Source organism: Peptoniphilus sp. HCN-40583 (assembly GCF_037892835.1).
Lineage (GTDB): Bacteria > Bacillota > Clostridia > Tissierellales > Peptoniphilaceae > Aedoeadaptatus > Aedoeadaptatus rachelemmaiella.
In genome coordinates this window covers 1-55,547 of record NZ_JBBKBU010000014.1, presented here as the reverse complement: position 1 = coordinate 55,547, position 55,547 = coordinate 1, and the positions used below count along the sequence as shown (strand labels likewise).

Below are 55,547 nucleotides of genomic sequence, written 5' to 3'. Positions count from 1 at the left end.
CAAAAAACGAGAGGGCTTCCTCTCGCTTAGTTGTCTAATTGCCGCTTTAAATCTTCCAGTTTTTTCTTGTTCTCTTCGTCCATGGCGAGGTAGGCGCCTTTTTTCGTGCGAATGCGATTGGCTTCTTTTCGCGTCAAGGTTTTCGAACGCTTCACCAAAAGCTCCAGCTCTCTGGCGCTAATGCGCTTGCCCCCGCGGGCGAGGATGATCTGTTGCTCCACATAGTCGCTGGTGGCCACGGTGACATCCCGCACCCGGCCCATGGCGGCGATTTCGCTTTCGATGTAGCGATCGGCGGTGACGGTTTCTTTCGTAAAGACGATGTCCATGTGGGGCTTTTTTTCCAAGCTGCCTCCGTTGCCCTTTACCCGATAGGCGTCGAAGACGAGGATGATAAAAATATGCTCCGTGGCGGCGTATTCTTCCAAGAGATCCACCAAAAGGGCCCGCGCCTCTTCCAGGTGCTCGTCGATGAGCCCTTCGAAATCGGACCAATAGTTGATGATGTTGTAGCCGTCGACGAATAAATAGCGGCCGTCTCGTCTATAGCGCCGATGCCTTGCCATGTCGCTGTCTCTTGATGTCGTAGAGGAAAATCGAGGCGGCCACGGAGGCGTTTAAGGAATCGAAGCCCCCGTCCATGGGAATGGAGAGCAGGCTGTCCACGTGTTCCTTCGTTTTCTCCGCCAGGCCCTTGCCCTCGTTTCCGATGACCACGGCGATGGGGCCGGTGAGATCCGCATCGTAGAGGGCGCCCTTTCCGCCGTCGGCGCCGTAGACCCAAATGTTTTTCGCCTTTAAATCGTCGATGGTGCGGTTCATGTTTGTGACCTTCGCCACGATCATGTGGTCCACCGCCCCGGCGGAGGTCTTATACACCGTGGCGTTTACGGCGGCGGCCCGATGTTTCGGAATCACCACGCCGTGGGCGCCCATGGCGTAGGCGGAGCGAATAATGGCGCCGAGGTTGTGGGGATCTTCGATGCCGTCTAAGAGCACGATCAGTGGATCCTCGCTTTTTTCTTCGGCCAGAGCCAACATATCCTCCACGCTGCCGTAGGTGAAGTCGGAAATAAAGGCCACGACGCCTTGGTGATTTTGGCCTCCCGTCATCTCATCGAGGCGGGATTTTTCCCGCTCCTGAACGTAGATGCCCAGCTCCTTGGCGCGGCCGCGAATTTTTTTCATGGAGCCGTCTTTGGCGCCCTTTTGAATGTAAACTTTATCGGGCATTTTATCCAAGGCTTCCAAGACCGGGTTTCGGCCGTAGATCATGGTCGTTTCCATAGTTCCTCCTTATAAAAGGCGCGGATTTCCTTGATTTTTCCGCAGGTCATGGCCCCTTCCGGGCAGGGCCCCGTGACACAGGCAGGCCCCGCTTGTCTGAACACTTCAGGGGCCACGGCGATGACTTCTTTTAACATGGCGAGGGCCATGTCGCGAATTTCCCACTGAGCCCGCATACACAGCCGCATGGTAAAAAAGTGCATCAGGCTTCTGGCATTCATGGTGACGACGATTTTCGTCTCGCAGGCATTGGGAAGCACGTAGCGGGCATCTTCGATGGCGCGCTTTTCCGCTGTGCGGGCCGCTTTCTTTTCTTCCATGCCCCCGGCGACAAGCTCTTTGATATAGGTCGTCTTCAGCTGATCGCTTAACGCTTCGTAGGCCTTGTGGGCATCTTCCATGCTTTGGATGAAGCGGGCCTTGGCGGCTTCGTCTTTTTCGATGGCCTTGGGAATAATGTACTCAAACTGATCCAGACGCACGTAGCGCTGGGATTGTTGGGAGTAGCTGGCCAGGCGGTGGCGCACCAGTTGATGGGTCAAAACCCGGCTCACCCCTTCCACGGCAAAGGTGAAGCTAATGTGTTCCATGGGCGAGGCGTGGCCCATGTCGGCGAGCATGGCGACGAAGCGAGCAATTTCCGCCTCGTCTAATTTCTCTTCGATGCCATCGACCCCCACCGGGGAGTAGCAAAGTTTGGCCGCTTTGGCGATGGTGGCCGCCCCGTCCGGGGTGTATGCAATGAGTTTAACCTTCATTTTCCCATATCCTCTCAATTTCTTTAAAGTATTCCAAAAGCCGCACCGTGTTTCCCGAACTGTACAAATAGCCGATTAAACACTCAAATCCCGTGGCCCTCCTATAATCGGCCACGGAGGCATTTTTCGCCGTGGTCTTCGGGTGGGCGTTGCGCCCGCGGCGAAAGACGGCGGCCTCTTCTTCCGTGAAAAAATCCTGCAATTCTTCGGCAAGGGCGGACTGAGCCGACGCCTTCGCCCGCTTCGCGCTCGCCCGATGAAGGCGGGCCACCTTTTCGTTTCGGTGAAGGATCCGGCTTCTGATAAAGAGTTCGTAAACGCAATCCCCTATGTACGCAAGAACGAGGGGATTTTGCCCCCTCGCCTCGTCTTCCGTCCACATAGGTGCGGAAAAATATCCTCTTAAATCCTCTTCCACAAAGTGCCCTCTCTCGTGTCTTCGATGGCGATGCCTTTTTCGAAGAGTTCGTCGCGAATGGCATCGGCCCGGGCGAAATCTTTGTTGGCGCGGGCGGCCTTCCTTTCTTCTAACAGGGCTTCGATTGCGCTGTCTTCGTCGGCTTCTTCCCGGCGATACAAAATGCCCAAGACCCCTGCCAGTTCCATAAAGGTGTCGTAGGCCAATTGCAAGCTGTCTTTCTTCGGCCCTTTGGCGATAAAGGTGTTAATCTCTCTCGCCAAGGTGAAGAGGGCGCCGGTGGCGCGGGCCGTGTTCAGGTCGTCTTCCATGGCCGCCATAAATTCTTCTTTTTCGCGGCTGACGGCGCCGTCGAAATCGGCGTCTTTCCCCGCTTCCATGTCGCTCTTTAAAAGCTGTTCCATGTGATCCCTGACGCCGTAGAGCCGGTCCAGACCCGCCTTGGTTTGTTCCATGGCGTCGTAGGAGTAGTTAATGGGGCTGCGGTAGTGGGCGCTTAAAAGGAAGAAGCGCAGCACTTCCAAGTCGAAGACATTGGCCACTTCACGCACCGTAAAGAAGTTGCCCAAGGACTTGCTCATCTTCGTGCCGTCGACGGTAATCATGCCGTTGTGGAGCCAGTAATTGGCAAAGGTCTTGCCCGTTAATGTTTCCGATTGGGCGATTTCATTTTCGTGGTGCGGAAATTGCAAGTCTTCCCCGCCGGAGTGGATGTCGATGGTTTCGCCCAGCAGGGTCTTGGCCATGACGGAGCATTCAAGGTGCCAACCGGGACGGCCGTCGCCCCAGGGGCTGGCCCAGAAGGGTTCCCCTTCTTTTTTGCCCTTCCACAGGACAAAGTCGCCGGGGTTTTTCTTCGCGCTGTTGACTTCGATGCGGGCGCCGCTTTGCAGCTCGTCGATGTTTTTACCGGAGAGCTTGCCGTAGCCCTTGGCCTTGGTAATGTCGAAGTACACGTCGCCGTCGGCGGGATAGGCCGCGCCTTTTTCCACGAGGCCCGAAACAAATTCCAACATGGGCTCGATAAATTCCGTGGCCCGGGGATTAATGGTCTTGTAGGTGTAGAGATTCAACCCGTTGGCATCTTGCATAAACTCGCCGATGTAGCGATCGGCCACGTCGAAGACCGTGGTGTTCTCGTCCTTGGCCCGATTAATCAACTTGTCGTCGATGTCCGTAAAGTTGACGACGAAATCCACGTCGTAGCCTTTATAGATAAAGTAGCGGCGCAAGGTATCGAAAACTACCAAGGGGCGGGCATTGCCCACGTGAATGAAATTGTAGACCGTGGGGCCGCAGTTGTACATGCGTACCTTTTTTTCTTCGAGGGACTTGAATTCCTCTTTTTGTCGCGTCATGGAATTAAATAATTTCACGTCTATCCCCTTTCTTTCGCCTTAAATGTCGAAGTAATAGCTGTTTTCCAATTTATCGTGAATGGCGGCCAACAGATTGTCGTAGTCCTCGTCTTGAATGAAGAGGACGTCCAGATCGCGCTTTCTTACGCCGTCGCGAATGCGCTTCACATCCGCAGGTTGCACGGAATTCAGATACACCAGCGCCAAATCCGCGCCGTCTAAATTGCTTTCGATGCTTTCCTTGGATACCTCGCCGACGTGGACCACGTCGCTTCCCGCATCCTTCAGGGCATTGATTTGCTCCGTCACCACATCGCCTTTGCCGAAGACGCTGAGCTGAAGGTGTTCGAGAAATTCATCGTCGTCCACCGGCGCCAGGTCGTTGTCGTAATCCGTGGTAAGCACATTCTCGCCGTCCATATTGTGGATCCAAATGACCCGGCCCCCCTGGGGATCCCGTTGCCAATAAGCGTAGTCCACAATATCGCCTTCGCCTACATTTAAATTGCCCAGGCTCACGTCTTCCAAATTAATGCGCAGGCTGCCTTCTTCCCCTTCGCCTTCGATGTAGAGGCCGCGGAAGTCGGAATCGTAGAGCACCCGTGCGTAGGGAATCACCCGCCGTTCGCTTTCCGGGGTTTCTTCGGCTTTTTGCAGAAGTTCGTAATTATAAATGTTTTTCAGATGGTTGTTGTTATACACCTGTTTCACTACTTTGGCGCGAACTTCATCGCCTTCGCCGATGTTTTGCAGGCGCAAGACTTTTTCCGGAATAAACACATTGTCGTCGCCTAAGGTGCCGCCGCCGAGGCGGAGGCGAACACGGCCCACGTAGTAGTCGTCGTCATTTGCGGAAATTTGCGGCGCTTCCGAGTAGGTGGTGTCCGATTCGATGTCGTAGAGAAGCTCCATGAGGTCGAAGAGCTTTTCTATGCGGCCCCGGCGCTCGAAGAGATTCTCGCCGGTCATGCCGTCGATGCAGGTTTTCATTTCACTTTTAATTTCGTTTACCATATAGTTTTTGTTCATTTGTTCTTTCTCCATTTCTACATTTTATCTTCTCTATTTTATCACGTCCCGCCCTTTATCTCCACCGCAGGGAGCATTGTCTATGCTTTTTATGGGAATTCACAAATTTATAATGGCTTATAAAAAAATCCCCTTACCATGGTGGTAAAGGGATTTTGTGTTTGAGCTGATTACATCATGCCCATGCCGCCGCCCATGCCGGCTGCGCCTAAATCGGGCATGTCTTCTTTAATGTTGGCCACAGCGGCTTCCGTGGTGAGAAGCATGCTGGCCACGCTGGCTGCGTTTTGCAGGGCACTTCTCGTAACCTTGGTGGGATCCACGATGCCTTTTTCGATCATGTTCACGTACGTGCCGTTGTAAGCATCGTAGCCGACGCCGGGTTTTTCGCCCTTGACGTGTTCGACGATGACGGAGCCTTCGGCACCGGCGTTTTCCGCGATTTGACGAAGGGGTTCTTCCAGTGCGCGGAGAATAATCATCATGCCGGTTTTTTCGTCGCCTTCGCCTGCCTCGGCCAATGCTTCCACGCAGCTGATGCAGTCGACGAGGACCACGCCGCCGCCGGGAACGATGCCTTCTTCGACGGCGGCACGGGTGGCTGCCAGGGCATCTTCGATGCGAAGCTTGCGTTCTTTGAGTTCGATTTCCGTGGCCGCACCGACTTGGATGACGGCGACGCCGCCGGAAAGTTTGGCCAGGCGTTCTTGCAATTTTTCCCGATCGAATTCGCTTTCCGTTTCTTCCACTTGGGCGCGAATTTGGCCGATGCGTTCGTCGATGGCGCTTCGATCGCCGGCGCCGCTGACGATGACGGTCTTGTCTTTTTCCACGCGGACTTTTTGTGCCTGGCCCAGCATATCCACGGTGGCTTCTTTAATGTCCAAGCCCAAGTCTTCGGTAATCACCGTGCCGCCGGTTAAAATGGCGATGTCTTGAAGCATGTCTTTTCTTCGGTCGCCATAGCCCGGTGCTTTGACACCGACCACATTTAAGGTGCCGCGAAGTTTGTTGACCACCAAAGTTGCCAAGGCTTCCCCTTCGATGTCGTCAGCGATTAAGAGGACGGGGCGGGATTCTTGAAGCACTTGTTCCAAGACGGGGAGAATGTCTTGAATGTTGGTGATTTTCTTATCGGTAATTAAAATGTAGGGATCGTCCAATTCGGCGACGCGCTTTTCCGGATCGGTGACCATGTAGGGGCTCAGGTAGCCGCGGTCGAATTGCATCCCTTCCACGACATCCAATTGGGTGCCCATGGAGCGGCTTTCTTCCACGGTGATGACGCCGTCTTTGCCTACTTTTTCCATGGCTTCGGCAATAAGCTCGCCGATGCGTTCGTCGGCGGCGGAAATAGCGGCCACGCTTGCGATGGCATCGGAGTTGTCTACGGGCACGGAGAATTTCTTTAATTCTTCCACAATGGCGTCTACGGCCTTTTTAATGCCCTTTTGAAGGACCATGGGGTTGGCACCGGCGGCCAGGTTCTTCAAGCCTTCGCGAATAATGGCTTGGGCAAGAAGGGTGGCGGTGGTGGTGCCGTCGCCGGCGACGTCGTTGGTCTTGGTGGCCACTTCTTTTACCAGTTGTGCCCCCATGTTTTCGAAGCGATCTTCTAATTCGATTTCGCGGGCGATGGTTACGCCGTCGTTGGTAATGAGGGGTGCGCCGAATTCTTTATCGAGGACGACGTTTCTGCCCTTGGGCCCCAAGGTAACTTTTACCGTATCCGCTAATTTGTTAATGCCGCCGACGAGACCTTCACGGGCGTCTGCGCTGAATTTAATTTCTTTTGCCATAGTATCTCCTACTTTCTATTACTTAGTTTAATTTTGCCAGCAGGTCTTGGTATTTTAATACGATGACGGTTTCGCCGTCCATTTCCACTTCGTTGCCTGCGTATTTACTGTAGATGACTTTGTCCCCTTCGGCGACATCGCAGTGAATGTCTTCGGAATTTTTTAATTCCTCGCTCACGGCGATGACCGTGGCCACATTGGACTCTTCTTTTGCCGTATCGGGCAAGACGATGCCGCTTGCCGTGACGTTTTCTTTCTCTATTTTTTGAATTACAACACGTTCACCTAATGGTTTAATGGTCATGATGTGCCTCCTGAAATAATATTAGCACTTGCACTAATCGAGTGCCAGCTTTCTCTATTATGATACCACAATTTTAAAACTTGTAAACCGTTTCAGGTGATTATTTCTCCTAACCGTCGAGCGTCCGGCCGGTTGGCACCCATTTTCACATTCTCAAGTACACACTACATATAGATAATTTTCCCAAACATCTTCCATTTATCTCCCATATGTAGTATAATCGTCTCGCTTGGGCGACAGCGCCCACTAATCGTAAATGAACACCCGAAGGGGGTGTCGAAAAAGCAACAGTGATCTTATTCGGAGGAAAAAATGAGCAGTTTAAGGATTATTAAGCGCAACGGCGAATCCGTGGATTTCGACGGATCGAAAATTGTCGTGGCCATTGAAAAGGCCATGCACTCACCTACGGGCTATTTCGTGGAAAATCAGGCCGACTTGGTGGCAAAGGAAATCGAAGACGAAATTTTACACCACGATTTATCTTCCACGGTGCTTCAAGTGGAAAAGCGTGTCTTCGAAAAATTAATCGAGAAAAACAACATCGCCACGGCCAAGGCCTATGAGTCCTACCGTTCGGTGCAATCCTTTAAGCGGGAAAACAACTCCACCGACTCCTCCATCGAAAGCCTTTTAACTTATTCCGATGCGGATTTAATGGACGAAAATTCCAATAAAAATGCCGTGGTCGTCTCCACTCAGCGGGACCTCATCGCCGGGGAAGTGTCGAAAGACATCGCCCGCCGCCGCATTCTCCCCACGGACATCGTCACGGCCCACGACTCCGGCGCCATTCACGTCCACGACATGGACTACTACATTCAGCCCATGTTCAATTGCTGCTTGATCAATTTGGAAGATATGCTGAAAAACGGCACGGTGGTCAACGGCAAGATGATCGAATCGCCGAAGAGTTTCCAAACGGCCTGCACCATTACCACGCAAATCATCGCCCAAGTGGCTTCCGGTCAATTCGGCGGTCAATCCATTAACGGCATCGACCGCATCTTGGCGCCCTACGTGCGCCGAAGCTACGAAAAATACCTAAGCGCCTCCATTTCCGAGCAGCTGGACATTTACGGCATGGAAAAAGCGGACATGGCCATGGCGGAAAAAGTGGCATGGAACCGCACGAAGCGGGAAATTAAATCCGGTGTGCAAACCATTCAATACCAAATCAACACCCTCATGACCACCAACGGCCAAGCGCCCTTCGTCACCTTGTTTATGTACTTCGATCCCGAAAGCGACTACGCCTACGAGGCCTCCCTCATTACGGAAGAAATCCTTCGCCAACGAATCGACGGCATTAAAAACAAACAAGGGGTCAAGGTCACGCCGGCTTTCCCGAAACTGATCTACGTCCTCGACGAACACAACATCCACGAAGACAGCCCCTACTACTACCTCACCCGCCTCGCCGCCACCTGCACGGCAAAGCGCATGTACCCTGACTACATTTCCGCCAAGAAAATGAAGGAAATCTACGAAGGCAATGTGTTCTCCCCCATGGGCTGCCGCTCCTTCCTCTCTCCCTGGAAAGACGAAGATGGCAATTACAAATTCGACGGCCGCTTTAACATGGGCGTCGTGAGTGTGAACCTGGCACAAATCGGCATCTTGGCAGGCCACGACGAAGAGGCCTACTTCGAGCTGTTAAACAAGCGTCTTGAGCTGGTGAAAAAAGCCCTTTTGATTCGCTACGAACGCCTGAAGGAAGTCACCAGCGACGTCTCCCCCATTCACTGGCAAGACGGCGCCATCGCCCGCTTAGAGCCCGGCGAAAAAATCGCCGATTATTTAGAAGGCGGCTACTCCACCTTATCTTTGGGCTACATCGGCCTCTACGAAGCCACCAAATGCGTCGTCGGCACCTCCCACACCACGAAAGAAGGCCACGCCTTCGCCATGCGCGTCATGCACGCCATGCGTGATGCCGTCGACAGCTGGAAGGCGGAATCCGGCCTGGGCTTCGCCCTCTACGGCACCCCGGCGGAATCCTTGACCCACCGCTTCTGCTCCATTGACAAAGCCACCTTCGGCGACATCGAAGACATTACGGACAAGGGCTACTACACCAACAGCTACCACGTCGACGTGCGGGAAGAGATCAACGCCTTCGACAAATTCGATTTCGAAAGCGAATTCCAAAAAATCTCCACCGGCGGCTGCATCAGCTATGTAGAAATCCCGAACATGACCAACAACATCGACGCCGTCATGACCATGATCGGCTACATTTACGATCACATTTCCTACGCGGAATTTAACACGAAATCCGACTACTGCCACGAATGCGGCTTCGACGGCGAAATTACCGTCAACGACAGCGGCGACTGGGAATGCCCCCAATGCGGCAACAAAGATCGCACCAAGCTTACCGTCATCCGCAGAACCTGCGGCTATTTAGGCGAAAACTTCTGGAACGAAGGCCGCACCAAAGAAATCGACGCCCGCGTCCTGCACATTTAAATGGACTACGGCAATTACGCGCAAATTCGGCCCCTGGATGTGGCCAACGGCCCGGGCATCCGCGTGTCGGTCTTCGTCACCGGTTGCAGTCGAAAATGCAAAAACTGTTTCAACGAACTCTATCAGGATCCCGCCTACGGCGAGCCCTGGACCGATGAGACCACGGAAACATTGATTAAGTATTTAAGCCGCCCGGAAGTTGCGGGCCTCACCCTTTTAGGCGGCGAACCCATGGAAAATACCTGGCTACGACGGGTTTTAGCGGATGTAAAAAAACAAATCCCGACCTCCGTGTGGATTTATTCCGGCTACACCTTCGAAGAGATCCTCGCCGATCCCGAAAAAGTGAAGCTTCTCGAATCCTGCGACGTTCTCGTGGACGGGCCCTTTGTGGAGGCGAAGAAAAACTTAAAACTCGCCTTTCGGGGCAGCGAAAACCAACGCATCTTGGACATCCCCAAGAGCCTAAAAGCCCATACAGCCATAAAAAAAGAGAGAGACGAGTGAGTCTCTCTCTTTTTTCTTAGTACATGAAAAAGCCCATGGCGGCATGAATGAGGATGACGACGACAAAGGCGGGAAGCATATTGGCGACTTTCAGGTCTTTGATTTCCAAAATGCCGAAGCCGATGGCGAGAATCATAATGCCTCCGACGGAGGTTAAATCGGCGAGCAAAACATCGCTGATGTAGGGTTCCAAAAAACCGGACATAAGGACCAGGGCGCCTTCGTATAAAAAGGTGGGAATCGCCGACAGGGCGACGCCGATGCCCAGGGTGGAGCCGAAGACCAAGGAGGTCATGCCGTCCAACACGCTCTTGATCATGAAGGTTTCGGTACTTCCGTTCATCCCCGCCTCAATGGCGCCGATAATGGCCATGGAGCCGACACAAAATAAGATGGAGGATTGGATGGCGGCGGTCATGGGGCCTTCTCCAGTCACCTCGCCTCCGGACCGCGCCGCCAGGCGGCTATCGATTTTTTCACCGAAGCGACTGAAGGCGCCGTCGATATCCATGGCGGCGCCGATGCCCGTGCCGATGGCAAGGGACATCATGACGATGATGAATTCATGGGCCTTTAGGGCCATTTGAATCCCCATAATCATGACACTTAAGGGAAGCACCAATAATACCTGCTCCTGAACGCGGGTAGGGATTCGATTGCCTATGAATTTACCCAGTATCGCCATGATGGCAATGGCCAGGGCATTGGTAATGACACCGATCATAACTTCCTCTTTTCTCTTTCGCTTAAAAATAATAATTGCTGAATGTAGCCGGCATCGTCGCCGAAGCGGCTCGTGGCATAATCCGATGCCGCTTGTCCGTTTTTGAAATCGCCGAAGCGTGCCATGGCTCTGGCGATCCACACGTCCACGGGAAAGGCGTCTTTTTTTCCGTAGCCAAAGAGCAAAATGCAATCCGCCACCTTGGGCCCCACCCCTGAAAGCTGCATCAGGTAGGTCTTTGCTTCATTATACGCTAATTCACGAGGCCGATGTAAGTCGAATTTTCCCGCGGCCACCAAGCGGGCCGTTTCGATTAAATACTTGTCCCGATAGCCCGCCCCGAGGGCTCGGAGCGCATCCGAAGACAGGCCTGCCATCACTTCCGGTGCAGGCAAGCTGTAGGCGGTGAGGCCTTCCGCCTCCGCCAGTTTCTCGCCGTAGTTTTTCGACAGATCCAAGACGCTTTTTTGAATGCGAAAGAGATTGTTGTTGGATGAGAGGATAAAGCCCACAATGGCTTCCCAGGGATCCTGTTTTAAAATCCGAAGCGGTAAATAGGGCGCGAGGTCCTTTAAGTCGTCGGCACTTTGCACCAATCGGGCGGCCCTCTCGTAATCGTGGCCCTCGTCGAAAAAGATGCCGCAGGCCTTTTCATCGCCTCGGGTCAGCTCGCCTTCTTTAAGAAAAAATGCGTCACTTCCGTTGACGGCACAGAGCGTGCCCCCGGCCTCTTCCCAGTGGTGGAACTGGCCGCTTTTTATGGTCATGACCGGATCAAACACAGGCGCCTCCTTTCAAAAAAATAAGAGCGAGGCATTTGCCCGCTCATAAAATCGTCGACCTAACGCTCGCTTTCGGTCAGGTAGTAGCTTAATGTTAAAAGGCTGTCGGTGAGACGAATGTTTTCCACAACCACGGTGTCCGGCGCTTCCAAATCTTCCGGTGCGAAATTCCAAATGCCGCGGATTCCCGCCTCGATCAGGCGATCGGCAATGGCTTGGGCGCCTTCTTTCGGTACGGTTAAAATGGCGACTTCCACTTCTTTATGGGCTTCCATAAATTGTTCCAGCTCGTCGACGGAGCGAACTTCGTGATTGCCCACGGTGGTGCCGATGACCCGCTCGTCCCGGTCGAACATGGCCACGATTTCAAAGCCGCTTTTCAAAAAGCCCTTGTAATTGCTGATAACCGAGCCCAATCGACCGGAACCGATAAGGATGGTTTTGTAAATTCTGGGAATCCCCAATATGTTTTCTAATTCCGTCTTTAAAACGGCCACTTTGTATCCGTAGCCTTGTTGGCCGAATCCGCCGAAATTATTTAAGTCTTGACGAATTTGCGACGCCGTAAATCCCGTTAAATCACTTAATTCTTGGGAGGAGATGCGATCTTCGCCACGATCATCTAATTCGATTAAGTATCTATAATATTTCGGAAGCCTTCTTATGACGGTTTCTGAAACCTTACCTTTACGCATAGCCAATAGTATCACCTTTCGCTCTTTCTATTTTTAAGAATGTTACGAATTTATCTAATTCTATGAACTAGTATACAAAAAAAATCATCGCTTGAAAAGCCTTATTCCACGATTTTCCCGACTTTTTCTCCCCGTCCTTTTCTGCTATGATGTTTTTATGAAGGAGGAGAGGCACTTGGCAATCGTATCGGCACAAGGTTTGGAGAAGACTTTTTACATCGACCCCATTTTAAAGGACGTGGGATTTTTAATCGAAGCGGGCGAAAAAATCGGCCTCATCGGAAACAACGGCAGCGGAAAAACCACCCTTATGGCCATGTTGGCGGGAGAACTCACGCCGGACGGGGGAAGTATTTCCACCACCAAGGATTTGGAGGTGGGCTATTTGGCCCAACACGTGGCCGTGACCGAAGGGGCCAGCATATACGACGAGTGCATGGCCTCCTTTCAGGCGGTAATCGAGCTTGAAGAAAAGCTCCGCGCCATGGAGGTGGAAATGGCCCATCTGGAAGGCGAGGCCCTGGAAGAGCACATCGCCCGCTACCAGGTGTTGGTTGATCGCTACGAAAAAAGCGGCGGCTACAGCCGGGAGAGTGCCGTCACCGGCGCCCTGCGCGGCCTGGGTTTTTCCGAAGAGGAAATGCATATGCCGGCGGAAAATCTTTCCGGGGGCCAAAAATCTCGCCTGGCGCTGGCCAAACTCCTTCTCCACGAGCCGGATCTCCTTCTTTTAGACGAGCCCACCAACCACCTGGACATGGATTCCATCGCCTGGTTGGAAAAGTTTTTAAAGGCCTTTAAAGGCGCCGTGGTGGTCATCAGCCACGACCGCTACTTTTTAGACGCCATTGTGGATCGCATCCTCTTTTTAAAAGACGCTGCCCTGAAAAGCTATCAGGGAGACTACACCAATTTCGTCCGCCGCAGACAGGAAGAGGAAGATCAAATGCGCCACGCCTACGTCATGCAGCAGAAGGAAATTAAGCGCCAAGAGGAAATGATCAAGCGCTACGCCTCCTGGAACCGGGAAAAAAGTGTGCGTGCCGCGAGAAGCAAGCAGAAGCAATTGGACAAAATGGAGCGTCTGGAAGATGTAAAGGGCGAAAAAAACCTGCTCCTCTCCTTCGCCCCGGCCACGGAAAGCGGCCGCGACGTGCTCCATATCGAACATCTCTCGAAGTCCTTTCCCACAAAGCCCTTGTTCGACGACGTCACCTTTCCCATTTACAAAGGGGAACGGGTGGGGCTTATCGGCCCCAACGGCATCGGAAAGAGTACCCTCTTTAAAATCATCATGAATGAACTTGCCCCCACATCCGGCGAGGTGCAAATGGGAAAGGGCGTGACCATCGCCTATTTCGATCAGGAAATGAAGACCCTGGACGAAAACAAAACCGTGGCGGAAGAGCTCTGGGACCGCTACCCGAAGCTGGACCGCTTTCAAATTCACGCCTACCTGGCCCGCTTCCTCTTTACCGGCGACGATTTGGACAAGCGCATCGGCGATCTCTCCGGCGGGGAGAAGGGGCGTTTGTCTCTTTTAATCATTATGCTCTCAGGCGCCAATTTCCTTCTCCTCGACGAGCCCACCAATCACCTGGACATTGAAAGCAAGGAATCCTTGGAGGCGGCGCTGAAGGATTACACGGGCACCATCCTTACCATTAGCCACGACCGCTACTTCCTGGACCGGGTGGCCACGAAAATTGTCTGCCTCTCCGAGGAGGGCACCTTTATGGTGGACGGCGACTACACCTATTTCCTGAAGAAGTGGGAAGATGCCCACAAAGTGGAGGAAGAGGAAGAGGAGATTACCAAGACCCAAATCGTAAAGGAAAAGAAGCGGTCGCGGGAGGAACAAAAAGAAGCCCGCCGGCGAAAAAAAGCCCTGCGGGACACGGAGGCGGAGATCCACGCCCTGGAGGCGGAAATCGAAGCCATGGACGCCACCTTGGCGGATCCCGCCACCTACGACGACCACCGGGAGGCACTGGCGCTTTCCCAAAAGCGGGACAGCGCCCAAGAGGAATTAGACGCCCTCTACGACGATTGGTTTGCCCTCTCGGCGGAAGAGGAATAAAACGGCACAGATGTGTCGTTTTTTTATTTAAATCGAAAAAACAGACCCTGAACGGCGGACAAAAGAAAATTTTTATTTTAATGGTATTCACTTTCCCTTTCTTCCCTTTTTCTTCCCGTTCTCATTTTCAACATCCCGCTATTTTCACGCTTCGCCTTTTTAATCCACATTTCCTTCACAGTATACACAGATCTATCCACACGCCACCGCCCTTATTCACGGGATTTTGAAAAGTTATCCACCTTATCCACAGGCTTATGCACGTTTTCCCGAAAGCACCTTCCGGAATGGACATAATCTCTAAGATCTGTCTATTTTGTGGGATTTATCACCATTCTGCCTCTTTGTGCACTATTTTTCGCTTTCCTTACTTATTCTCATTCCCGACTTTACATGGGCAAAACAAAACCGCAGCCTGTTTCGCTGCGGTCATTTTTTTATTCCAGACCCAAATTGGGATCGGCAAACACCGAGCCCGCCTCGCCTTTTAAGTGGCTGTAATAGCCCACCGAGGCGATCATGGCGGCGTTGTCGGTGCAGAGGACGGGATCCGGGTAGTAAATGGCCACGCCCTCTTTCTCGCCCCGGCTTTCCATGGCACTGCGAAGGCCGGAATTGGCGCTGACCCCGCCGGCGAGGACGATGGTCTTCTCCCCGAGCTTTCTTGCCAGGCGGAAGGATTTTTCCACGAGGACGTCGATGACGGCGGCCTGGAAGGAGGCGGCCATGTCCGCCACGCGAATTTCCTCGCCCTTTTGCTTCGCCTGATTCAGTTCGTTTAACACGGCGGTTTTAAGGCCCGAGAAGCTGAAGTCGTAGCTGCCCGCCTCAAGCATGACCCTTGGAAGGTCGTAGGTCTCCTCGCCTTCTTTGGCCAGCTTGTCGATAATGGGCCCGCCGGGGTAGCCGATGCCCATGGCCCGGGCCACTTTGTCGAAGGCCTCGCCTGCGGCGTCGTCCCGCGTCTTGCCGTAGAGGGTAAAGTCCACGTAGTCGGTGACGTGAATCAAATAACTGTGACCCCCGGAGACGATGAGCCCGACAAAGGGCGGCTCCAGATCCTTGTGGGTCAGGTAATTGGCGCAGATGTGGCCGCGAATGTGGTTCACCCCCACAAAGGGCTTGTGGTTCGCCAGGGCCAGCCCCCGCGCCGCCGTGAGCCCGACGAGGAGAGCGCCGATAAGCCCCGGACCGCGAGTGGCGCAGATCAGGTCCACATCCTCCATGGTAATCCCCGCCTCTTCCAAGGCCAGATCCAGCATGGGCAAAATGGCGGAGACGTGTTTTCTGGATGCGATCTCCGGCACCACGCCGCCGAAAAGCCTGTGAATTTCAATTTGTGATGAAATCATATTGGACAAAATCTCTCGTCCGTCTCGCACGACGGCCACGGAGGTTTCGTCGCAGGAAGATTCCACGCCCAGTGTCAACATACTACCACCTCTTCCAATAAATCAGCCCGTCGCGCTTCACGTGGGCGTAGTAATTCTTTCGTACCCCTTCCAATTGAAAGCCCAAGGATTCGTAGAGCTTAATGGCGGGAACATTGTCGTCTCTCACTTCCAGAGTGGCGGAGGTCATGTCCTTCTCGTAGACGGCGAAAAGGTAATGATTCATCATGTAGCGACCGTAGCCGTTTCCGCGAAATTCGGCGCCGATGGCCACATTGCCAATATGGGCCTGATCCCCTAAAAGCCATGCCCCCACATAGCCGATGATGACGTCGTGATAAAGGAGCACTTCGTAATAGGTGAGGGGATTACTAAGCTCCCGCTCCCAACTGTCTCGGGACCAGGGCACGGTAAAGCTTTCCTCCTCAATGGCCATAATGTCGTCTAAATCCTCAACTGTCGCTTCTCGCGTCGAGAGATTCTCCATGTTTCCTCCTGTATTCTCGCATGGCCTGTGTGGGCCGTAGGTAATTGGGCTCCAGGGCATAGGGATTGGAGGGCCCTTCTGCTTCAAACTGCTGAGCGCCTTCAAAGGCAATGGCCGCCGCCGACACCCGGGACAGATGATCGGGATAGAGAATAAAATCTTCCCGCGCGGAAAATGCCTCCCCATACTTCTTTAAGCCGTCGCCGATTAAAATGGCCCCTTTAGGCGCTTCTTTAAGAATGGATTCCACCGGATAGGCGTCGTCTTTTTTCAGGCGCACGAGCTCGCCGCCCTTTTTTTCAAAGAATGCGGCATAGACTCGCTCCCTCCTGGCATCGAAAAGGGGAATCACCACGCCGTCGGTGGCCACTTCCCGGGCCAGGGCCTTTAGGGTAGAGACGCCGACGACGGGAATATCCAGGCTTTTGGCGAAGACTTTGGCCAAGACCACGGAGATCCTGAGCCCGGTAAAGGAGCCGGGGCCCACGCCGGTGGCGATAAGATCCACATCTTCCATGGCCCAGTCCGCCAGATCCAACATATTTTGAATCATGGCGATAAGCCCTTCGGAATGGCTCGCTTTGCTGTTTACCGAAGCTTCCGCCACGACCTTTTCATCTTCCACCAAGGCGCAGGTGGTTTCCATGGTGGCCGTATCAAAGGCGAGAATTTTCATAATTCAGCACCTCCTCTTCAAGTGCCTTTCCTCTGGGGCCGAAGCCTGTGGCGATTACCTCCCGGGTGTCTTCGTCGATGCGCGTAAATTCCAGGCGCAGCACGTCTTCGGGAAGGCTCTCTGCGATAATGTCCGCCCACTCTACAGCACAGACGGCGCCGGAATCCAGCATGTCTTCACCGCCCATGTCGAAAAATTCATCTTCGTCTTTCAGTCGGTAGACGTCGAAATGGTAAAGGGGCAATTCCCCTTTGTATATATTTAAAATGGCGAAGGTGGCGCTGGTCACCTCCGAGGAAAGGCCCATGCCCTTGGCCAGTGCCTTGACAAAGGTGGTCTTTCCCGTGCCCAAATCCCCGACCAGGGCCAGGACGTCGTAGGCTTGTAATTTTTTTCCTAAGTATAAACCGAAGGCCTCGGTTTCTGCGGTGCTTTTCAGTCTCATAGCTTCCTCCTGCTTCTTATTATAGTCAATCGAAGGGCGAGAGAAAAGGAATAAGAAAAAAGACCTTGCCGAAACAAGGTCTCTTGCTTAGTTGTTCAGGCCCGGAATCAATCGCCGCAGGCCTTCTTCTTGGCCCACCACGGGGACACGATAGTCCGTAAAGGTGAGCTTCAAGGTTTCTTTCTTACCGTTTCTCGACACGACGACATCCACGGTATCGCTGGCTTTGTATTTGTAAAGCTCCCGCCGGAGTTGACTCATGCTTTGAATGTCCGCATCCCCCATTTTCAAAATAATGTCGTTGACCTTCAGGCCCGCTGCGGCAGCCGGGGATTCGGTTTCCACGCCGCCGACGATGACGCCTTTTCCGCCGGTGCCTAAGTCGTAGCCGCTCCGTTCCACGGCGCTCACGGTGTAGCCGCTCATCCCCAGGGCCACGGATTTAAAGTCGCCGGTCTTCATGACCTGTTCCACAATGGGTTTCGCCGTGTTAATGGGAATGGAAAAGCCCAGCCCTTCCGCCGAGGAGATCTTCACGGAGTTAATGCCGATGACTTGCCCTTCGCTGTTTAAAAGGGGCCCGCCGGAGTTGCCTGCGTTAATGGAGGCGTCGGTTTGGATCAAGCCGTCCATGTAATTGCCCTGTACTTCGCCGATGTTTCGGTTCAAGCCGGAGATGACCCCACTGGTGACGGAGCGTTGGAAGTCAAGACCCAGGGGATTACCGATGGCCACGGCGGTTTCGCCGATATTGATGCTGTCACTGTCACCCATGGGCAGGGGTGTGAGGCCCTTTTTGTCGATCTTCACCAGGCCCAGGTCCAAGGTTTCGTCGGACCAGACCACTTTTCCCTCGGCTTCCGATTGATCATTTAGAAGCACCTTGACCTTGTTGCCCTTGGCGCCGACGACGTGGGCATTGGAGAGAATAAATCCGTCTTCGGAGATAATAAAGCCGCTGCCGCTTCCCTGAACGGCCATGGGGCCCATTAAGGTGTTTTTCGTCGTGGAGGTGGTAATGCCTACCACAGAAGGCATGGCGTATCGGGCCACGCTTTCTACGACGCCTGCTTCGTGTTTTCTCGACTTGTCCGCCGGCGCCTCAATTTGAGGCCTAAGGCCCTCAGGCACCGCGGGCTTGGGCATGAATTTATAGGTGACGACACTGCCCACTGTCCCGCCGATCAAAGAAAAGATCAGCGCCCACAGGATGAGAAAGCCGCCCCGTTTCTTTTTTCTTCTGTCGCGATAGGTTTCGGGGATTTCACCGCCGTAATCTCTATTTGGTTCCATGGTGTTCCTTTCTATTTTCAACTGTTCATTTTTACATCCTTTAGTTACTACGACTATACCCACTTAATTTGAACTTCTTGTGAAACCTTTACAAAGATATTTATTGGGTATAAGTAAGAAAGATAGAAACTATTATTTACGCGAGCTTTTTCGCGAGAAGGAGGTTATACTATGGATTTTAAAGAAATGGTGAAGAAAAGACGCTCCATGCGCAAGTACAAACAAGATCAAAAAATGGACGACGAGGCTTTATTGGAACTGTTTACCTACGCGTCCATGGGTCCGAGTAAATCCAACGCCCATCCGGTAGAATTTCTCGTGGTGGAAGATCCCGAAAAGAAAAAGGCCCTGGCGGAATTAAAACGCTACGGCACGAAGTATTTGGCCGATGCGCCGCAAATCATTGCGGTCATGGGCAACGACACCTCGGAACCCACCTGGATCGAAGAAGCCACCATTACCTCGGCTTATTTGGGCCTCTTGCTCCATTCCGAAGGCTACGCGTCCAGCTGGATCAACATTCGCGAACAAACCAATTCGGCAGGGGAAAGCTCCGAAGAAATCGTGAAAAAGCTCTTCAATATTCCTGAAAACTACGGCATTTTGTGTTTGATCCCCTTCGGCATTCCCGACGAATGGATTCAAAGCAGAAAATACTTCGATATTTCCTCCAAGGTACACAAAGACACTTTCTAAAGAAAAAGCGGCCACGAAGCCTTTCGCTTCCGGCCGCTATTTTAATGCCCTTCTTTAAAGGTGATCTGTTGACTTTCCGAATCGATGGCTGCGATGCGCACAATGGAATAGACATCAAGCCCCGCCTCTTCAAGCCGCGCCCTGCCCGGCTGAAAGGATTTTTCCACGCAAATGCCAACGCCTGCTACCATGGCCCCGGCCTGTCTTACAATATCCACCAAGCCCAGGGAGGCTTCGCCGTTGGCGAGAAAATCGTCGATAATCAAGACGGAATCCTCCGCCGTTAAATAGGATTTATTTACCATGACCTTGGATGTGATTTTTTTCGTGTAGGAATACACGTCGGTAATAAAAGCATCTTCGGCCAACAATGTGGCGGGCCGCGCCTTTTTGGCAAAGAGCATGGGCACGTCGAAATGGGCCGCCACCATAATGGCCGGCGCAATGCCCGAAGCCTCCACGGTGAGCACCTTCGTCACCTTTCGGTCCTTAAAATAATCGTAAAATTCCGCCTCGATTTCCTTCATCACCTTCGGATCGATTTGATGATTGAGAAAAGAATCGATCTTCAACACATTCCCCGGGTAGATCACCCCGTCGGCTTCGATACGCTTTTGTAAATAACCCATGGCTCCTCCTCGAAAGTATTTATTAAACAGTGTAACACATGCGGGGCTTCATCCACAAAAAAATCACGGCCCGTCGGAAAATTTTTTTATCAGCGTCTTTAAGGTAGCCAGCCCCTCTTTCAACTTCTCCACGCTCATGTTTCCGTAGCCCACAATGAGGCGGGGGTAGCCTTCCTGTGCTTGGTCTTTCGAAAAATCCGAAAGCCCCTTCATGTGGATGCGGTGGTCTTTTAAATAGGCCAAAAGATCCGCCTCCCGCCCCGGTACTTTGCAGGTCAAAATAAAGTGCATCCCGGCCCGCTTGTCGTCCACGGAAAAAAGATCGTCGCCTAAAAAAGCCTCGGCGGCGATTTTCCTTCGCTCGTCGTAAATTTTCCGTTGGCGATTGAGCCGGCGCTCCAAGTGGCCCTCCCGCATATACCGAGCCAGCGCCAGCTGCACGAGATTGGGGATGGGGCAGTTCATCACCGGGCTCAGGCGGCGATAGCGGGCCATCAAAGGCCGCGGCAGCACCATAAAAGACACCCGCAACGTCGGCGAAAGGGATTTGGAGAAATTGGACATATAGATCACCCGGTCCACGCCGTCTAAGCTCTTTAAGGCGGGAATGGGCCGGCCGTAATACTTGTATTCGCTGTCGTAATCGTCTTCGATAATGTAGCTGTCCGTGGCCTTGACGTGGTTTAAAAGCTTCACGCGCCGGTCCACCCGCAAAATGCTCCCCGTGGGAAATTGATGGGAGGGCGTCACGAGATAAATGCTCTTTTCATCGGCCAGGGCGTCGGAATCCACGCCGATTGCATCCACGGCCATGAAATCGTAGGGGATGTTGTTCTGCTCAAAAATCTTCTTCAGGCGAATGTAGCCCGGGTTTTCCAGGCGAAAGACGGCATCCGTCGGCAAAAGGGCAAAGAGAATCAAGAGCAAATACTCCATGCCCGCACTTAAAATAATGTCCTCCGCCGCCACGTCCACGCCGCGAGAGGCCTTAAGGTAATCGGCCACGGCACTTCTCAGCTCCTGAAGCCCTTCCTTTTCCCTTCGATTCAAAGGTGCCTCCTCTTCCGCCGCCCACTGAAGGCATTTCTTAAAATGATTGTCCGGGAAGCGGTAGTCGGCATTTTTATTTAAGTCGAAATCGTAGTCGTAAGCCGGCGCCTCTTCTACGGGAACCGCCGATGTCGAGGCGATTTTTTTGTGGAGATTTTCGATTTTCGCCACGAAATAGCCCACCCGCTCCTTGGCAATAAGGTAGCCCTCATCCACCAATTGATCGTAGGCGGCGGTGACCGTGTTCACAGACAGGCCCAAGTGGCGGGCCAAATTCCGCTTCGACGGCAGCTTCTCCCCCTCCTTCATGGCGCCTGTGGCTACAGCCTCTTTCATATAGTCGTAGAGAGCCTCGTAAAGGGGCGCCTCCCCGTTAAAATGCATGGTAAACAATCTGGTTCCTCCAAATTTTATTTATTTGATCCTTTTGATGATACCAAATTCAACGTACAATGTCACTGTAAAGATGACACGAATCACAAGGAGGAAACATGAACGACGCATTTATTAAGCTCACCGATTCCCTGAAAGGCGGCGTCATTATGGACGTCACCACCCCCGAACAAGCGAAGATCGCAGAAGAAGCCGGCGCCGTCGCCGTTATGGCCCTGGAGCGAATCCCCGCCGACATTCGCGCCGCCGGCGGCGTGAGCCGCATGAGCGATCCGAAAATGATTAAAGAAATTCAAAAGACGGTGAAGATCCCGGTCATGGCCAAAGTGCGCATCGGCCACTTTGTGGAAGCTTCGGTCCTGGAAGCCATTGGCATCGACTACATCGACGAATCGGAAGTCCTTACCCCGGCAGACAATAGCCACCACATCGAAAAGAAAACCTTCAACACCCCCTTCGTCTGCGGCGCCAGGAACCTCTCCGAAGCCTTAAGGCGGATTCAAGAAGGGGCAGCCATGATCCGCACCAAGGGCGAAGCCGGCACCGGCGACGTGTCCCAAGCCGTGGATCACATGCGGGCCATTATGGGCGAAATCGCCTACGTGAAAAGTGCGAAAACCGACGAGCTCTACACCCTGGCCAAGGACATGGGCGTCAGCTACGATCTGCTCCTCTACGTTCACGAAAACGGCAAGCTCCCCGTGGCCAACTTCTCCGCCGGCGGCGTCGCCACCCCTGCCGATGCCGCCCTTATGCGCCGGCTCGGTGCCGAAGGCGTCTTCGTGGGAAGCGGGATCTTTAAATCCAACAATCCTGAAAAGCGGGCCAAGGCCATCGTGCGGGCCGTGGAAAACTACATGGACGATCGCGTCATCGCCGAAGTAAGCGAAGACATCGGAGAAGCCATGGTAGGCATCAATCCCGACGAAATCGAAACCATTATGGCGGAACGGTAAGTAAAACAGTCTCTCTCTTCACATCAGTGCACGAAAAAAGCGGATCTCCTTTTTTGGAAATCCGCTTTTTCTTGTATTATCGTCCCGCAGCGCTTTCTTTGTGTTTCTTCGCCAGGGCATTGTTTTTGAATTTGTTTTTTTCCGCCTGAGCCATCATGAGCTTGATGCGGTTGGTTTGGTTTACCGCCGAGGCGGAGGCGTCGTAGTCGATGGGGATGATGTTGGCCGTGGGGTAGGCTTCCCGCACGGATTTTATCACGCCTTTGCCCGTAATGTGATTGGGCAAACAGCCGAAGGGCTGCACGCAGACGATGTTGCCGGCGCCGGAGCGAATGAGTTCCACCATTTCCGCCGTCAGCAGCCAACCTTCGCCGTATTGATTCCCCAGATCCACGAATTCTTCCGCATAGGCCATAAGGGTTTCCACGGTTTCGGGCCCGTCGAAGGGGGAATCCGCCAGGGCGTCTCGAATGATGCGGCGATAGCTTTCCACGTAGCGGATCATGAGTTCCGCGAGGAATCTGCCTTTTTTCGACGTGCCGTAGCGTTGTTCCTTAATGCCGGCGTTTTTAAAGGAATAGATCATAAAGTCGGTGAGATCAGGCACCACCACTTCCGCCCCTTCTTCTTCCAGTTGGCGTTGGACGTGGTTGTTGGCCTCGGGGAGATATTTCACGAGAATTTCCCCGACGATGCCCACCTTGGGCCGCACTTCATCCCGCGTTTCCACGGCAGTGAAGTCGGCGATCATGTGGCGGACATTTTCCCTGAATTCTTTTCTGGCGTAGCGGCGAGCTCCCTCGTTTAGCTTGTCGAGCCACTTCGCCGTCAAGGCCGCCGACGTGCCGTGCTCCACTTCGTAGGGCCGGGTGGCATTCGCGAGGCGCATAATTAAATCGCCGTAGAGCATATTTTGCACAGCTTTTTTGCCGAGGCGCACCATTTGCGCCTTGGTAAGGTTCAATCCCGGGTGTCGCTCGATGCCCTGAAGGGATGCACCTAAGACGGGAATGTGGCCGTAGCCCGCATCTTTTAAGGCCTTACGAATAAAGCCCACGTAGTTGCTCGCCCGACAGGCGCCGCCGGTTTGGCTCATAAGCAGGGTCAAGTTGTCGGTATCGTAGCGGCCGCTTTTCACCGCTTCCATAAATTGGCCCACGACAAAGATGGAAGGGTAGCAGGCGTCGTTGTTGACATACTTAAGCCCTTCATCCACCACGTGATTGGAAAGATCGGGCAACACTTCCACATTGAAGCCCTCGCTCTTCATCATGGGCGCCAGAAGACTGAAGTGGATCGGCGCCATTTGGGGAATGAGGATGGTGTGGGTCTTGCGCATGGCTTCCGTAAAGAGGACGGGGTCTTTGTACATGGACTCCGCTTCTTTGTCCAAGGTGCGGTTTTCGACGGCTTGAATCAAGGAGCGCAGGCGGATTTTCGCCGCCCCTAAATTGTTGACCTCGTCGATTTTTAAGACGGTGTAGATCTTGTGGTAGGCCTCCAGAATTTCGTTGACCTGATCCGTGGTGACGGCATCCAGGCCACAACCGAAGGAGTTGAGCTGCACCATTTCCAAATGCTCGCTTTCTCCCACAATTTTCGCCGCCCGGTACAGGCGGGAGTGGTAGTTCCACTGATCCAGCACCCGAAGCGTGCCGTCGATATTTTCTTCATCGACAATGGCATCTTCCGACAAGACGGCAAGGCCCAGGCCCGTAATCATCTCCGCCATGCCGTGATTGATCTCGGGATCCACGTGGTAGGGGCGCCCGGCGAGGACGATGCCCACGGTGTCAGTTTCCTCGAGAAAATCCATGGCGCGCTTGCCTGCCGCCCGCACGTCGTCGCGATAGCGGGCCTGTTCGTCGTAGGCGGCGGCCACGGCTTCTTTCACGGCCTTTTTGTCCTGCTCGGGAAAGACTTCCGAAAGCCGCTGGGCGAGTTTTTCCCGATTGTCGAAGGAGAGGAAGGGATTCAGGTAGCGAATGCCGCTTTTTTCAATGCTCTCCACATTGTTTTTAATGACTTCGCTGTAGCCCGCCACCACCGGGCAGTTTAAGGTGTTGTCCGCATGGGCCATTTTCTTTTCTTCGTAGAAGATGGCCGGGTAGAAGATCGTGTCCACGCCTTTTTCCACCAGGTTTTCGATGTGGCCATGGGTGATCTTCGCCGGATAACAGGCCGTTTCCGAGGTAATGGACTCCAGCCCCTTTTCGTAGAGGGCGCGGGAGGACCTATCGGAGAGGACGACGCGGTAGCCCAGCTTCGTAAAGAAGGTGTGCCAGAAGGGGTAGTTTTCGTAGATATTCAGCACGCGGGGAATACCCACGGTGGGCGCACCTTCGGGAAGGCTTTCGTAATCGAAGATGCGCTTTAGTTTATAGGCGTAGAGATTGGGCAGGGCTTCGTCTTCGCCACGCACAATGCCCGCGCCCCGCTCGCAGCGATTGCCGGTAATGTAGCGGCTGCCGTCTTTAAAGATATTCACGGAAAGGGCGCAGTTGTTGGCGCATTGGCCGCAGCGGGCGTGTTTTGTGGTGTAGGTAAATTCGTCCAGTGCCTCGCGGGAAAGAAGGGTGCTCGCATCGCCCCCTTCTTCCTTGGCGATAAGGGCCATGCCGATGGCGCCCATGGTGCCGCTCATTTTCGGCCGCACCACGTCTCTGCCCGTAATCTTTTCGAAGGCCCGGAGCACGGCATCGCTGTAGAAGGTGCCCCCTTGTACCACGATGTGCTCGCCTAATTTTTTCGGGTCGCGAATTTTTATGACTTTTTGAATGGCGTTTCGAATGACGGAATAGGCGAGGCCCGCGGAAATATCCGCCACACTCGCCCCTTCTTTTTGAGCCTGCTTCACCTTGGAATTCATAAACACGGTGCAGCGGCTGCCCAGATCCACCGGCGCAGCGCTTTCGAGGGCCACGGCGGCAAAATCTTGTACGCTTAAGTCTACGCCGCCGGCGAAGGTTTGAAGGAAGGAGCCACAGCCCGAAGAACAGGCTTCGTTAAGAAGAATGGATTCGATGACATCCCCTTTCACCTTCATGGCCTTCATGTCTTGGCCGCCGATGTCCAAAATAAAGTCTACATTGGGCTCGAAGTAGCGGGCGGCGCGGAAGTGGGCGATGGTTTCCACTTCCCCCCGGTCCACCTTGAGAGCCGCTTTAATAAAGTCCTCGCCATAGCCCGTTACCCCCGATGACGCCACGTAGGCATCAGCTCCCATGGCATCGTAAAGATCCACGAGGTAGGCCTTCACCCGGTCCAGAGGCGAGCCGTTGTTGGGGCCGTAAGCTTCGTACAAGACCTCGCCTTTATCGGAAAGGGCCACCATTTTCGTCGTGGTGCTTCCGGCGTCGATTCCCACGTAAAGGGGGCCGGCGTAGGTTTCAAGATCCCTTCTCGGCAAATCGCAGCCGGCGTGGCGGGCGCGAAAGGCTTCAAGCTCCGCCTCGTCTTTAAAAAGGGGCGCCAGAAGGTCGTCGGCCTCTACATGCACTTCCTCTTTCTTCTCCAGCCGACGGTAAAGATCTTCCACCTTGACGGGCTCGTGATCCACGCTCTTTAAGGCGGCGCCTAAGGCCACGAAGATCTGGCCGTTTTCCGGCGCCAAAATCTCGTCGTCTGTGAGGCCCAAGGTTTCGATGAAACGCTTTTTCAATTCATCCAGGAACGTAAGAGGGCCGCCTAAAAAGGCGACCTTCCCCCGAATGGGGCGTCCGCAGGCCAAATTGGAAATGGTCTGATTCACCACGGATTGAAACACCGACACGGCGATGTCCGATTTCGTGGCCCCTTGATTTAACAGGGCCTGCACGTCGGTTTTCGCAAAGACACCGCAGCGGGATGCAATGGGATAGATTTTCGTGTGTTCCTTGGCCAGCCCATTGAGCCCGGAGGCGTCGGTCTTTAAAAGGGAGGCCATTTGATCGATAAAGGCCCCGGTGCCGCCGGCGCAAATGCTGTTCATGCGCTGTTCCAAACTGCCGCGCAGGTAGGTGATTTTCGAATCCTCCCCGCCCAGCTCGATGGCCACGTCCGTATCGGGCAAATAGGCCTCGATGGCGGCGGTGCCTGCCACCACTTCCTGAACAAAAGGCACCTCTAAAAATTCCGCCACGGCAATGCCGCCGGAACCGGTGACGCTAATGGTGGTCTCGTCTTTTTTAAACTGATGGTAGACCGTCGTCAAAATTTCGGTGACGGTTTTTTTCATATCGGAAAAATGTCGTCGATAAGTGGAGTACAAGATCTCCTTCTTATCGTTGAGTGCCACAAGTTTTACCGTGGTGGAGCCCACGTCCAAGCCCATGTGCAGCAACATTTTACTACCTTCTTTCCTATATATATACTGTTTGCTTTTGTCGTTGGAGTAAATTATAACATCTTTCTTATAAAAAGGCAGTAATTGTTTTGATCTCAGTCCACATTCTTTTTCACCCTAAACTACGCTTCATCTCCCACGGTAATGCCGATACCGTAGGCCCCTGCGCCTGTATGGGCGCCGACGCTGGCGGGCAGGGAATCGTAGCGCACATTGGCCAGAGGAAAGGCATTGGTCGCAAGTTCCAGCCACCGTTCTTTTTCCTCCTCGTCGATGCCGAAGCCCGCCACGCCGATGCGAATGTGCTTCGGATCCACGTTGGCATAACGGCGATCCACATCCTTGTGCAGGGCGTCGATCATCTTTAGTTGCGCCCGGTACATGCTTCCCCGCACCTTGTCGTATGCGTCAAACTTTTCGCCGCGGTAGGTGAGCACCGGCTTAATGCTGAGTACCGTGGCAATGGTTGCCGCCGAGGCGCTGATTCTTCCGCCTCTTTTCAGCTGTTCTAAGGTGGAGACGGAAAGGTAGATGGTGCAGTTCATGCTGTCTTCTTCTAGGATGCGGGCAATCTTCTTTCCGCTCGCTTTCTTCTTCGCCAGGCGAAGGGCATCCATGACGGAATCTTTTTGCGTCACGGAAATGCGATGATTGTCCACCACGTGCACTTTCCCCCCGTATTCCTTTGCCACCATGATCGCCGAGTGGCAGGAGCTGCTTAAGCTGGAAGACATGGGAATGTAGACCACTTCATCAAATCCTTCCGCCAAAATCGTGTCCAGCTTATCCATTAAAAGGCCGATGGGCGGTTGGGAGGTGGTGACTTTTTCCCCGCTTTCCAAAAATCGGCAAAGTTCCTTTTCGGTTAAATTTTCTCCTTCGTAATAGGTTTTGTCTCCGATGACAATGGGCATGGGCAACGTGAAAAGGCCTGCACGTTCATCGGGGGTCATGATGCCGCTATTGGTATCGGTTAAAATGGCAACTTTCATCTTTCACTCCTTTTTATTTGCTGATTTTCTTTTTTGTTTAAACACTCTACGACGCCGAGAACCGCAAGGCGGCGATTTTTACGGCCGTCCCTGCGGCAAATTGCGGCGAGCGCAGTATTAAATGGCATCGCCTGAAAATAATATGGTGGCGGCGCCGACGGATGGTCCCAAAGGGGATGCCAGAGAAAGGCGGGATGGGGCGTCGCCGCAGCACCGAAGTAAAAACTTAGTATATCACAAGGAAACCATCCCGTAGGCCGTAGGATGAAATTAGAGAAAAATTCGTTTTTCTCCACGGCCGTGCTCTTTTTCCTCTTTGGGGCCCACGCCAAAATAGTCGATGCCTGCGCCTGTCTTCCTCTTTATACCCTTTCATCGCAAAGCCCTTTCCATTCTTCTTCCTCTTCGGTCAATTTCAAATGGAGCAAACTTCTTTGCGTACCTTGTGTTCCGAATCGCCCCCGATCCACGTCGATGGCCTTGATCTGCGCGTCCGCCTTCCTCATTTTCCGACAAACAAAAAAGCAATAAGGCCGCGCCCTATTGCTTCTGTTTGCGTAATGTCTCGAGGGACCGTCGCTCCCGTCGATTAGCTTTCGCTTACGGCGGCGCTCACTTTCGGCACCAATTGCTTCTTTCGGGACAAAAGGCCCTCTGCCGTAAATTTGTCTCCGTGAAGGTCTTTTCCGAATTGGCGGGCCAGGGCTTCTTTAAAGTCCCCGACAACGATAACTTCCGAGCGTTCTCTGAAAATGTCGGTAATCATTAAAATAAACGACGCCACCGGTTCTTTTTCCAGGTAGGCTTCCATGGCCTCTTTCAGGGATGCTTCCACGGCGGCAATGCTATCCGTATCCATGGTGAAGATCTGACAAATGCGCACGGCGCGCCCGTCGAAGGTAAAGTTTTTTACATCGGTGTTTAAAAGTTCTTCCGGCTTCTTCCCTTCCAGACTGGTGCCGGCTTTAAACATTTTTGCGGCGAAATCCTCCACGTCCATGGCGGCGATTTTGCTCATTTTGTCCAAGATGTAGCGATCCGTGGCCGTGGATGTAGGGGAGCGGAACAGGAGCGTGTCGGAAATAATGGCGGCGCACAAAAGCCCGGCCACATTTTTCGAGGGCATAATGCCGCTTTCGAAATACATTTTCGATACGATGGTGGCCGTGGATCCCACCGGTTCGTTTCTGAAATAAATCGGCGATGAGGTGGCCACATTGGCGACCCGGTGATGGTCCACAATTTGCATGATTTCCGCGCTGTCCAAATCCTCGATGGATTGGTTGCGCTCATTGTGATCCACGAGAATGATTTTCTTCTTAATGTCCGTAATCAGGTGGTAGCGGGAGATGCTTCCCACGACCCGGTCCTTGTCGTCTAAGACGGGATAGGAGCGGAAGCGGGATTCCGCCATTTTCTCCCGCACCTCGTCGATTAAATCGTCTTTGTGAAAGACCACCAGGTTTTCCTTCGTCATGACGTGGCCGACGGGCACGGCTTGTGGCAGAATCCGCGCCACCATAAAGGTGGACAGGCCCGTGGAGATCACCGTCACGTTTCGCTCTTTGGCAAGCTTCAGCAAGCGATCGTCTAATTGGCTGGTCATGGTAAGGATCAGGAGAGAGACATTTTTCTTAATCGTCGCCTCCTGATCGTCCACGTCGTCGCCGACGATGACCACGTCCCCTTCTTCGATGAGGTTTTGGTTTTTTATGGCTTTAATCGCCATTTTTCCCGAGAGGGGCCGAGGCGATGCCGGCAAGTGGATCCATTGGCCCCGCAACACATCTTTAATGTTTTCCAAACCGGTGTCGGAGCGGCCCATGATGCGGTCGTCCCAAATTTCCATGTAGGACGCGGCGATGTTTGAAAGGCTCACAATGCCGATTATTTTTTCCTCCCCGTTGACCACAGGCAGGGACGTAATGTTGTTTTTCTGCATAATCTCCATGGCACCCGCCATGGAAAGCTCCGGGTTCACGCAGTAGGCGCCGTCGATTTCCAAATCGCGGATTTGCGGCGTAATGGATGTCTTAAGCCGCGGCACCTCCATGCCGAAATAATTCAGCACAAATTCCGTTTCCCGATTGATTTCCCCTAAGCGAATGGCTTCCGCGTGAAAGCCCGTTTTGTTTTTTAATTCGGCCAAGGCGATGGCCGACGCGATGCTGTCCGTGTCCGGATTTTTGTGTCCGGTAATGTAAATCTTATTCTTCATAAACCCTCCAAGTTCGGCTATTATACCACGATTTTTTCTCCCTTCGCTGCAAAAATCCCCTTGGCGGGAAAAATTTCCTCAACAAAAAAGCCCGACCCGGCACCGGGAGCGCGCGATCGATAAAGCCGTTATTCGTTAATGTATAGTATAATTGAAAAATAAGGATGTATATCACCCGTTAAATTAGCGTCCCGTCAACTTTTCATGGAACATTCGGAGGTTTTCGATGAAAAAAAAGATTTTTCTTGCCGGCATCATTCTTTCTGCCGTCTTATTGATCCTCGTGGAAAGTAATCCAAATAAAAGAGTGCGCATGAAAGAGGTCAGGCAATTTACAGAAACCATGTGCCGGTCCGACGAACATATAAAAGATTTAAAGTTCTACTTTCGAAGGCCCACTTTGAGAGCGGAGATGGTCTATGAGGGTCCCTTGGAAAAAGAAAAACTAATTTCCATCACGGAAGATTTTAAAGCATTGGTCGATGTGGAATTTATGCAAAAAATCGGCGATACCTATTGGGGCGGCGCTCGACCCAGCGGTTTTGAGTTATACATTTATTGCGATAAGGATAAAGAGGGAAATAATTACGATTATCTGATTTACAGTCAATACAATAAGACGTACAAAGTCGATGAAAATCCCGACAATATTGACGGCTATAAGACTTGGACGATCTCCGGCGCAGAAAATGAAGGGGTACTATATAAGGATTAAGTAATCAGAACCACCGCCATCCGGTGGTTTTTTCATGGAAAAGTGCACTAAAAAAGCCCGACCCCGAAGGATCGGACTTTTAATCTAAAGTTTATGCTTTGGCTTGTTCCTTTTCTTCTTTGATTTTTTCGAAGGATTCGATAATGGAATCAGCCAAGGCGTCTAATTCTTTTTCCGTGGAGTCGTTCAGGGAAGAAGTCACGGTGACTTCGCCGCCCAGGACGTCCATGAGCTTCATGTTGTCGTCCAGGAATTCTTCCATGCGGGTGCCGGCTTGGGGTGCCCAGGTGCCGTTTTCGATAATGCCCACGGTGCGGTTTTGCAAATTCAGCATGCGAATTTCGTTTAAGAATTGATGCATGACGGGATAGATTTCCAGATTATAGGTTACCGAAGCCAATACGATGTGGCTCAGGCGGAAAGCTTCCGATACCAGGTAGCTGACGTGGGTTTTGGACACGTCGTACATGTGAACATTGGTCATGCCCCGTTCGCAAAGCTTGGTGGCCAAGCATTGTGCGGCGTATTCCGTGTTGCCGTACATGGAGGCGTAAACCAAGAGCACGCCGTCTTCTTCCGGTTCGTAGCGAGACCATTTGTCGTATTTTTCGATGAAGTAGCCCAGATCTTTTCTCCAGACCGGTCCGTGCAAGGGGCAGATCATCTTAATGTCGATGGTGCCGGCTTTTTTCAGAAGGTCTTGAACGTGGGGGCCGTACTTGCCGACGATGTTGGTCAGGTAGCGGCGGGCGTCGTCGAGCCAATCGCGATCGAAGTTCACTTCATCGGCAAAGAGCTTGCCGTCTAATGCGCCGAAGGAACCGAAAGCGTCGGCGGAGAAGAGAACGCCGTTGGTAACATCGAAGCTGACCATGGCTTCAGGCCAGTGAACCATGGGGGCTTCTACCCAGGTGATTTCGTGTTTACCGAAGCTCATGGCGTCGCCTTCAGCCACTTCGATTTCTCTGCCGTCGACGTGAAAACCGAATTGGTGCATCATCATGAAGGCGCGGTTGTTGGAAATGACTTTGGCATTGGGGTAGCGAATCAACACTTCGTCTAAGGAAGCGGCGTGGTCCGGTTCCAAGTGATTGATAATCACATAGTCCAGATCTCTGCCGTCTAAGACGTGTTCGATGTTGTTCAGGAATTCACGGCATACAGCCCAGTCCACCGTATCGAAGAGGACGGTTTTTTCGTCCATCAACAGATAGGAGTTGTAGCTGACGCCACGGGGAATCGGGTGAATATTTTCAAACAGGTGCAGGCGGTGTTCGTTGGCACCTACCCAGTATAAATCATCGGTTACTTTTCTTACGGTATACATTACTTACCTCCTAAGGCTTATTTAAAGGTACGGTCTTCGGGGAAATCGACTTTAATGAAATTGTCTTTTTCTTCGCCGCATTTCGGGCAGATGTATTCTTCAGGCAATTTGTCGAAAGGTGTTCCTTCTTCGATTTCGCTTTCTTCGTCGCCCCGTTCGGGATTGTATTCGTAGCCGCAGCCTTGGCAGACGTAGATGTCTTCTTTCGGTGCGGTCTTTCTCGGTTTGGAGCGTTTCATCTTGACCATTTCAGGTGCTTCGCCCTTACCTTCCGTACCTAATGCTTCAATAATCAGAGGTGCAACTTCTTCGATGTCGCCGACAATACCGTAGTCACAGTTTTTGAAGATCATGGCATTGGGCGCATTGTTAATGGCCACGATGGTGGCTGCATCTTTAATGCCCTTTAAGTGTTGGCCGGCACCGGAGATACCGCAGGCCACATAGAGATTGCCGCGGAATTTTTGACCGGACATACCGACGTAGCGTTCAATGGGAAGGACCTTGTCCGTTTCTGCAACGGGACGGGAAGAACCGATGGCGGCGCCGAAAGCACGTGCCAATTCTTCGGCCAGGTCTCTGTTGCCGTTAAAGCCTTTACCCATGGAGACGACGCGTTCCGCATCGACGATGGGTGTCATTAAATCGATGCCGACGCTGAAGTCGTAGCCGTCTTTTTGAAGGGCGGCGATGAGGTTCTTGACATTTTCTTCTTGATTGTCGCTGTCGAAGATTTCTCTCTTGCGAATGCCGGTGATGGGGCCTTTACCCGCTTTCTTTTTGCTACCGCCGGTGGAGCGAGCGGCCTTGCCGATAATATTGGCTGCGATGACGACACGTTGAATTTCGTTGGTGCCTTCGTAGATCGTGGTGATCTTTGCATCTCTGTAGGCGCGTTCCACTTCCATGCCCTTCATGTAGCCGCTGCCGCCGTAAATTTGCAGGGCGTCGTTGACGACTTCAAGGGCCATGTCGGATGCAAACATCTTTGCTTCCGCTGCTTGCAGACCGTAGCGTTCGCCGTTGGTCTTCATTTCTGCTGCACGATAAACTAAGAGGCGTGCGGCGTCGATCTTGGTGTACATATCGGCGAGCTTAAAGGAAATGCCTTGATTGGCTGCCAAGGGTTGGCCGAATTGAATCCGTTCCTTTGCATAAGCCAGGGCGTGTTCATAAGCCCCTTGTGCGATACCTAAAGCTTGTGCGGCGATGCCGATGCGGCCACCATCCAAGGTGGACATGGCGATGTTAAAGCCCTTGCCTTCTTTGCCCAAGAGGTTTTCTTTCGGAACGCGAACATTGTTGAAGTGGAGTTCCGCCGTAGTGGAGGAACGGATGCCCAATTTGTCGTAGTGATCGGAGAAGGTGAAGCCTTCGAAATCTTTTTCTACGATAAAAGCACTAATGCCGTGGGTACCGATGTCCGGCGTGGTGACGGCAAATACGACATAAGTGTCTGCAGCCGGTGCATTGGTGATGAAAATCTTTTGTCCGTTTAAAATGTAGTGATCCCCGTCTAAAACAGCGGTGGTTTCCGTTTCACCGGCGTCAGAACCGGCGTTGGTTTCCGTCAAACCGAAAGCACCGAGCTTTTCGCCCTTGGCCAAGGGAATCAGGTATTTTTGTTTTTGTTCTTCCGTACCGAAGTGATCGATGGGATAAGTGCCCAAGGAGGTGTGCGCCGATAAAATAACGCCGACGCCGCCGTCCACGCGGGCCAACTCTTCTACGGCAATGGCGTAAGAGATAACATCCGCCCCTGCGCCGCCGTATTCTTCGGCAGTGGGAAGGCCCATAATACCTAAATCAGCCATTTGCGCGACGATATCTTCCGGGAATTTGTTTTCGCGGTCGAGTTCAAAAGCGACCGGCGCGACAACGGTTTCCGCGAACTCGCGAACTTTCTTTCTAAGCGCCTCGTGCGCTTCGGTGGTTTTAAATAACATATTTCCTCCTTGCAATCAATGATACAGACTACAATGCATATGAACGGCCGACAGTGAAGCCGGTACAACAATCTACACCTCTCGTGTATAGATTTACTATAGCACAGGCTTTTATCGTTGTAAAGGCATCAGGTCTTTTGTTTTTTCGAAAAAATACAAAATTTCTCGATTATTTTCGCCCGTCCTCATTTGATACATTAAGATGTTACCCCGGCCCATTGAATTTATGCGACTTTTTTTAAATAAAAACAAAAAGAATACACAATCTACGAGAAAACTTTTTTCACACCCCAAGCTTTCCTTTCACCTTGATTGCACTTTCCGTTCTCATACATTGCGTTTTTTTAAAATACCCGCTTTTGCATTTTGCATTTTTCCTTCATTTTGCGACATTATTACCCACTTTTTATTTATTATTTTGTCGACCTTATTCTTTCGCCTGAAAAGCAAATATTTATGTTTTTCACTTCCCTTTTTGCCTTTCACCGTCTATAATAAGAATCGTTTGAATAGATAATAACGATTCTGGAGGTAACACAATGAGCAATATGATTCAAAACCCGAATGCAAAAGTCATTCTCGTCGGCGACGGTTCCGTCGGCTCTTCTTTCGCCTTTGCCATGACCTTAAAAGGTTTAGGCCGCGAACTGGGCATTATCGACGTAAACACCCGCAAGGCACAAGGCGACGCCATGGACTTAACCGCCGCTTTGACCTACAACTCCGCAAAAACCATTTACGCTGCCGAATACAGCGACTGCTCCGATGCTGACATCGTCGTCATCACCGCAGGCGCACCCCAAAAGCCCGGCGAAAGCCGCTTAGACTTGGTTCATAAAAACCTGGCCATCGTCAAAGACGTCGTCGAACAAATCATGGAATCCGGCTTCAACGGCATCTTCCTCGTCGCCGCCAACCCGGTAGACATCCTGACCTACGCCGTATTAAAAATCTCCGGCTTCCCGAAAGAACGGGTCATCTCTTCCGGTACGTCCTTAGACTCCGCGCGCTTCTGCGACGAAATCTCCCGCTACCTGGATTTGGATCCCCGCGACGTTTCCGCCAGCATCATGGGCGAACACGGTGATACCTCCTTCCCCGTATGGAGCCAAGCTTCCATCGGCGGCCGCCACATCGACGAATGGCTCGCCGAAAGAACCGATGACATCGAACGCGCAAAAGAAAAAATCTACACCGATGTCCGCGACAAGGCTTACCACATTATCGACGCCAAAGGCGCAACCTACTACGGCGTCGCCACCGTCCTGGCAAAAATCTGCCGCATCATCATCGAAGACTCCCACTCCATTATTACCGTGGGCGCATTCCTCGACGGCGAATACGGCTGCCACGACATCTACATGGGCACCCCCGTTATCTTGAGCCGCAGCGGCATCCAAAAAGTCATCGAAGTACCCTTGAACGAAAAAGAAAAAGAACAAATGGAAATTTCCTACAAAGCATTGAAGGAAGTTCAAGATCAAGGTATGGCTAAGCTCGGTTTCTAATCGAGCCACATACAACTCCTTAGAAAATGAAAAAAGCGTCCCGCGGGGCGCTTTTTTTGCGTGCAATGGTGCATAAAGAAAGAACCCCCGATTAAATCGAGGGCCAATGCAAAACGGACACCCGTCGATGTCCGTTTATCCTTCTTTTCCTATTCCAAGGCTTCGTATTTGCTGTTGCCTAAAAAGTCTGTGCTGCGTTTGATTTTTCCTTCTTCCGCCAGCTGATCCAGGGCGCTCAAAAGCCCTTCTCGCGTAAAGGACAGCCCGCGCTTCTCAAGCTCCGGCAGGACGGAGAGAATATTGCTCGCCGCGGAGATGGGGAAGAAGTCCGCCGCCGCTTTCAGGAGCTGATCTTGGGAGGCGGTTTTCACTTTTTTCAGCTCGTCGAAGGGGTTTTCCGTGTGAGGGGAGGTGGTTCTCGCCATGCGAATGCGAGCGAAGGTGGTGCGACCCAGATGAGAGGAGGAGATGAACACGTCGCCGGTTTGCAAATAAGGGAGGCGCCGGGATTCTTCCACGCTAATATCCGTCTCGCCCTGAATGGTGTCGATGTCCTGGGCTCGCACGGTGCGGTAGATCATTTTGCAGTTGAGCTGGGCGGTGATCGTGTCGTCTAAAAGGGTGGGCCGCTGGGTGGCGAGGATTAAAAACACGCCGTACTTCCGCCCTTCCTGGGCGATTTCACGAAGCACGCTCTTGGACGGGGCGGGGATGCCCTTGGGTGCGAAGGTGTGGCTTTCGTCGGTGACGACGAAAAAGGGCGGGAAGTAATCGCCGCCTGCGGGCTGCACGAATTGGGCGTCTTTAAAGTCTCGGCGCTTTTTGTAGAGATTGCGAATGAGGTAGGTAGCATACATTTGAATGAGCTTCACCGAGCCTTGGATCACGGCGAGCTTGCCTTCAAAGATCGCCTCTTCCACGGGCCTCGAGTCGCCGCGGAAAAGGCCGTCTCGCTCCACGCTTTTGAGCCGCCACAAAATTCCCCGCAGGGAGGAAATGTTGGTGGCTTTGCCGAAGCGCTCGTAGCGGCCTTGAATCCGCTGCCATTTTTTCTGATCCGGCGAGGGCACCATGGTCATTTCCCGAATTTTATCCACGGAGCCGGCTTCGTGTCCCTCGATTAAATCTTCGAGCACCGTCGTAAAGCCCGTAAGGCCTTTGTCGATTTTAAACAAGAGGTCCACGGTGCTCTTCATGGCTTCGGAAAGTTCCGACACGGCGTTTAGGATGGTTTTTAAATCGCCGCCGTTTAAAGACGAAAAGTCGATGCCGATGTCCACGCCGATTTGAAAGCGTCGGTGGTTTTTCTCGTAGCTCTTGCCCCCTTCCGCAGGGTTGGAAAAGTCCATTTCGTAGTGGGGATCCAGTACCACTCCGGGGACGTTTTTCTCCATAAGCTCTTCTAAAAGCACCCGCATGCCGAAGGATTTCCCGCTGCCGCTGCCGCCGAAAATCCCCATGTGGGGGTATTGATGCATGGCCCGAAGGTCCAAAACATAGGGCACGTCTTTTTGAGGCGATTGCGCCCCGTCTTCGTAAAGGGCAAAAAGGCCCTTGAGATTGTCTTCCATGGCATCGTAAAGGTAATCCGTATGGCGAATGGCACCGAGGACTAAGCCTTCTTCCGGAGATGTGGGCACGAGAAGGCTCTTGATTTCTGAAAATTCCGGCCGCCGTGCGTCGGAGCCCGTCAGGGGCGGATAGGGGGTCTCGTGCAAAAAGCGCACCTTGGCCACGTAAATGGTTTCGTTGTGAATGTCGTAGCCCAATTGGCGCAAGGAGGCCAACACACCGTCGTCGACAAAATCGCCGCCTACATCCATGGGAATAAAGCGGTTGTAGGTTTCGGCTTCCACCACTTCCCCGAGAATCGCCCCCTGCACGGGATCTTCGATCATTAAAAATTCCGCCACGCGAAAATTGTGGTCTCGGCTTCCGACGGTGACCTCTCTGGGATTGGTCAGTCCCACTACTTTTATTTGCATTACACTCTCCGATCTCTTTCCGATACGAAAAATCGCTCCATCATCTCACGATCCATGGCCTCTTCCAGTATCAGGCGCACTTCCTTTTGCCTGACTTTCACTTCCCTGTCTACGATGTCGATCCAAAAGGGCACGCCGCGGCCGTTTTTCGGCGTCAGGGTATAGAGCAGGCGGGCGAGGAAATTCAGCGCCTCTTTTTGCTGAGAAAGCACGTCCATCCCCACCACTTCCCAGTGGCGGGTGGGGCGGTAAAATGCCCCCACGAGGCCTGCGGCGGTCTTGCCCTTTTCCTCCTCGTCTTCATCTTCTGCGAGAATCAAGAGCTCGCCTACATCCAGCTTTCCGGCTAAGTATTCCCGGTCGTAGAAATCGTGGCCGCGGCCCATGCGCCGAGCGATGTCTCGGGTCTTTATGTCTTTAATGGCGCCGACGAGAAGGGTGTCCTCGGCGAGGCACAGGTCTCGCAGCGCCTCCCACTTGGCGGGGGAGTTAATGGCGTAGCGCAAAAGGCCCCCGTCCATCATGAGGACCGCCACCTCTTCCTCTTCCACCAAGGCCGTGGCCGCTTCCAGCTCCACCTCGGCCAGGTAGCGGTCGTGAAGCTTTTCCGCGTTCGCGGCGTCGTCGCCTGCGAGAAGGGGGGTGTAGATGCGGCGAATGCGCCGCTCCTTTTTCTCCATGCTAAGGGCCAGGCCCTGATAAAATTCCACATAGTGGGGATAGGCGCCGCCCTGGCGAATCACCGAGCCGTCTACGCCTGCCACGGAGCCCACCGCCCCCAGTTCGCCCTCGCTTAAGGGCATCAGTTGTTCCACAGTCCCCACATCTTCGGTGAGGGCCTTTTTAAACTCCTGCCCCGACTTTTGAAACAGGGGATCGTACTTCGTCTTTAATGCCTCGTTTAGCGCGCCGATTTCCCGGCGAAAGGCCAACAGATCTTCTTGATTCAAAGCTTCAAACTCTCCTTATACACCACATTCTTCGGCAAATTCCACTCCCTGGCCACCACCTTCGCCGCCTTGGAGGGGCTCATGCCTTCGTCGATTTTTTCCTTCAGGGCGGAGAGAATGTCCACGGTCTCTTCCTCTTTCTTAGGCAGAAGCACCACGGCAAATTCCCCTTTAATCGTGTAGTCCTCAATATTGGCGAGGAAATCTTCGGCGGTGGTTTCGATGCGCTCCTCGTACATCTTGGAAATCTCCCGCACAAAAATCAGCCCCCGATTGCCCAAAACTTCCATGACATCTTGGGCGAATTTTTCGATGCGGTGGGGCGCTTCGTAGAAAATCACGGGGACGGGGAGGTCCTTCAAACTTTCCAAGGTCTTCACCCGGGCGCCGTGTTTTTGCGGCAAAAAGCCCCAGAAAAGGTAGCGCCCCTCTTCTATATTGGCGATGACCGACGCGCTTACGTGGGCGCAGGCGCCGGGGAGCACTTCGTAGGGCCTGCCTTCTTTTAACAGCGCCGCGAGAAGCACGGCACCGGGGTCGGACACCCCGGGCATCCCCGCATCGGATATGACCGCCACATCTTCCCCCGCATCGAGCCGCGCCAGCACGGCGGCGATTTTTTCCGCCTCGTTAAACTTGTGGTAGCTTTCCATGGGCGTGGAAATGGCGTAGTGATTCAATAGGGGCCGGGAGTGGCGAGTGTCCTCCGCCAAAATCACGTCCGCTTCCTTCAGCACCCTGAGGGTCCTTAATGTAATATCTTCCAAATTGCCGATGGGCGTGGGACAAAAATATACCTTACCTGCCATAATAGCCTGCCACCTCCTCGCTGTAGGCGCCCTTCTCGTAAACATAAAGGGCCGCCTCAAGAACCATAAAACAGCCGCCGCCCGAGACGCCTTCAAAAAGAATGCGCCGGGCCGCCTCGCCTTTTTTCCAATACACGGGCCGCATGCGCTTTATCGCCACCTTCGCCGCGGTAAGATCCGCCACGACCTCCTGAAAGCGGGCCACGTCCACGATGCCGTAGATCTTTCCGCCGGGCTTTAAAAAGCGGGCGGCTTCGTAAAACCAGTGCATGTCCGGATCCAAATGTTTCGCCGCGGATATAGACGGATCGTCGTTTTTCACGCTGTCTCTGTAAAAGGGCGGGTTCGTAAAAATCACATCACATGGCGCGAGATCCAAGTCTCTGAAATCCCCTACCACTGTTTTGATTTCGACGCCGTTTGCCGCGGCGCTTTTTTCGACCAAATCCACGGCCTCCTGCAAGCGATCCACGGCCACCACCTCGTCGGCATCCTTCGCGGCCATTAGAGCCAAATAGCCGCTGCCGCAGCCCAGATCCAGCACGCGACCCTTGCTCTTTCCGTATGCGGCGAGAAGCACGGAATCCATGCTGAAGGAAAAGACGCCTTTCTTCTGAAAAATACGCATCCCGTTTACGGGAATATAATCACTGCCCATAAGCCCTCCTTACTTGTATTATACCCTATGTAGCATGAAGAGGGCGTAGCACCCATCCAAGAAAAAAGCCGTGACAGCTCGCGCCGATCACAGCTTTACTTTTCTTGTTTTCGCCCTGTTCTCGCTTGTTTGTTTTGAATCAAGGTGTAAATAATGAGCCCCGCCAGCGCGGCGGCGTAGATGCCGATCCAAATGGGCGTTTTAAAGCCGTCGTTTACGGCGCCGTAAAGTTTCATGGTGCCGAAGAGGAGAAAGAGAAAGGCCGCCAGATAGCTCAGCGCCCTGTGGGGAATTTTCTTGCCCAGGTATTTTCCCACGAGGATGCCGAAAAGGGACACGAGGATCATGGAGGAGACGGTGGCGAGAAAAATCACCGCCGGACGAGGGCTGTTCATGGCCAAGGTCATGGCCATAAGCTGGGTCTTGTCGCCTAATTCGCCGACGAAAAAGGCCGATGCCACGGTAAGGAGAGGCCCCATGGTGGTGGCCTTTGCCTTCTCCTCTTCCTCCGCCTCCTCCGTTTTAAGGGCGGACAGGCCGAAGAATAAAAACAAAAAGCCGGCGACGAGTTGCAAAAAGACCATGTCGCCGACAAAACCGGCGATGAAGACGGCGGCCAATATGGCCAGGCCGTGGTTTAATCCGATCCCCAAGCCGACGCCGCCGAGCACCGTCTTCATGGGGTAGGTGGTGGCGAAGGCCAGGGCCAAAAATTGCGACTTGTCCCCCATTTCGCCGATAAACACCATGACAAAGGCTTCGATAAATTCACGCAAAACAATGCTTCCCTTCCCCGATTCTGAAACTTACATGCCTTCTTTCTCTTTGACCAACACACAAAGGGAGATGCCCGCATCGGGATCCACTTCCCCTTGGGCGGAGAAAAATACCGTGTCCGTCACATAGATCTTGTAGACATAGGGCCCCTTTTCCCCTTCCAAGGTCAGGTCTTCGGGCTCGATTTCATCTTTCGTTTCGCGCAAGATGCGGATCTTTTCGCGAACGTCTTTTAAATCTACGTTAATGGAATCGGTGTCGCTTAAATGAATCACGACGCTTCCGCGGATGCGCTCCGTCTTCAGGCCTTCTGCCGCCGCCGGATCCCCTTCTCCGTAGGAGCTGACGAAGTAGATCTTGTCGTAGCCGGAAATGTCCATGCCCTTCGCCATATCCATGGCGTAATTCAAATTCATTACCGGGCCGCCCTCGTCGGGGGTAAAGCCGTAGATCCGCTCTATGGCCTCGGAGGAATTGGCATCCCGCAAATAGGCCACATGGGACACGTCGTGGTTTCGTGTCAGGTACTGGACGATTTCCTGAATCTCCCGCTTTTCCTTCACGGAGAGATTCCCGGAAGGCACCACTTCCCCGCCTTTAAGCATGTGATTGGCGGCAAGGATGGCATCCAGCCGCTGTTTCTGCGAGCGAAAGGCCACGCTGTCGGCGCTGATGGGCCCGCCGAAGACGGATACCAAAAGCACCGCCGCCAAGGTCATGGGAAGAATCATGTGCAGTTCCCGCTTTTGAACGATAAAGTGGACCATGGCAAAGGCCACCCACAGGCCCAAGGCAAAAATCATGTAGCGATTTTCCGTGAAGCCGTATTGATGCACCCGCAAAAACCAGGCGTAGTACATGAGGCCCAAAAGGGGCAGTGCCGCCGGAGGCATGACTTTTCTGAAGTAGTAGGCCCCGGTGCGGTCCCGGTTGTGGTCCACCATAAAGAGCACGAAAACGGCAAGGGCCATGGGCCAAAGGATGAGGTTCACCACGCTGGTGGTGGGCAGCTCCTGCAAAATAATAATCTTCGCCATGTACAAATAAAGGAGCAGGACGTAAAGGCCCAGGACCGGCGCAAGAATATTGTTAAATAAATTGTTGATCACGTGGATCCCGGCGCCGTAATGGCTTCGGCCTTCTTCCACGACGCTGAGGCGAGAGAGAAAAATTGCCGCCATAAAGGGCATAAAGCAAATGGTGACGAGATAGGTAACCGTCGTGGAGAAATCGACGACGCCGAAGAGGACGTCCGCCCCCACGAGCAAAAGGCACATGGCCGCAAAGAGGACAAAGGCGTAGAGATAGGATACGGCGATTTCCATGATAATAATGAGGACATAGGTGGGAAAGCGGCGTTCGTCGCGAATCTTTCCGCCGCAAAAGACCATGAGCCCGGAGGCGGCGAAGAGAATCAAGGTGGGCATGGCGAAGTAGATGTCTACCCCTTCTTTTCTCATGGACGCCATGCGAAAGGTGCTTATGACGAGAAAAAGCAAAACACCCATCCAGGTGCCCAGCAAAAGGGAATGGAAGTTTTCACGATCCCTTGCGGTTTCTAAGTACAAATAGGCCGCCGTGGTAAGGAAAAAGCCGATGACACAGAGGGCAGCCAGAAGATAGGGCGAGGTTTTAAAGGCCGTAGCATCGCCCTTATGAAGCCACAAACATTGAAAGATCGCCGCCAAAAAAGCAAAGGCCATGGACAGGGGGAAGCGGCGAAAGGCCTCCTTCCCTTGTTTAAGCTCCTGCGTAATAAGTTGTAACAGTCTCATAGACACCTCCTACATAATGGGGGCGAAAATACGGAGCACGCGGCCGGCGGCTCGTTGGAAGTAATTAAATTCCATACACATATCCATGGTAAAGGGCGTGCATTCCTTGAGGGTTTCCTGAAAGTCCGCCTCCACCTTTCGGGCCATAGCCTGATCGTAAAAGTAGGCGCCGCATTCGAAGTGGAGAAACAGGGAGCGGTAGTCGCAGTTAATGGTGCCCACCACGGCCTTCCGATCGTCGGAGACGAAGCTCTTGGCGTGGATAAAGCCCGGCGTGTATTCGTAGATCTCGACGCCGTTTCGGATCAGCTCCTTGTAGTAGCTGCGGGTTACACGAAAGACGATTTTCTTGTCGGGAATGTGGGGCGTAATGATTTTTACATCGGTCCCCGTGTGGGCCAGGTGAATCAAATCGCTCTTGGTTTCGTCGTCGAGAATTAAGTAGGGCGTCATAATGTGCAGATAATTTACCGCCTGATTCACCATGTCGTTGTAGACTTCTTTTCCCACTCGGTTCTTGCCGTAGGGGTCGTCGCCAAAGGGAATCACATAGCCCGTCTTCTTGCCTTTGTATTCTTCTTCCGGAGGCATAATGTAGGGCCGGAAGCTTTCCGGATCGTCGGCGTTTACATCCCACATGGACAAAAACATATTGGTGAAGGAGCGCACCGCCGCGCCGTAGATCGTGACCCCGGTGTCCTTCCACCGGCCGAAGGGGGCCGTGAGGTTAACGTATTCGTCGGCTAAATTGATCCCGCCGGTAAAGGCCACCTTGTTATCGATGACCAAAATTTTTCGGTGGTCCCGGTGGTTTTGGTACAGACTCAACACCGGCACGATGGGCTTAAAGACCCTGGTCTTAATGCCCAATTTTTCCATGGCCTGGGGATAGTTAATGGGCAGCTTCGTAAGTACCGCCGTGCCGTCGTACATAAGGCGCACTTCCACGCCCTCTTGCACTTTCCGCTTCAGTATGTCTAAAATGCTGTCCCACATTTCCCCCTGTTGGACGATGAAGTATTCCATGAAGATAAATTTTTCCGCCTTCTCCAATTCTTCCAGCATGCGGTGCCAGTAGTCTTCGCCCAGAGGGTAATAATCGCATTCTCCGTTGCGGTAAATGGGAAAATCTTCCTGATTCCATAAAAAGCGCGCCGTGTTATAAAAGAGGGGATCCGCCAGGCGCGTCTCTTCCATGATTTCGGGATCTTGGCGGTAGTAAGTAAAGTTTTTCTTCTTCGAAATTTCGAATTTTTCCGAAAACCAGCGGCGCATAATGTCCCACTTGCTCAAAATATAGAGAAAGGCGCCGAACAAGGGCAGGACGATCATGGTAAAGAGAAAGGCCACTTTGTACACCGGGTCGTTCCTCCGGTCGTTGACGATGTGCAGCCCGACCCCTAAGTCCAAGACGAAAAAGACCCATTGGAACAGGTCTTTGTTCTCTTTCAGAAAGTGCCCCACGGCATAAATCAAGGCAAATTGTATGAAAAATAAAAAGCCGTAAAGAAACAGGGTGGTCAACACCCCGGGCAATGAATTTTTTATTCTGAATCGATGGGTAAAATCCGCAAAGTCTTTCATCTTGTCCTCATCTCTTAATCGCACTGCATACGCGTCTATTTGTGAATTTATTATAACACGCCTTGAAAAAGCATTCTACAAAGGCGGCGCCGGGGATTTCTAAAAGAATTCATTGAATTGTCGCCGTTTTCGGTCGATTGGCCGGCTTTCTTTCCATAAAAATAACCGCCGGTATCTCCGACGGCTGTTTTTAATTTTCCGCATTGTTTAAGCGGTTAATGGCTCTCAACAGGGAAAGCTTGGCTTCTTTATAGCTTTGGCGATTCACATCTTCCCCCTTGGCGCGGGCTTCTTGAATCCATGCCTCGGCACGGTCTTTGGCCTTTTGCGCCCGCGTGGCGTCGATGTCGTAGGTCCACTCGAAGGCAGTGGTGGCGATGGTGACCACATTGTCTTTCATGGACACGTAACCGCCATGCACGACGCCGATTTTTACGCCGCCGTCCATATAAACCTTCATGATGTTGTAAGCCAGGGGCGTGACGATAGGCGCCGTATTTTCCATGAGCATCATATCGCCTAAGATCCCGCGAACGATGACTTTGTCCACCTGCTTTTCAAAGCCGTCGGCGTGGGGGGTCACCAGGCGCAGGTCGATCATTGTTCATCCCCTTCTTTCGCTTCTTCCCCTTCAGCCTGAACCGGGGCGGCTTGTGCTTCTTTTTCCGCTGCCGCGGCTTTTTCTAAAACTTCGTCGATGCCTCCGACAAAGAGGAAGGCGGATTCGGGCACGTCGTCGTGTTTGCCTTCTAAGATTTCCTTAAATCCCCGCACCGTTTCTTCGATGGGCACATACTTGCCGTCGATGCCGGTAAATTGGCTGGCGACGCTGAAAGGTTGCGACAAGAACCGTTGCACCTTCCGCGCCCGGGCCACGGTGGTCCGTTGTTCTTCGGACAATTCTTCCAAGCCCAAAACGGCGATAATATCTTGCAGGTCTTTGTACTCTTGAAGCACTTCCTGTACGTGGCGCGCCACGGCGTAGTGCTCTTCGCCGACCACATTGGGATCGAGAATGCGGCTGGTGGAGTCCAAGGGATCCACGGCGGGATAAAGGCCCATGCCGGCGATGTTTCTCGAAAGAACGGTGGTGGCGTCTAAGTGGTTAAAGGTGGTGGCAGGCGCCGGGTCGGTTAAGTCGTCGGCGGGAACGTAGACGGCTTGGACCGAGGTGATGGAGCCTTTTTTCGTGGAAGTGATCCGCTCTTGAAGGGCGCCCATTTCCGTGGCGAGCGTCGGTTGGTAGCCGACGGCGGAAGGCATGCGGCCCAAGAGGGCGGAGACTTCACTCCCCGCTTGGGTAAAGCGGTAGATATTGTCGATAAAGAGTAGCACGTCTTGGCCGGCTTCGTCGCGGAAATATTCCGCCATGGTAAGGCCCGTTAAGGCGACGCGCATCCGGCTTCCCGGCGGTTCGTTCATTTGACCGAAGACCAGGGCCGTCTTGTCGATGACGCCGGAGTCGATCATTTCGTAGTAAAGGTCGTTCCCTTCACGGGTGCGTTCGCCGACACCGGTGAAGACGGAAATCCCCCCGTGTTCCTGAGCGATGTTGTGGATCAGCTCTTGAATCAACACGGTTTTGCCGACGCCGGCCCCGCCGAAGAGGCCGACCTTGCCGCCCTTGGCGTAGGGGCAAAGGAGGTCGATGACCTTGATCCCCGTTTCGTAGACTTCATTGGACGTGTCCTGATCTTCGAAGGTGGGGGCCTTTCTGTGAATGGGCATGGTTTCCCCGCCCTTTAAGGCGTCTTTGCCGTCGATGGGCTGGCCGAGGACATTGAACATGCGCCCCAAAGTTTCGTTTCCTACGGGCACGGAAATGGCCGCGCCGGTATTTTGGGCGTCCATGCCACGCTTCAGGCCGTCGGTGGCGCCCAGTGCGATGCAACGCACCACGTCGTCGCCGATGTGTTGGGCCACTTCCACGGTAAGGACTTCCTCGTCGTTTTGAATTTTAATGGCGTTTAACAGATCGGGCAGGTGATCCTGCTCGAATTGGATGTCTACAACAGGCCCGATGACCTGGCAGATCGTTCCTATATTCTCATGCATACCGATACCTCTTCCTATTGCACAGCATCCGCAGCCGAGACGATTTCGGTGATTTCATTGGTAATCGCCGCTTGTCTGGCTCGGTTGTAATTGGTTTGCAGTTCGTCGATCATGTCGTGGGCATTGTCCGACGCATTTTCCATGGATACCCGTCGGGATCCTTGTTCCGAAGCCGCCGCTTCGATGAGGGCGCCGAAGATCGCCGTCTCCACATACATGGGAATCAGGTAATCCAGCACCGATTGAGGCGAGGGCTCGAATTCGATTTGCGTCCGAGGGGCGGGCGCATCGTCCTTCGCTTTTAAATCCTCGGAGGGCAAGATGGAAGTCATGCCGGCTTGGTAGCTGATGGTGGAAATAAATTTCGTGTAGACGATTCGAATGGCGTCCACTTCTTTATTTTCGTAAAGCTCCATGGCTACGGCAGCCAAGTCTTGGGCGTGGGAATAGCTTGGGTCTTCACTTAGGCCGGTGTAGGATTTCACGATGTCGTAGTTGCGACGTTCGAAATAATCCTTGGCCTTGTTGCCCACCACCAATAGCTTCGATCGACAGCCGTCGTCTTTTATGGCGCTTTCGGTAAGCCGCAGCACATTGGCATTGTAGCCGCCTGCCAGCCCCTTGTCCGAGGTAAGCACGATGTAGAGGATGGTTTCTTTTTCCCGCTTCGCCAGAAGGGGATGATCATCACCTACAATGGCCAAAATGCCTTGAATGTCGTCGACGACGGTTTGGAAGTAAGGTCTGGTTTTGGCAAGTCGAATGCGGGCGCGACGAAGCTTGGCCGTGGAGACCATCTCCATGGCCTTGGTAATTTGTAAAATACTGTTGATGCCCCGAATGCGCCGTTTAATTTCTCTCGTAGATGCCATAAAAACCTCCTATCGCGTCTGTTTAAACTCGACGAGGCTTGCTTTTATGGCGTCTTCGATGGCATCGGTCATGGTCTTTTGCTCACGCAAGTCTTTGATGAGTTCGGGATGGTGATTTTCCACATAGAGCAGGTACTCTTCTTCGAAATTCAACACATCGTCCACTTCCACATCCAAGAGGTAGCCCTTGGTGACGGCGTAGAGGATCAAGACTTGATGCTCCAGCTTCATGGGGCGGTATTGGGGTTGACGCAAAATGCGCATCATCCGTTCCCCTTGAGCCAACGTCCGTTGGGTTTCCTTGTCCAGTTCGCTGCCGAATTGGGCGAAGGATGCCAGGTCTCTGTATTGGGCCAGATCCAATTTCATGGTGGAAGACACATTTTTAATGGCCTTCGTTTGGGCGGCGCCCCCGACCCGGGAGACGGAAAGGCCCGTGTTAATGGCCGGCCGTTGTCCCGCGAAGAACAGGTCCGTTTCCAGGAAGATTTGGCCGTCGGTAATGGAGATGACATTGGTGGGAATGTAGGCGGAAATGTCGCCGGCTTGGGTTTCGATAATGGGCAGCGCCGTAATGGATCCGCCGCCATATTCGTCGCTCATGCGGGCCGCCCGCTCCAGTAATCTGGAGTGGAGGTAGAAGACGTCGCCGGGGAATGCTTCCCGTCCCGGCGGACGACGTAAAAGAAGACTCATGGTCCGGTAGGCGACGGCGTGTTTCGTCAGGTCGTCGTAGACGATGAGTACGTCTTTGCCCTGGGCCATAAATTCTTCCGCCATGGTGACCCCGGCGTAGGGGGCGATGTATTGGATCGGCGAAAGTTCCGCCGCCGTGGCCGCCACGACGATGGTGTGATCCATGGCCTCGTGTTGTTCCAATGTGTCGACGATTTGTGCCACGGTGGAGGTCTTTTGACCGATGGCCACGTAGATGCAAATGACATCGGTGTCTTTTTGGTTAATGATGGCGTCAATGGCAATGGCGGTCTTGCCCGTTTGCCTGTCGCCGATAATCAGCTCCCGTTGGCCGCGGCCGATGGGGAACAGGGCGTCGATAGCCTTGGTGCCCGTTTGCAGGGGCTCGGTGACGGATTGTCTCGTAATGACCCCGGGGGCGATTTTTTCGATGGGCATGGTTTTTTCGTAGGGGTAGTCGCCTTTGCCGTCGATGGGTGCGCCCAGGGCGTTAACCACCCGGCCCAGAAGACCTTCGCCGACGGGGACTTGCACGACTTTACCCGTGGCCTTAACTTCGTCCCCTTCTTTAATGTCCCCGTCGCCTAATAAAACGACGCCCACATTGTTCATTTCCAGGTTTTGGACCATGCCGTAAATGCCGCCGGGAAATTCGATAAGCTCGCCGGCCTTGGCGTTTTCCAGGCCCCAAATGCGGGCGATGCCGTCGCCGACTTCGATGACGGTGCCCACATCTTCCATGACCAAGTCTACATTATAATTTTTGATCTGCTCCCGTATGACGGCGCCGATCTCTTTTGATCTTAGATTCATGTCTCACCTCTCTATGGGTTCTTTCTCAAGCTGCGCCCTAAATCCTCAAGCTGCCTCGAGACGCTGCGGTCGATGACGCCGTCTTCGGTGATGATTTTCACACCGCCGATTAGGCTCGGATTGATTTTAACCTTCACTTCCACTTGGCCCGGGCGGTTTTTGCCGTAGGCTTTGCGAATGGCTTCCGCTTTTTCATCGGACAGGGACATGGGCGCGACGACGACGATCCGCTCGATGTTTTTGGCTTCGTAGCACAAATCTTCGTAAGCATCTAAAATGCGTACCAAGCGATTCGAGCGGCCGTGATCGGCCACGACGTAGAGCAAATTAAACAAGGGCTCGGGCAATGTGTCGCCAAACACTTTTTTAATTAACGCGTGTTTTTGTTCCGGGCGAATTTTCGGATGGGACAGGGCCATGAGGAAGGTTTTGTCTTTGTATACCTCCCGCACATCGTCCAGCTTATCCAACATATCCTCGCCGGATACTTCCTGCACCTCATAGAGAGCGATGCTGTATTTGCTCAGGCCTTCGTCATACATGGTTCTTCTCCAAGTCTTCGATCAGGCCGTCTACCAATGCGTCTTGATTTTTTTCGTTGATATTGTCTTTTAACAGTTTTTCCGCGATCATTACGGCGAGGTCGGCGGTTTCATCGCGCACGTCTTTTAAGGCTTGGGCCTTTTCCAGGGCGATGTCTTTTTCCGCTTTATCGATGATCTTTGCCGCATGGGCCTTGGCTTCTTCCTCGGCGGATTTTTCCAAGTCGCGGCCCCGTTCTCTGGAGGCTTCGATGATTTCCGCCCCCTCTTTGCGGGCCTGTTGTAATTTATCCTTGTATTTGGCGCGAAGGTCTTCCGCTTCACGCAACAGTTCCTCCGCCTCTTCGATTTCGGAGACGACGCTGTTTTGCCTTTTTGTCAGAAATTCGTTCATCGGCTCATAGACAAAGTGGCGAATGACGAGAAACAGGATAAGTGTGGCGCCCCATTGTGCCAACACATTCCATATGTCCGGCACGACAAAAATTTCCATAGGGACAACTCCTTTCGGTTCTCTGCGCCTTTAATCAGCCTAATAAGGGTTTGACGAATAACAAGATAATGGCGATGACCAGGCCGTAGATACCCGTGGTTTCCGCAACGGCTTGACCGAGAAGCATGGTTTGTACGATGTCCGCTTTCGCTTCCGGTTGACGTCCGACGGCGGCTGCCGCTTGACCTGCCGCATACCCTTGACCGACACCGGGGCCGATACCTGCAATAACTGCTAAACCGGCGCCGATGGCCGAGCAACCTAAGATGAACGCTTCACTGGTGATTTGCATAGTGTTTTCCTCCCTACACTTTTTATATGGTTACGACTGCTTTTTTGCTTTTCTCTCTGCGATTTCTTCCGGGGACGCCATGTCCGAGTTAATGTAAGTCATGGACAGCATGAGGAAGATGAAGGTTTGCAACATGCCGCTGAATACGTCGAAATAGCCGTGTAAGGGCCACGCGACGAGGGGAATAATAAATTTTGAGATCAACCCTATTCCCTGATAGACCAGACTCATAATTAACATGCCGCTTAATATGTTACCGAACAAACGGAAACTGAGTGAGATGGGATTAGCCAGCTCCCCTAAAATATTAATGGGCGTTAAAATGGCGATGGGCTCGGTGTATTGCTTTAAGTAGCCTCCGATCCCCTTGGTCTTAACGGAGAAGAAGTGGATCATGGCAAAGGTAATTAAAGCGAGTGCCAGGGTAACATTGTAGTCGCTTGTCGGCGGCACAAAGCCCAAAAGCCCGGACAGATTGGCGCACACTAAGAACGCGCCCAAGGAGAGCATGTAAGGGGCAAATCCCTTGTTGTGCTCGCCCATGGTCTGCACGGTCAGATTGTTGACCGCCTCGACGAGAATCTCGACGATGTGCAGAAATCCCGTGGGTTTTTCCTTGAAGTCGGCTTTTTTTATTTTCGAGTGAATATATAAGCTGAGAATCCCGAGCACGAGCACGATGACGAAGGTCGTGAACAAGGATTCGTGGAGCCATATGGTCTTATCACCTGCGTGAAAGACGATGCCTCGTTTCAAAAGCCCCCTCCTTTCTTACTGCGAAGATAGTCGAACATGTTTCTGAAAAGTATCACGTACTTGACGGATAATAGACCGAAAAACGTCCCCACAAGGCTCAAATACTCCGCCTTGGCCGCCACCACCAGTACCGCGGCGTAAAGGGCGAAGCGAAACAGGTAGTGCATACCTGCATAGCGCGACGCCTGCGCCTCGGGTTTGTCCACGGCGCGGAGCAAGGTAAAGTACATGAGCTTAAACATAGCCATGGCAATCAGCGAGCCGAAGATCCAGCCCAAAACAGCGGGCTTCGGATCTTTCAAGGCCATAAGAAGCACCCCCGATACCACGAGGGAAAACCCCGCAGTGAGGGCGATGTATTCGTTGGTGAAACGATCTTTCATAGCTTCTTGCCTAAGCGAAGAATGTTCATGACGCCGGCGGCGATGCCCAGAAGGGTGAAAAGCAGAAGAAACAATCCGCTTCCCCCCGTTTTTTTGTCCAGCCACGCACCTGCGAGCATACAGCCTAATATAGGCAGAAGGACATTCAACCCCACCTGTGTAATTAAAGCCAAGCCGGTGTAAGGCGACTTTTTCACGGACACCACCTCCTCTTCCTGTCTATCTCCTTATTTTATCGGATCTTCATGTCCTATTCAATCTATTTACCCTGTTTTCGGGAGTTTTTAAACGCTTATCGAAAGACGGGATGGGGCAAGGTGATGACATCATGGGTATGAATGGGCATTTTCGTATCGTTCAGGAGCCCTAAAAAAGTTATGGCATCCTCCCCGTAACGGCGACGAATTGTATAAATGGCCCGGTCTAAATCCTCTTCTTTTTTCTTTTTTTCGCTATTTGAAAAAAAATCTAATTGCACCGCCGCCTTCCTCGGCACGAGATTCGTGGCCCTGAGGGTGACGGCGCGAATGGCCCTTTTGGGATCCACCTTCTCCCGATAAAGATCGAAGGCGCTGTCTCTCAGCAAAAAAGAAGAGGCGCCGTCGGTGGGAAGCATGCGCTGAAAGGTCATGCTTCTTAAATCTTTATCCCGCAAATGAATTTCGACGCCTCGGGCCATAAGCTCCCCTTCCCTGAGCCTGCGCGCCACATTCAGGGCGAGAATCTGAAAAATCCGCCGCACCTCCACGGGGCTTTTTAAATCTTCCCGAAGGGTGATGCCGTTGCCCACGCTTTTTACGGGGAGAAGGTCGTCCCGATCCCGCACCGGTTCCTCCTCCATGCCTCGGGCCTTCTTCCAAAGCTTCTCGCCGTTGATCCCCAGGCGACTTTTCAAAAGGGCCACGTCCGCCGCGGCCAAATCCCCCAAGGTGTGGATTCCCACGGCCCGCAGCTTCTCCTTCGTCTTGCGGCCGATGCCGATCATGGCGTCGGCGGGAAGGGGGTAGACCTTCCTCGCCACGTCCGCCTCGCCGATGACCGTGACGGCATCGGGCTTTTTCATGTCGCTTCCCAGCTTCGCGAAGGTCTTTGTAAAGCTCACGCCTACGGAGACCGTAATGCCCAATTCTTTTTTCATGCGCCGGCGAATGGCGTGGGCCATGGCTTCCCCTGTGCCGAAGAGATGCACACTCCCCGTCACATCCAGCCAGCACTCGTCGAGGCCGAAGGGCTCCACCTGATTGGTGTAGTCGTAGTAAATGGCCCGGGCCCTTCTGGAAAAATCCAAATACACTTCGTAGTGAGGCGCCACCACGATGAGGTTCGGGCATTTGTTTTTCGCCTGCCACAGGGCCTCGCCGGTTTTGATGCCCAAAGCCTTCGCCTCCACGGACTTGGCCAGGACGATGCCGTGGCGATCTTCCACAGAGCCGCCCACCACCAGGGGCTTGCCCCGAAGGGCGGGGTTTCTCTGAATTTCAATGGAGGCATAGCAATTGTTCATGTCCGAATGTAAAATAACCCGTTTCATGGCGATCCTTTCTTGACAAAAGGCGCAATTCATTCTATGATTTACGCAATTCGATTTCCTATTTATTTCCATAATACGAAACTGTATTGCATATTTCAAGGTGCTTTTTCGCAAACACGCAATTCAATTGCGTTTATCTATTTCGAGGTGACCTATGACATTCGGAGAAAAAATTAAAACTCTGCGCAAAGCGCAAGGCATGACGCAAAAGGATTTGGCCGAGGCCCTGGGCCTTTCGTTGCGCACCATATCCAATTACGAAACCGGCGGCCTGCGCCCCCGCCACAACGCCACCTACGACGCCCTGGCTGCGCTTTTTCACGTGCCCAAGGCCTATTTCTTCACGGAAGAAGACGCCTTTATCTTGGCGGCCGAGGCCCGCTGGGGAGAAAGCGGCGCCAAAGACGCCCGGGAATTGGTGGACGGAGTTATCGGCCTTTTCGCCGGAGGCAAGCTGGACGACGAGGACAAGCAGGCGGTGTTTGAGGCCATACAGGAAGCTTATTTCCGCGCGAAGCTGGAAAGCGAAGCCCAAAAGGCGGGATCCTCCCATGACGAAGATGCATAATCGCTACCGCCACCTTTACGACGATGCCAATGACCTGCGGACACGCTACGGGACCGATCCCAAGGCGGCGCTGGAGGCTTTGGGCGTGGGCCTCGTGACCATGGCCACTTCCACAAAGCTTTTGGGCATGTACAAAATGGTGCTGAATAAGCCCTTCGTCTTTTACAACGACCGGGTGCCGGCGCCGATTCAGCGCATGGTCCTGGCCCACGAGCTGGGCCACCACCTGTACCACCGCCACCACGCCGAGAAGGAGGAGCTCATCGAGTACACCCTCTTTCACTTAACCGACGCCATGGAGCTTGAGGCCAATATTTTCTCCGCCCACTTCCTTTTAGAAGACGAGGCGGTTTATGCCATGGCCCGGGCGGGCTACTCCTACATGGACATGGCCCGGGCCTTTTCCGTGGACGTGAACCTTATGATCTTTAAGCTCAACGAAATGCAACGTATGGGCTACGATCTGCCGCCGCTGGATCCGGCAGACAATCAGTTTTACAGAAAAATCGACGGCCGCAACCTTGCAGAAGATTTGTAACGGGATTAACACCCACGAAAAATCCATTTTCCAGTACAATGGAAGAAAGAAAGAGGTGTTTTATTTGAACCGAGTTAAAAGGCAAATTTTATTTTTATGTACTTTGGCCCTGATCCTTCTCATTCCCCAAGGGGCACGGGCCGTCTCCTTAAGAGAAAACGGACGCACCACCGTCTCCCCCGGCGTCGTGCGCCGCGAGCTTTCCGCAACCATCGGCGGCAGAAACCACATCGTCGATGTGATCCAAGTGGATCTGAATAATCCCGGGGCGGATCTCGAGGTCATGGCCGGGGCGGGCAACTACACCCGCAAAGACACGGTGAGCCACATGGCCGATCGCACCGACGCCTACGCCGGCATTAACGGCGACTTCTTCAATATGTCCAAGCAAGGCGCCCCCTTCGGCCCCTCCGTCGTCGGCGGCAAGCTTCAGTCTTCGCCTCTGGAATCCGTGGGCCTTTTCGCCTTCGGCATCGACAGCGGGAAAAACGCCTACATCGAAAGCTTCACCTTCAACGGCCGCGCCACCGCCCAAGACGGCGCCCACTACAAAATCAGCGGCTTAAACAAAACCGACTACATCATTAATCACACCCAAGTCCCCTCCCACAAAGACAGCATCCAATTGTACAACGACTTTTGGACCGCCCCCTCCCGCGGCCTGAGAGGCAGCGGCGAAGTGTTGGTCAACAGCAATTTCGTCGTGGAGCGCATTTCATTAGATAAGCCCATTCCCATGGTCACCCCCAAGGGCAAATACATTTTGCAGGTCAACGGACGGGCCAAAGACTTCATTCGAAACCACGTGAAGCCCGGGCAAAAACTCCGCTTGGATTACCGCGTGAGCCCGGACAGAAACTGGCGCTTTTTAATCGGCGGCCACGCCCTCTTAGTAAACGGCGGCCGGCCCCAACCCTACCTCATGGACGCCGCTTCCATCGACGGCTACCGGGCCAGAAGCGCCGCGGCCATTTCAAAAGACCGCAAAACCGTCTACCTCGTGGCCACGGAAGGCCGCACGAGCAAAAGCCGCGGCATGAAGCTCGATGAATGGGCAGCCACCGTGGCCGCTTTAGGCGTAGAAAAAGCCATTAACTTAGACGGCGGCGGCTCCACCACCATGGTGGCCCGCGGCCACGGGGATTTCAAAAACACGAAAATCACCCGCCCCGAGAGAAACGGCGCCGAGCGGCGCATCGTCAACGGCATCGGCGTCATGAACAAAGCGCCGAAAACCGCCCTTTCAGCCGGCGAAATTGCAGGCCCCCGCCACTTGGTTCTGGGCGAAGTGGCCACCTACAAGCTGGGCAAGGCCTGGGACAGCAACTACCACCCCATCAAAGTCGAAAACGTGGGCTACAGCTTAACGGACAGCACCTTCGGCAGAGGCGCCTGGATCTACAGCCGCTTCCTCTCGCCGAAGGTGGGCAAGACCAACATCGTCTTAACCACCACAGGCGGCGTCAACATCACCCTGCCCGTGGACATTCAAAGCCCCGGCGCATTAAAAAGCTTCACCCTCGTCGCCAAAGATAACGGCAACACCATAACCCTGGCACCGAAAGGCGTCACCAAAGCCGGCCGAAGCGTCGTCCTCGATCCCGCCCAAATCGCCTGGACCGTGGAACGAGGCGCGGCAAAAGCGGACACGAGCAGCTGGAAAATGCCCGGCGCCGGTGTGAAAGAACCCGTCGCCATCTTCCGCCAAGAAAAAGCGGAAGGCGCCTATGTGCTCTACAAGGCAAACTTCGGCCCCAACACGGCGAGCTATGTGAAAGAATCGCCGGGATACGCGAAAGTGCGCATGACCGTGGGCAAGAAAAACTTTACCTTCGCCGGTGAAAACCGCACCATGGACACGACGCCGGTGATTCAAAAGGACCGCACCCTCGTGCCCCTGCGCTTCTTAATGGAATCCTACGGTGCCGAAGTGAGCTGGGACAATGAAAACCGCACGGCCATCGTAAACTACAAGGGCCACACCATCGGCCTGCCTGCGGACAAAAACGAAGCCACCATAGACGGCAACACCGTGGCCCTGGATGTGGGCGCCACCATTCGAGATGACCGCACCCTCGTGCCCCTGCGCTTTATCGTGGAAAACATGGGCATGGAAGTGTATTACGAACATTCCGACCGCTCCATCTCCATCTTCCAAAAAATCAATTAAAGCCCTTAGAGCAAAAGGAAAGCACCCGATGACGGGTGCTT

52 protein-coding genes are annotated in these 55,547 nt (G+C 53.2%); 10 read left to right on the top strand and 42 right to left on the bottom strand.

The annotated features are described in order from the left end of the window. Positions 1-26: 26 nt before the first annotated feature. The 8 genes from WKT05_RS05780 to WKT05_RS05745 all read right to left on the bottom strand — a co-directional run bounded on the left by WKT05_RS05780 (position 27) and on the right by WKT05_RS05745 (position 6,953). Positions 27-566, bottom strand: a complete 540-nt coding sequence (locus WKT05_RS05780; RefSeq protein ID WP_215508148.1) for an NYN domain-containing protein — start codon at positions 564-566, stop codon at positions 27-29. Continuing rightward, positions 544-1,287 carry a 23S rRNA (guanosine(2251)-2'-O)-methyltransferase RlmB gene (rlmB, locus tag WKT05_RS05775; RefSeq protein ID WP_340413294.1) on the bottom strand — a complete coding sequence of 248 codons (744 nt, stop codon included), beginning with the start codon at positions 1,285-1,287 and terminating at the stop codon, positions 544-546. The genes WKT05_RS05780 and rlmB overlap by 23 nt, the downstream gene beginning before the upstream one ends. Further along, positions 1,272-2,045: an FAD-dependent thymidylate synthase gene (thyX, locus tag WKT05_RS05770; RefSeq protein WP_340413293.1), complete on the bottom strand. Its 774-nt coding sequence runs from the start codon at positions 2,043-2,045 to the stop codon at positions 1,272-1,274. Before thyX ends, rlmB begins: the two co-directional genes overlap by 16 nt. Continuing rightward, complete coding sequence (locus tag WKT05_RS05765; RefSeq protein WP_251374913.1) at positions 2,035-2,463, bottom strand: Mini-ribonuclease 3; 429 nt, start codon at positions 2,461-2,463, stop codon at positions 2,035-2,037. Before WKT05_RS05765 ends, thyX begins: the two co-directional genes overlap by 11 nt. Next, complete coding sequence (gene cysS / locus WKT05_RS05760; protein WP_340413292.1) at positions 2,448-3,839, bottom strand: cysteine--tRNA ligase; 1,392 nt, start codon at positions 3,837-3,839, stop codon at positions 2,448-2,450. The genes WKT05_RS05765 and cysS overlap by 16 nt, the downstream gene beginning before the upstream one ends. Positions 3,840-3,860: 21 nt before the next feature. After that, a complete protein-coding gene (locus WKT05_RS05755) occupies positions 3,861-4,850 on the bottom strand; it encodes a hypothetical protein (protein ID WP_340413291.1) in 990 nt (329 codons plus the stop codon). Between the two features lie 170 nt (positions 4,851-5,020). Then, the gene (groL, locus tag WKT05_RS05750) at positions 5,021-6,649 is read right to left on the bottom strand and encodes a chaperonin GroEL (protein WP_340413290.1); all 1,629 of its coding nucleotides are present in this window, start codon (positions 6,647-6,649) and stop codon (positions 5,021-5,023) included. Between the two features lie 22 nt (positions 6,650-6,671). Continuing rightward, complete coding sequence (locus WKT05_RS05745) at positions 6,672-6,953, bottom strand: co-chaperone GroES (RefSeq protein ID WP_215508154.1); 282 nt, start codon at positions 6,951-6,953, stop codon at positions 6,672-6,674. Between the two features lie 312 nt (positions 6,954-7,265). On the opposite strand from WKT05_RS05745, the gene nrdD reads away from it, so the two are divergent. Both nrdD and nrdG read left to right on the top strand, forming a co-directional pair. Beyond that, positions 7,266-9,425, top strand: a complete 2,160-nt coding sequence (gene nrdD / locus WKT05_RS05740; RefSeq protein WP_340413289.1) for an anaerobic ribonucleoside-triphosphate reductase — start codon at positions 7,266-7,268, stop codon at positions 9,423-9,425. Beyond that, the gene (gene nrdG, locus WKT05_RS05735) at positions 9,426-9,932 is read left to right on the top strand and encodes an anaerobic ribonucleoside-triphosphate reductase activating protein (RefSeq protein ID WP_340413288.1); all 507 of its coding nucleotides are present in this window, start codon (positions 9,426-9,428) and stop codon (positions 9,930-9,932) included. A 16-nt stretch (positions 9,933-9,948) separates the two neighbouring features. Here the strand turns inward: nrdG and WKT05_RS05730 are convergent, their stop codons facing one another. The 3 genes from WKT05_RS05730 to WKT05_RS05720 are packed head-to-tail and all read right to left on the bottom strand — an operon-like array spanning position 9,949 to position 12,133. After that, the gene (locus WKT05_RS05730; protein WP_340413287.1) at positions 9,949-10,656 is read right to left on the bottom strand and encodes a DUF554 domain-containing protein; all 708 of its coding nucleotides are present in this window, start codon (positions 10,654-10,656) and stop codon (positions 9,949-9,951) included. Beyond that, entirely contained in the window at positions 10,653-11,438 is a 786-nt protein-coding gene (locus WKT05_RS05725; RefSeq protein WP_340413286.1) for an 8-oxoguanine DNA glycosylase, read from the bottom strand. Before WKT05_RS05725 ends, WKT05_RS05730 begins: the two co-directional genes overlap by 4 nt. A gap of 59 nt (positions 11,439-11,497) precedes the next feature. Continuing rightward, complete coding sequence (locus tag WKT05_RS05720) at positions 11,498-12,133, bottom strand: redox-sensing transcriptional repressor Rex (RefSeq protein ID WP_340413297.1); 636 nt, start codon at positions 12,131-12,133, stop codon at positions 11,498-11,500. Positions 12,134-12,308: 175 nt separating this feature from the next. Between WKT05_RS05720 and abc-f the strand changes: the two genes are divergently transcribed. Further along, a complete protein-coding gene (gene abc-f / locus WKT05_RS05715; protein WP_340413285.1) occupies positions 12,309-14,213 on the top strand; it encodes a ribosomal protection-like ABC-F family protein in 1,905 nt (634 codons plus the stop codon). A gap of 437 nt (positions 14,214-14,650) precedes the next feature. Here the strand turns inward: abc-f and tsaD are convergent, their stop codons facing one another. The 5 genes from tsaD to WKT05_RS05690 all read right to left on the bottom strand — a co-directional run bounded on the left by tsaD (position 14,651) and on the right by WKT05_RS05690 (position 18,505). Beyond that, positions 14,651-15,646: a tRNA (adenosine(37)-N6)-threonylcarbamoyltransferase complex transferase subunit TsaD gene (gene tsaD, locus WKT05_RS05710; protein WP_340413284.1), complete on the bottom strand. Its 996-nt coding sequence runs from the start codon at positions 15,644-15,646 to the stop codon at positions 14,651-14,653. A 1-nt stretch (position 15,647) separates the two neighbouring features. Further along, positions 15,648-16,091, bottom strand: coding sequence for a ribosomal protein S18-alanine N-acetyltransferase (gene rimI, locus WKT05_RS05705; RefSeq protein ID WP_340413283.1), 444 nt, complete (start codon positions 16,089-16,091; stop codon positions 15,648-15,650). Beyond that, positions 16,057-16,767 carry a tRNA (adenosine(37)-N6)-threonylcarbamoyltransferase complex dimerization subunit type 1 TsaB gene (gene tsaB / locus WKT05_RS05700; protein ID WP_340413282.1) on the bottom strand — a complete coding sequence of 237 codons (711 nt, stop codon included), beginning with the start codon at positions 16,765-16,767 and terminating at the stop codon, positions 16,057-16,059. The genes rimI and tsaB overlap by 35 nt, the downstream gene beginning before the upstream one ends. Beyond that, positions 16,748-17,212 (bottom strand): tRNA (adenosine(37)-N6)-threonylcarbamoyltransferase complex ATPase subunit type 1 TsaE, encoded by a 465-nt coding sequence (gene tsaE, locus WKT05_RS05695; RefSeq protein WP_340413281.1) that lies wholly within the window; start codon positions 17,210-17,212, stop codon positions 16,748-16,750. Before tsaE ends, tsaB begins: the two co-directional genes overlap by 20 nt. Positions 17,213-17,299: 87 nt before the next feature. Next, positions 17,300-18,505 (bottom strand): S1C family serine protease, encoded by a 1,206-nt coding sequence (locus WKT05_RS05690; protein ID WP_340413280.1) that lies wholly within the window; start codon positions 18,503-18,505, stop codon positions 17,300-17,302. Positions 18,506-18,676: 171 nt separating this feature from the next. Between WKT05_RS05690 and WKT05_RS05685 the strand changes: the two genes are divergently transcribed. Continuing rightward, on the top strand, positions 18,677-19,201 hold the full coding sequence (locus WKT05_RS05685) for a nitroreductase family protein (RefSeq protein ID WP_340413279.1): 525 nt from the start codon (positions 18,677-18,679) through the stop codon (positions 19,199-19,201). 41 nt (positions 19,202-19,242) lie between these two features. Here the strand turns inward: WKT05_RS05685 and WKT05_RS05680 are convergent, their stop codons facing one another. Both WKT05_RS05680 and pdxR read right to left on the bottom strand, forming a co-directional pair. Continuing rightward, entirely contained in the window at positions 19,243-19,830 is a 588-nt protein-coding gene (locus WKT05_RS05680) for a xanthine phosphoribosyltransferase (RefSeq protein WP_340413278.1), read from the bottom strand. 63 nt (positions 19,831-19,893) lie between these two features. Then, complete coding sequence (pdxR, locus tag WKT05_RS05675; protein ID WP_340413296.1) at positions 19,894-21,264, bottom strand: MocR-like pyridoxine biosynthesis transcription factor PdxR; 1,371 nt, start codon at positions 21,262-21,264, stop codon at positions 19,894-19,896. Between the two features lie 107 nt (positions 21,265-21,371). Between pdxR and pdxS the strand changes: the two genes are divergently transcribed. Then, entirely contained in the window at positions 21,372-22,229 is an 858-nt protein-coding gene (pdxS, locus tag WKT05_RS05670) for a pyridoxal 5'-phosphate synthase lyase subunit PdxS (protein ID WP_340413277.1), read from the top strand. A gap of 76 nt (positions 22,230-22,305) precedes the next feature. Here the strand turns inward: pdxS and WKT05_RS05665 are convergent, their stop codons facing one another. The 4 genes from WKT05_RS05665 to WKT05_RS05650 form a co-directional block, all read right to left on the bottom strand. Then, positions 22,306-26,553, bottom strand: coding sequence for an acyl-CoA dehydratase activase-related protein (locus WKT05_RS05665; RefSeq protein WP_340413276.1), 4,248 nt, complete (start codon positions 26,551-26,553; stop codon positions 22,306-22,308). A 122-nt stretch (positions 26,554-26,675) separates the two neighbouring features. After that, positions 26,676-27,545, bottom strand: a complete 870-nt coding sequence (locus WKT05_RS05660) for a DegV family protein (RefSeq protein ID WP_340413275.1) — start codon at positions 27,543-27,545, stop codon at positions 26,676-26,678. Continuing rightward, complete coding sequence (locus tag WKT05_RS05655; protein ID WP_340413274.1) at positions 27,542-27,841, bottom strand: hypothetical protein; 300 nt, start codon at positions 27,839-27,841, stop codon at positions 27,542-27,544. Before WKT05_RS05655 ends, WKT05_RS05660 begins: the two co-directional genes overlap by 4 nt. Positions 27,842-28,134: 293 nt before the next feature. Beyond that, the gene (locus WKT05_RS05650; RefSeq protein WP_340413273.1) at positions 28,135-29,763 is read right to left on the bottom strand and encodes a putative manganese-dependent inorganic diphosphatase; all 1,629 of its coding nucleotides are present in this window, start codon (positions 29,761-29,763) and stop codon (positions 28,135-28,137) included. A 226-nt stretch (positions 29,764-29,989) separates the two neighbouring features. Between WKT05_RS05650 and WKT05_RS05645 the strand changes: the two genes are divergently transcribed. Next, the gene (locus tag WKT05_RS05645; protein ID WP_340413272.1) at positions 29,990-30,478 is read left to right on the top strand and encodes a hypothetical protein; all 489 of its coding nucleotides are present in this window, start codon (positions 29,990-29,992) and stop codon (positions 30,476-30,478) included. Positions 30,479-30,569: 91 nt separating this feature from the next. Here WKT05_RS05645 and WKT05_RS05640 read toward each other — a convergent pair whose 3' ends face one another. After that, the gene (locus WKT05_RS05640; protein ID WP_340413271.1) at positions 30,570-31,805 is read right to left on the bottom strand and encodes an FprA family A-type flavoprotein; all 1,236 of its coding nucleotides are present in this window, start codon (positions 31,803-31,805) and stop codon (positions 30,570-30,572) included. 17 nt (positions 31,806-31,822) lie between these two features. Further along, entirely contained in the window at positions 31,823-33,751 is a 1,929-nt protein-coding gene (locus tag WKT05_RS05635; RefSeq protein WP_340413270.1) for an acyl-CoA dehydrogenase family protein, read from the bottom strand. A gap of 548 nt (positions 33,752-34,299) precedes the next feature. Between WKT05_RS05635 and WKT05_RS05630 the strand changes: the two genes are divergently transcribed. Then, a complete protein-coding gene (locus WKT05_RS05630) occupies positions 34,300-35,259 on the top strand; it encodes an L-lactate dehydrogenase (protein ID WP_340413295.1) in 960 nt (319 codons plus the stop codon). Positions 35,260-35,408: 149 nt separating this feature from the next. Here WKT05_RS05630 and WKT05_RS05625 read toward each other — a convergent pair whose 3' ends face one another. From WKT05_RS05625 to dinB, 18 genes are all read right to left on the bottom strand, one after another. Next, positions 35,409-37,244, bottom strand: a complete 1,836-nt coding sequence (locus WKT05_RS05625; RefSeq protein ID WP_340413269.1) for an ATP-binding protein — start codon at positions 37,242-37,244, stop codon at positions 35,409-35,411. Further along, positions 37,244-38,194: a DNA double-strand break repair nuclease NurA gene (locus WKT05_RS05620; RefSeq protein ID WP_340413268.1), complete on the bottom strand. Its 951-nt coding sequence runs from the start codon at positions 38,192-38,194 to the stop codon at positions 37,244-37,246. The genes WKT05_RS05625 and WKT05_RS05620 overlap by 1 nt, the downstream gene beginning before the upstream one ends. Continuing rightward, positions 38,191-39,003: a 16S rRNA (cytidine(1402)-2'-O)-methyltransferase gene (gene rsmI, locus WKT05_RS05615; RefSeq protein ID WP_340413267.1), complete on the bottom strand. Its 813-nt coding sequence runs from the start codon at positions 39,001-39,003 to the stop codon at positions 38,191-38,193. The genes WKT05_RS05620 and rsmI overlap by 4 nt, the downstream gene beginning before the upstream one ends. Continuing rightward, on the bottom strand, positions 38,993-39,661 hold the full coding sequence (locus WKT05_RS05610; RefSeq protein ID WP_340413266.1) for a tRNA1(Val) (adenine(37)-N6)-methyltransferase: 669 nt from the start codon (positions 39,659-39,661) through the stop codon (positions 38,993-38,995). Before WKT05_RS05610 ends, rsmI begins: the two co-directional genes overlap by 11 nt. Before the next feature lie 95 nt (positions 39,662-39,756). After that, positions 39,757-40,437, bottom strand: coding sequence for a TMEM165/GDT1 family protein (locus tag WKT05_RS05605; protein ID WP_340413265.1), 681 nt, complete (start codon positions 40,435-40,437; stop codon positions 39,757-39,759). Between the two features lie 30 nt (positions 40,438-40,467). After that, positions 40,468-42,213 (bottom strand): DUF4153 domain-containing protein, encoded by a 1,746-nt coding sequence (locus tag WKT05_RS05600; RefSeq protein ID WP_340413264.1) that lies wholly within the window; start codon positions 42,211-42,213, stop codon positions 40,468-40,470. 9 nt (positions 42,214-42,222) lie between these two features. Next, positions 42,223-43,797: a cardiolipin synthase gene (gene cls / locus WKT05_RS05595; protein WP_340413263.1), complete on the bottom strand. Its 1,575-nt coding sequence runs from the start codon at positions 43,795-43,797 to the stop codon at positions 42,223-42,225. A gap of 190 nt (positions 43,798-43,987) precedes the next feature. Next, complete coding sequence (locus tag WKT05_RS05590) at positions 43,988-44,398, bottom strand: F0F1 ATP synthase subunit epsilon (protein ID WP_340413262.1); 411 nt, start codon at positions 44,396-44,398, stop codon at positions 43,988-43,990. After that, positions 44,395-45,852 carry a F0F1 ATP synthase subunit beta gene (atpD, locus tag WKT05_RS05585; RefSeq protein WP_340413261.1) on the bottom strand — a complete coding sequence of 486 codons (1,458 nt, stop codon included), beginning with the start codon at positions 45,850-45,852 and terminating at the stop codon, positions 44,395-44,397. Before atpD ends, WKT05_RS05590 begins: the two co-directional genes overlap by 4 nt. A gap of 14 nt (positions 45,853-45,866) precedes the next feature. After that, positions 45,867-46,724, bottom strand: a complete 858-nt coding sequence (gene atpG / locus WKT05_RS05580; protein WP_340413260.1) for an ATP synthase F1 subunit gamma — start codon at positions 46,722-46,724, stop codon at positions 45,867-45,869. 9 nt (positions 46,725-46,733) lie between these two features. Continuing rightward, positions 46,734-48,233, bottom strand: coding sequence for a F0F1 ATP synthase subunit alpha (atpA, locus tag WKT05_RS05575; RefSeq protein WP_340413259.1), 1,500 nt, complete (start codon positions 48,231-48,233; stop codon positions 46,734-46,736). Positions 48,234-48,244: 11 nt separating this feature from the next. Then, complete coding sequence (gene atpH / locus WKT05_RS05570) at positions 48,245-48,775, bottom strand: ATP synthase F1 subunit delta (RefSeq protein WP_340413258.1); 531 nt, start codon at positions 48,773-48,775, stop codon at positions 48,245-48,247. Next, entirely contained in the window at positions 48,768-49,268 is a 501-nt protein-coding gene (atpF, locus tag WKT05_RS05565) for a F0F1 ATP synthase subunit B (RefSeq protein ID WP_215508658.1), read from the bottom strand. Before atpF ends, atpH begins: the two co-directional genes overlap by 8 nt. A 34-nt stretch (positions 49,269-49,302) precedes the next feature. Then, positions 49,303-49,560 (bottom strand): ATP synthase F0 subunit C, encoded by a 258-nt coding sequence (gene atpE, locus WKT05_RS05560; protein WP_108831996.1) that lies wholly within the window; start codon positions 49,558-49,560, stop codon positions 49,303-49,305. A 30-nt stretch (positions 49,561-49,590) separates the two neighbouring features. After that, complete coding sequence (gene atpB / locus WKT05_RS05555; RefSeq protein WP_340413257.1) at positions 49,591-50,316, bottom strand: F0F1 ATP synthase subunit A; 726 nt, start codon at positions 50,314-50,316, stop codon at positions 49,591-49,593. Next, the gene (locus WKT05_RS05550; protein WP_215508656.1) at positions 50,313-50,699 is read right to left on the bottom strand and encodes an ATP synthase subunit I; all 387 of its coding nucleotides are present in this window, start codon (positions 50,697-50,699) and stop codon (positions 50,313-50,315) included. Before WKT05_RS05550 ends, atpB begins: the two co-directional genes overlap by 4 nt. Further along, a complete protein-coding gene (locus tag WKT05_RS05545; RefSeq protein ID WP_251374965.1) occupies positions 50,696-50,896 on the bottom strand; it encodes an AtpZ/AtpI family protein in 201 nt (66 codons plus the stop codon). The genes WKT05_RS05550 and WKT05_RS05545 overlap by 4 nt, the downstream gene beginning before the upstream one ends. 95 nt (positions 50,897-50,991) lie before the next feature. Further along, positions 50,992-52,230, bottom strand: coding sequence for a DNA polymerase IV (gene dinB / locus WKT05_RS05540; RefSeq protein WP_340413256.1), 1,239 nt, complete (start codon positions 52,228-52,230; stop codon positions 50,992-50,994). Between the two features lie 154 nt (positions 52,231-52,384). Between dinB and WKT05_RS05535 the strand changes: the two genes are divergently transcribed. From WKT05_RS05535 to WKT05_RS05525, 3 genes are all read left to right on the top strand, one after another. Beyond that, the gene (locus WKT05_RS05535; RefSeq protein ID WP_340413255.1) at positions 52,385-52,798 is read left to right on the top strand and encodes a helix-turn-helix domain-containing protein; all 414 of its coding nucleotides are present in this window, start codon (positions 52,385-52,387) and stop codon (positions 52,796-52,798) included. Beyond that, positions 52,782-53,336: an ImmA/IrrE family metallo-endopeptidase gene (locus WKT05_RS05530; protein WP_340413254.1), complete on the top strand. Its 555-nt coding sequence runs from the start codon at positions 52,782-52,784 to the stop codon at positions 53,334-53,336. The genes WKT05_RS05535 and WKT05_RS05530 overlap by 17 nt, the downstream gene beginning before the upstream one ends. A gap of 64 nt (positions 53,337-53,400) precedes the next feature. Then, positions 53,401-55,506, top strand: a complete 2,106-nt coding sequence (locus WKT05_RS05525) for a stalk domain-containing protein (protein WP_340413253.1) — start codon at positions 53,401-53,403, stop codon at positions 55,504-55,506. The last annotated feature ends 41 nt before the right edge of the window (positions 55,507-55,547 follow it).

Coding starts and splice junctions, on each gene's coding strand:
- WKT05_RS05780 (WP_215508148.1), bottom strand. CDS start 566: ATGGCAAGGCATCGGCGCTATAGACGAGACGGCCGCTATTTATTCGTC.
- rlmB (WP_340413294.1), bottom strand. CDS start 1,287: ATGGAAACGACCATGATCTACGGCCGAAACCCGGTCTTGGAAGCCTTG.
- thyX (WP_340413293.1), bottom strand. CDS start 2,045: ATGAAGGTTAAACTCATTGCATACACCCCGGACGGGGCGGCCACCATC.
- WKT05_RS05755 (WP_340413291.1), bottom strand. CDS start 4,850: ATGAACAAAAACTATATGGTAAACGAAATTAAAAGTGAAATGAAAACC.
- groL (WP_340413290.1), bottom strand. CDS start 6,649: ATGGCAAAAGAAATTAAATTCAGCGCAGACGCCCGTGAAGGTCTCGTC.
- WKT05_RS05745 (WP_215508154.1), bottom strand. CDS start 6,953: ATGACCATTAAACCATTAGGTGAACGTGTTGTAATTCAAAAAATAGAG.
- nrdD (WP_340413289.1), top strand. CDS start 7,266: ATGAGCAGTTTAAGGATTATTAAGCGCAACGGCGAATCCGTGGATTTC.
- nrdG (WP_340413288.1), top strand. CDS start 9,426: ATGGACTACGGCAATTACGCGCAAATTCGGCCCCTGGATGTGGCCAAC.
- WKT05_RS05730 (WP_340413287.1), bottom strand. CDS start 10,656: ATGATCGGTGTCATTACCAATGCCCTGGCCATTGCCATCATGGCGATA.
- WKT05_RS05720 (WP_340413297.1), bottom strand. CDS start 12,133: ATGCGTAAAGGTAAGGTTTCAGAAACCGTCATAAGAAGGCTTCCGAAA.
- tsaD (WP_340413284.1), bottom strand. CDS start 15,646: ATGTTGACACTGGGCGTGGAATCTTCCTGCGACGAAACCTCCGTGGCC.
- rimI (WP_340413283.1), bottom strand. CDS start 16,091: ATGGAGAATCTCTCGACGCGAGAAGCGACAGTTGAGGATTTAGACGAC.
- tsaB (WP_340413282.1), bottom strand. CDS start 16,767: ATGAAAATTCTCGCCTTTGATACGGCCACCATGGAAACCACCTGCGCC.
- tsaE (WP_340413281.1), bottom strand. CDS start 17,212: ATGAGACTGAAAAGCACCGCAGAAACCGAGGCCTTCGGTTTATACTTA.
- WKT05_RS05690 (WP_340413280.1), bottom strand. CDS start 18,505: ATGGAACCAAATAGAGATTACGGCGGTGAAATCCCCGAAACCTATCGC.
- WKT05_RS05685 (WP_340413279.1), top strand. CDS start 18,677: ATGGATTTTAAAGAAATGGTGAAGAAAAGACGCTCCATGCGCAAGTAC.
- WKT05_RS05680 (WP_340413278.1), bottom strand. CDS start 19,830: ATGGGTTATTTACAAAAGCGTATCGAAGCCGACGGGGTGATCTACCCG.
- pdxR (WP_340413296.1), bottom strand. CDS start 21,264: ATGCATTTTAACGGGGAGGCGCCCCTTTACGAGGCTCTCTACGACTAT.
- pdxS (WP_340413277.1), top strand. CDS start 21,372: ATGAACGACGCATTTATTAAGCTCACCGATTCCCTGAAAGGCGGCGTC.
- WKT05_RS05665 (WP_340413276.1), bottom strand. CDS start 26,553: ATGTTGCTGCACATGGGCTTGGACGTGGGCTCCACCACGGTAAAACTT.
- WKT05_RS05660 (WP_340413275.1), bottom strand. CDS start 27,545: ATGAAAGTTGCCATTTTAACCGATACCAATAGCGGCATCATGACCCCC.
- WKT05_RS05650 (WP_340413273.1), bottom strand. CDS start 29,763: ATGAAGAATAAGATTTACATTACCGGACACAAAAATCCGGACACGGAC.
- WKT05_RS05645 (WP_340413272.1), top strand. CDS start 29,990: ATGAAAAAAAAGATTTTTCTTGCCGGCATCATTCTTTCTGCCGTCTTA.
- WKT05_RS05640 (WP_340413271.1), bottom strand. CDS start 31,805: ATGTATACCGTAAGAAAAGTAACCGATGATTTATACTGGGTAGGTGCC.
- WKT05_RS05635 (WP_340413270.1), bottom strand. CDS start 33,751: ATGTTATTTAAAACCACCGAAGCGCACGAGGCGCTTAGAAAGAAAGTT.
- WKT05_RS05630 (WP_340413295.1), top strand. CDS start 34,300: ATGATTCAAAACCCGAATGCAAAAGTCATTCTCGTCGGCGACGGTTCC.
- WKT05_RS05625 (WP_340413269.1), bottom strand. CDS start 37,244: ATGCAAATAAAAGTAGTGGGACTGACCAATCCCAGAGAGGTCACCGTC.
- rsmI (WP_340413267.1), bottom strand. CDS start 39,003: ATGGCAGGTAAGGTATATTTTTGTCCCACGCCCATCGGCAATTTGGAA.
- WKT05_RS05610 (WP_340413266.1), bottom strand. CDS start 39,661: ATGGGCAGTGATTATATTCCCGTAAACGGGATGCGTATTTTTCAGAAG.
- WKT05_RS05600 (WP_340413264.1), bottom strand. CDS start 42,213: ATGAGACTGTTACAACTTATTACGCAGGAGCTTAAACAAGGGAAGGAG.
- cls (WP_340413263.1), bottom strand. CDS start 43,797: ATGAAAGACTTTGCGGATTTTACCCATCGATTCAGAATAAAAAATTCA.
- WKT05_RS05590 (WP_340413262.1), bottom strand. CDS start 44,398: ATGATCGACCTGCGCCTGGTGACCCCCCACGCCGACGGCTTTGAAAAG.
- atpD (WP_340413261.1), bottom strand. CDS start 45,852: ATGCATGAGAATATAGGAACGATCTGCCAGGTCATCGGGCCTGTTGTA.
- atpG (WP_340413260.1), bottom strand. CDS start 46,724: ATGGCATCTACGAGAGAAATTAAACGGCGCATTCGGGGCATCAACAGT.
- atpA (WP_340413259.1), bottom strand. CDS start 48,233: ATGAATCTAAGATCAAAAGAGATCGGCGCCGTCATACGGGAGCAGATC.
- atpH (WP_340413258.1), bottom strand. CDS start 48,775: ATGTATGACGAAGGCCTGAGCAAATACAGCATCGCTCTCTATGAGGTG.
- atpF (WP_215508658.1), bottom strand. CDS start 49,268: ATGGAAATTTTTGTCGTGCCGGACATATGGAATGTGTTGGCACAATGG.
- atpE (WP_108831996.1), bottom strand. CDS start 49,560: ATGCAAATCACCAGTGAAGCGTTCATCTTAGGTTGCTCGGCCATCGGC.
- WKT05_RS05550 (WP_215508656.1), bottom strand. CDS start 50,699: ATGAAAGATCGTTTCACCAACGAATACATCGCCCTCACTGCGGGGTTT.
- dinB (WP_340413256.1), bottom strand. CDS start 52,230: ATGAAACGGGTTATTTTACATTCGGACATGAACAATTGCTATGCCTCC.
- WKT05_RS05535 (WP_340413255.1), top strand. CDS start 52,385: ATGACATTCGGAGAAAAAATTAAAACTCTGCGCAAAGCGCAAGGCATG.
- WKT05_RS05530 (WP_340413254.1), top strand. CDS start 52,782: ATGACGAAGATGCATAATCGCTACCGCCACCTTTACGACGATGCCAAT.